General features: G+C 38.4%; 56 protein-coding genes and 1 tRNA gene (1 of these 57 cut by a window edge). 23 read left to right on the plus strand and 34 right to left on the minus strand.

Features of this window, described 5'->3' with window-relative positions:
- The 3 genes from F948_RS16450 to znuD form a co-directional block, all read right to left on the minus strand.
- The coding region (locus F948_RS16450; protein ID WP_004964063.1) for a DUF4372 domain-containing protein at nucleotides 1-113 on the minus strand (113 nt) is incomplete at its 3' end.
- Between the two features lie 117 nt (nucleotides 114-230).
- Nucleotides 231-1,694, minus strand: coding sequence for a phospholipase D family protein (locus F948_RS11650; RefSeq protein WP_017397565.1), 1,464 nt, complete (start codon nucleotides 1,692-1,694; stop codon nucleotides 231-233).
- Between the two features lie 78 nt (nucleotides 1,695-1,772).
- Nucleotides 1,773-3,848, minus strand: coding sequence for a zinc piracy TonB-dependent receptor ZnuD (znuD, locus tag F948_RS11655; RefSeq protein WP_004964068.1), 2,076 nt, complete (start codon nucleotides 3,846-3,848; stop codon nucleotides 1,773-1,775).
- Nucleotides 3,849-3,981: 133 nt separating this feature from the next.
- On the opposite strand from znuD, the gene F948_RS11660 reads away from it, so the two are divergent.
- The 4 genes from F948_RS11660 to F948_RS11675 all read left to right on the plus strand — a co-directional run bounded on the left by F948_RS11660 (nucleotide 3,982) and on the right by F948_RS11675 (nucleotide 7,950).
- Nucleotides 3,982-4,740 carry a DUF4184 family protein gene (locus F948_RS11660; RefSeq protein WP_004964073.1) on the plus strand — a complete coding sequence of 253 codons (759 nt, stop codon included), beginning with the start codon at nucleotides 3,982-3,984 and terminating at the stop codon, nucleotides 4,738-4,740.
- Nucleotides 4,741-4,893: 153 nt separating this feature from the next.
- Complete coding sequence (aspS, locus tag F948_RS11665) at nucleotides 4,894-6,675, plus strand: aspartate--tRNA ligase (protein ID WP_004950367.1); 1,782 nt, start codon at nucleotides 4,894-4,896, stop codon at nucleotides 6,673-6,675.
- 160 nt (nucleotides 6,676-6,835) lie between these two features.
- On the plus strand, nucleotides 6,836-7,057 hold the full coding sequence (locus F948_RS11670; protein ID WP_004908914.1) for a hypothetical protein: 222 nt from the start codon (nucleotides 6,836-6,838) through the stop codon (nucleotides 7,055-7,057).
- 5 nt (nucleotides 7,058-7,062) lie between these two features.
- Nucleotides 7,063-7,950 carry a lysophospholipid acyltransferase family protein gene (locus F948_RS11675; RefSeq protein WP_004964078.1) on the plus strand — a complete coding sequence of 296 codons (888 nt, stop codon included), beginning with the start codon at nucleotides 7,063-7,065 and terminating at the stop codon, nucleotides 7,948-7,950.
- A 5-nt stretch (nucleotides 7,951-7,955) separates the two neighbouring features.
- Here F948_RS11675 and F948_RS11680 read toward each other — a convergent pair whose 3' ends face one another.
- Nucleotides 7,956-8,804: a glycosyltransferase family 25 protein gene (locus F948_RS11680; protein ID WP_004964082.1), complete on the minus strand. Its 849-nt coding sequence runs from the start codon at nucleotides 8,802-8,804 to the stop codon at nucleotides 7,956-7,958.
- 239 nt (nucleotides 8,805-9,043) lie between these two features.
- On the opposite strand from F948_RS11680, the gene F948_RS11685 reads away from it, so the two are divergent.
- The 3 genes from F948_RS11685 (at nucleotide 9,044) to F948_RS11695 (ending at nucleotide 13,007) form a co-directional block, all read left to right on the plus strand.
- Nucleotides 9,044-9,952, plus strand: a complete 909-nt coding sequence (locus tag F948_RS11685; protein ID WP_004964084.1) for a glycosyltransferase family protein — start codon at nucleotides 9,044-9,046, stop codon at nucleotides 9,950-9,952.
- Nucleotides 9,953-10,134: 182 nt separating this feature from the next.
- Nucleotides 10,135-11,040, plus strand: coding sequence for a hypothetical protein (locus F948_RS11690; protein ID WP_004964087.1), 906 nt, complete (start codon nucleotides 10,135-10,137; stop codon nucleotides 11,038-11,040).
- A gap of 38 nt (nucleotides 11,041-11,078) precedes the next feature.
- Nucleotides 11,079-13,007, plus strand: coding sequence for an acyltransferase family protein (locus tag F948_RS11695; protein ID WP_004964089.1), 1,929 nt, complete (start codon nucleotides 11,079-11,081; stop codon nucleotides 13,005-13,007).
- A gap of 3 nt (nucleotides 13,008-13,010) precedes the next feature.
- Here F948_RS11695 and F948_RS11700 read toward each other — a convergent pair whose 3' ends face one another.
- The 9 genes from F948_RS11700 to F948_RS11740 form a co-directional block, all read right to left on the minus strand.
- Nucleotides 13,011-13,922 carry a glycosyltransferase family 32 protein gene (locus F948_RS11700; RefSeq protein WP_004908936.1) on the minus strand — a complete coding sequence of 304 codons (912 nt, stop codon included), beginning with the start codon at nucleotides 13,920-13,922 and terminating at the stop codon, nucleotides 13,011-13,013.
- 54 nt (nucleotides 13,923-13,976) lie between these two features.
- A complete protein-coding gene (locus tag F948_RS11705) occupies nucleotides 13,977-14,735 on the minus strand; it encodes a glycosyltransferase family 25 protein (RefSeq protein ID WP_004697713.1) in 759 nt (252 codons plus the stop codon).
- A gap of 14 nt (nucleotides 14,736-14,749) precedes the next feature.
- Nucleotides 14,750-15,745 (minus strand): Stealth CR1 domain-containing protein, encoded by a 996-nt coding sequence (locus F948_RS11710; RefSeq protein ID WP_004964093.1) that lies wholly within the window; start codon nucleotides 15,743-15,745, stop codon nucleotides 14,750-14,752.
- Nucleotides 15,746-15,772: 27 nt separating this feature from the next.
- Entirely contained in the window at nucleotides 15,773-16,528 is a 756-nt protein-coding gene (locus F948_RS11715) for a hypothetical protein (RefSeq protein WP_004950347.1), read from the minus strand.
- 166 nt (nucleotides 16,529-16,694) lie between these two features.
- Nucleotides 16,695-17,855 (minus strand): nucleotide sugar dehydrogenase, encoded by a 1,161-nt coding sequence (locus tag F948_RS11720; protein ID WP_004908945.1) that lies wholly within the window; start codon nucleotides 17,853-17,855, stop codon nucleotides 16,695-16,697.
- A gap of 142 nt (nucleotides 17,856-17,997) precedes the next feature.
- A complete protein-coding gene (locus tag F948_RS11725; RefSeq protein WP_004950342.1) occupies nucleotides 17,998-18,924 on the minus strand; it encodes a branched-chain amino acid transaminase in 927 nt (308 codons plus the stop codon).
- A gap of 26 nt (nucleotides 18,925-18,950) precedes the next feature.
- On the minus strand, nucleotides 18,951-21,698 hold the full coding sequence (gene glnE, locus F948_RS11730) for a bifunctional [glutamate--ammonia ligase]-adenylyl-L-tyrosine phosphorylase/[glutamate--ammonia-ligase] adenylyltransferase (RefSeq protein ID WP_004964099.1): 2,748 nt from the start codon (nucleotides 21,696-21,698) through the stop codon (nucleotides 18,951-18,953).
- A gap of 72 nt (nucleotides 21,699-21,770) precedes the next feature.
- Nucleotides 21,771-23,042 carry a sensor histidine kinase gene (locus F948_RS11735; protein ID WP_004908952.1) on the minus strand — a complete coding sequence of 424 codons (1,272 nt, stop codon included), beginning with the start codon at nucleotides 23,040-23,042 and terminating at the stop codon, nucleotides 21,771-21,773.
- Nucleotides 23,043-23,655: 613 nt separating this feature from the next.
- Nucleotides 23,656-23,742, minus strand: a tRNA-Leu gene (locus F948_RS11740).
- A gap of 180 nt (nucleotides 23,743-23,922) precedes the next feature.
- Between F948_RS11740 and queA the strand changes: the two genes are divergently transcribed.
- From queA to secF, 7 genes are all read left to right on the plus strand, one after another.
- Nucleotides 23,923-24,960 carry a tRNA preQ1(34) S-adenosylmethionine ribosyltransferase-isomerase QueA gene (gene queA / locus F948_RS11745; RefSeq protein WP_004908961.1) on the plus strand — a complete coding sequence of 346 codons (1,038 nt, stop codon included), beginning with the start codon at nucleotides 23,923-23,925 and terminating at the stop codon, nucleotides 24,958-24,960.
- Nucleotides 24,961-24,973: 13 nt separating this feature from the next.
- Complete coding sequence (locus F948_RS11750) at nucleotides 24,974-26,002, plus strand: hypothetical protein (protein ID WP_004908964.1); 1,029 nt, start codon at nucleotides 24,974-24,976, stop codon at nucleotides 26,000-26,002.
- A gap of 77 nt (nucleotides 26,003-26,079) precedes the next feature.
- Nucleotides 26,080-26,649, plus strand: a complete 570-nt coding sequence (locus F948_RS11755; protein ID WP_004908965.1) for a LemA family protein — start codon at nucleotides 26,080-26,082, stop codon at nucleotides 26,647-26,649.
- Between the two features lie 162 nt (nucleotides 26,650-26,811).
- Nucleotides 26,812-27,942: a tRNA guanosine(34) transglycosylase Tgt gene (tgt, locus tag F948_RS11760; protein ID WP_004908968.1), complete on the plus strand. Its 1,131-nt coding sequence runs from the start codon at nucleotides 26,812-26,814 to the stop codon at nucleotides 27,940-27,942.
- 111 nt (nucleotides 27,943-28,053) lie between these two features.
- Nucleotides 28,054-28,383, plus strand: coding sequence for a preprotein translocase subunit YajC (yajC, locus tag F948_RS11765; RefSeq protein ID WP_004908970.1), 330 nt, complete (start codon nucleotides 28,054-28,056; stop codon nucleotides 28,381-28,383).
- Nucleotides 28,384-28,434: 51 nt separating this feature from the next.
- Complete coding sequence (gene secD, locus F948_RS11770; protein ID WP_004964104.1) at nucleotides 28,435-30,336, plus strand: protein translocase subunit SecD; 1,902 nt, start codon at nucleotides 28,435-28,437, stop codon at nucleotides 30,334-30,336.
- 10 nt (nucleotides 30,337-30,346) lie between these two features.
- Entirely contained in the window at nucleotides 30,347-31,315 is a 969-nt protein-coding gene (secF, locus tag F948_RS11775) for a protein translocase subunit SecF (protein ID WP_004908975.1), read from the plus strand.
- A 78-nt stretch (nucleotides 31,316-31,393) separates the two neighbouring features.
- Here secF and F948_RS11780 read toward each other — a convergent pair whose 3' ends face one another.
- The 17 genes from F948_RS11780 to F948_RS11860 form a co-directional block, all read right to left on the minus strand.
- On the minus strand, nucleotides 31,394-32,050 hold the full coding sequence (locus F948_RS11780; RefSeq protein WP_004964108.1) for a 4'-phosphopantetheinyl transferase family protein: 657 nt from the start codon (nucleotides 32,048-32,050) through the stop codon (nucleotides 31,394-31,396).
- Nucleotides 32,051-32,115: 65 nt separating this feature from the next.
- On the minus strand, nucleotides 32,116-33,525 hold the full coding sequence (der, locus tag F948_RS11785; protein WP_004908978.1) for a ribosome biogenesis GTPase Der: 1,410 nt from the start codon (nucleotides 33,523-33,525) through the stop codon (nucleotides 32,116-32,118).
- 177 nt (nucleotides 33,526-33,702) lie between these two features.
- Entirely contained in the window at nucleotides 33,703-34,845 is a 1,143-nt protein-coding gene (bamB, locus tag F948_RS11790) for an outer membrane protein assembly factor BamB (protein WP_004908980.1), read from the minus strand.
- Entirely contained in the window at nucleotides 34,845-35,543 is a 699-nt protein-coding gene (locus tag F948_RS11795) for a YfgM family protein (RefSeq protein ID WP_004964113.1), read from the minus strand. The genes bamB and F948_RS11795 overlap by 1 nt, the downstream gene beginning before the upstream one ends.
- Nucleotides 35,544-35,574: 31 nt before the next feature.
- Nucleotides 35,575-36,867: a histidine--tRNA ligase gene (hisS, locus tag F948_RS11800; RefSeq protein ID WP_004964116.1), complete on the minus strand. Its 1,293-nt coding sequence runs from the start codon at nucleotides 36,865-36,867 to the stop codon at nucleotides 35,575-35,577.
- The gene (ispG, locus tag F948_RS11805; protein WP_004908985.1) at nucleotides 36,864-37,979 is read right to left on the minus strand and encodes a flavodoxin-dependent (E)-4-hydroxy-3-methylbut-2-enyl-diphosphate synthase; all 1,116 of its coding nucleotides are present in this window, start codon (nucleotides 37,977-37,979) and stop codon (nucleotides 36,864-36,866) included. Before ispG ends, hisS begins: the two co-directional genes overlap by 4 nt.
- Nucleotides 37,980-38,003: 24 nt before the next feature.
- Nucleotides 38,004-38,795: a helix-turn-helix domain-containing protein gene (locus F948_RS11810; protein WP_004964120.1), complete on the minus strand. Its 792-nt coding sequence runs from the start codon at nucleotides 38,793-38,795 to the stop codon at nucleotides 38,004-38,006.
- Nucleotides 38,786-39,586, minus strand: coding sequence for a type IV pilus biogenesis/stability protein PilW (gene pilW / locus F948_RS11815; protein ID WP_004908991.1), 801 nt, complete (start codon nucleotides 39,584-39,586; stop codon nucleotides 38,786-38,788). The genes F948_RS11810 and pilW overlap by 10 nt, the downstream gene beginning before the upstream one ends.
- 16 nt (nucleotides 39,587-39,602) lie before the next feature.
- On the minus strand, nucleotides 39,603-40,838 hold the full coding sequence (gene rlmN / locus F948_RS11820) for a dual-specificity RNA methyltransferase RlmN (protein ID WP_004950309.1): 1,236 nt from the start codon (nucleotides 40,836-40,838) through the stop codon (nucleotides 39,603-39,605).
- A 121-nt stretch (nucleotides 40,839-40,959) separates the two neighbouring features.
- On the minus strand, nucleotides 40,960-41,391 hold the full coding sequence (gene ndk, locus F948_RS11825) for a nucleoside-diphosphate kinase (RefSeq protein ID WP_004908995.1): 432 nt from the start codon (nucleotides 41,389-41,391) through the stop codon (nucleotides 40,960-40,962).
- Between the two features lie 107 nt (nucleotides 41,392-41,498).
- Nucleotides 41,499-41,699: a Fe-S cluster assembly protein IscX gene (iscX, locus tag F948_RS11830; protein WP_004652532.1), complete on the minus strand. Its 201-nt coding sequence runs from the start codon at nucleotides 41,697-41,699 to the stop codon at nucleotides 41,499-41,501.
- 82 nt (nucleotides 41,700-41,781) lie between these two features.
- Complete coding sequence (locus F948_RS11835; protein WP_004908998.1) at nucleotides 41,782-42,333, minus strand: phosphatase PAP2 family protein; 552 nt, start codon at nucleotides 42,331-42,333, stop codon at nucleotides 41,782-41,784.
- A gap of 27 nt (nucleotides 42,334-42,360) precedes the next feature.
- Nucleotides 42,361-43,677, minus strand: a complete 1,317-nt coding sequence (locus F948_RS11840) for a glycosyltransferase family 4 protein (RefSeq protein WP_026057437.1) — start codon at nucleotides 43,675-43,677, stop codon at nucleotides 42,361-42,363.
- A 124-nt stretch (nucleotides 43,678-43,801) separates the two neighbouring features.
- Nucleotides 43,802-44,641 carry a symmetrical bis(5'-nucleosyl)-tetraphosphatase gene (locus F948_RS11845; protein WP_004964129.1) on the minus strand — a complete coding sequence of 280 codons (840 nt, stop codon included), beginning with the start codon at nucleotides 44,639-44,641 and terminating at the stop codon, nucleotides 43,802-43,804.
- Entirely contained in the window at nucleotides 44,641-45,453 is an 813-nt protein-coding gene (rsmA, locus tag F948_RS11850) for a 16S rRNA (adenine(1518)-N(6)/adenine(1519)-N(6))-dimethyltransferase RsmA (protein WP_004950303.1), read from the minus strand. The genes F948_RS11845 and rsmA overlap by 1 nt, the downstream gene beginning before the upstream one ends.
- A 33-nt stretch (nucleotides 45,454-45,486) precedes the next feature.
- The gene (gene pdxA / locus F948_RS11855; protein ID WP_004964132.1) at nucleotides 45,487-46,455 is read right to left on the minus strand and encodes a 4-hydroxythreonine-4-phosphate dehydrogenase PdxA; all 969 of its coding nucleotides are present in this window, start codon (nucleotides 46,453-46,455) and stop codon (nucleotides 45,487-45,489) included.
- Nucleotides 46,456-46,607: 152 nt separating this feature from the next.
- The gene (locus F948_RS11860) at nucleotides 46,608-47,276 is read right to left on the minus strand and encodes a hypothetical protein (RefSeq protein ID WP_004964135.1); all 669 of its coding nucleotides are present in this window, start codon (nucleotides 47,274-47,276) and stop codon (nucleotides 46,608-46,610) included.
- A gap of 261 nt (nucleotides 47,277-47,537) precedes the next feature.
- Between F948_RS11860 and rplM the strand changes: the two genes are divergently transcribed.
- From rplM to F948_RS11905, 9 genes are all read left to right on the plus strand, one after another.
- The gene (rplM, locus tag F948_RS11865) at nucleotides 47,538-47,966 is read left to right on the plus strand and encodes a 50S ribosomal protein L13 (RefSeq protein ID WP_004909012.1); all 429 of its coding nucleotides are present in this window, start codon (nucleotides 47,538-47,540) and stop codon (nucleotides 47,964-47,966) included.
- A 12-nt stretch (nucleotides 47,967-47,978) separates the two neighbouring features.
- On the plus strand, nucleotides 47,979-48,365 hold the full coding sequence (rpsI, locus tag F948_RS11870) for a 30S ribosomal protein S9 (protein WP_004909015.1): 387 nt from the start codon (nucleotides 47,979-47,981) through the stop codon (nucleotides 48,363-48,365).
- Between the two features lie 132 nt (nucleotides 48,366-48,497).
- Nucleotides 48,498-49,154 carry a glutathione S-transferase N-terminal domain-containing protein gene (locus F948_RS11875; protein WP_004964138.1) on the plus strand — a complete coding sequence of 219 codons (657 nt, stop codon included), beginning with the start codon at nucleotides 48,498-48,500 and terminating at the stop codon, nucleotides 49,152-49,154.
- A gap of 14 nt (nucleotides 49,155-49,168) precedes the next feature.
- Nucleotides 49,169-49,594 (plus strand): ClpXP protease specificity-enhancing factor, encoded by a 426-nt coding sequence (locus tag F948_RS11880; RefSeq protein WP_004964140.1) that lies wholly within the window; start codon nucleotides 49,169-49,171, stop codon nucleotides 49,592-49,594.
- Between the two features lie 18 nt (nucleotides 49,595-49,612).
- The gene (locus tag F948_RS11885; RefSeq protein WP_004964143.1) at nucleotides 49,613-50,275 is read left to right on the plus strand and encodes a hypothetical protein; all 663 of its coding nucleotides are present in this window, start codon (nucleotides 49,613-49,615) and stop codon (nucleotides 50,273-50,275) included.
- Nucleotides 50,276-50,658: 383 nt separating this feature from the next.
- Entirely contained in the window at nucleotides 50,659-51,018 is a 360-nt protein-coding gene (locus tag F948_RS11890) for a roadblock/LC7 domain-containing protein (protein ID WP_004802620.1), read from the plus strand.
- Nucleotides 51,019-51,168: 150 nt separating this feature from the next.
- Nucleotides 51,169-52,140, plus strand: a complete 972-nt coding sequence (locus F948_RS11895) for a hypothetical protein (RefSeq protein ID WP_004964145.1) — start codon at nucleotides 51,169-51,171, stop codon at nucleotides 52,138-52,140.
- A gap of 8 nt (nucleotides 52,141-52,148) precedes the next feature.
- Nucleotides 52,149-52,691, plus strand: a complete 543-nt coding sequence (locus F948_RS11900; RefSeq protein WP_004909026.1) for a GTP-binding protein — start codon at nucleotides 52,149-52,151, stop codon at nucleotides 52,689-52,691.
- A 21-nt stretch (nucleotides 52,692-52,712) separates the two neighbouring features.
- A complete protein-coding gene (locus tag F948_RS11905) occupies nucleotides 52,713-53,132 on the plus strand; it encodes a roadblock/LC7 domain-containing protein (protein ID WP_004964148.1) in 420 nt (139 codons plus the stop codon).
- Between the two features lie 75 nt (nucleotides 53,133-53,207).
- Here F948_RS11905 and F948_RS11910 read toward each other — a convergent pair whose 3' ends face one another.
- From F948_RS11910 to F948_RS11925, 4 genes are all read right to left on the minus strand, one after another.
- Nucleotides 53,208-55,166, minus strand: a complete 1,959-nt coding sequence (locus F948_RS11910; RefSeq protein ID WP_004964149.1) for an acetyl/propionyl/methylcrotonyl-CoA carboxylase subunit alpha — start codon at nucleotides 55,164-55,166, stop codon at nucleotides 53,208-53,210.
- Nucleotides 55,166-55,984 carry an enoyl-CoA hydratase/isomerase family protein gene (locus F948_RS11915; protein ID WP_004964154.1) on the minus strand — a complete coding sequence of 273 codons (819 nt, stop codon included), beginning with the start codon at nucleotides 55,982-55,984 and terminating at the stop codon, nucleotides 55,166-55,168. The genes F948_RS11910 and F948_RS11915 overlap by 1 nt, the downstream gene beginning before the upstream one ends.
- A gap of 173 nt (nucleotides 55,985-56,157) precedes the next feature.
- The gene (locus F948_RS11920; RefSeq protein ID WP_004950258.1) at nucleotides 56,158-57,318 is read right to left on the minus strand and encodes an acyl-CoA dehydrogenase family protein; all 1,161 of its coding nucleotides are present in this window, start codon (nucleotides 57,316-57,318) and stop codon (nucleotides 56,158-56,160) included.
- A 100-nt stretch (nucleotides 57,319-57,418) separates the two neighbouring features.
- Nucleotides 57,419-57,671, minus strand: the end of a protein-coding gene (locus F948_RS11925; protein WP_004964157.1) for an acyl-CoA carboxylase subunit beta. Its footprint extends 1,361 nt past the window's final position; 253 of the gene's 1,614 nt are visible here — the last part of the coding sequence; the start codon falls outside the window, past its right edge — the gene reads right to left on this strand; it ends in the stop codon at nucleotides 57,419-57,421.

Here is a 57,671-nt window from a genome sequence, read left to right on the forward strand (position 1 = left end):
CGGGTGGCTGATCTTAATTTTTGCCCAGAGTGGTGCAGTTTAGCCAGACGTTCAAAATCTTGTCTTAGAATGGGTTTGAGTAATTGATGAAATACGGTATTCTGATGTGACAAAACCTGAGTCCTTTATAGTTAAAGTGTTTGTTTGCACTCATATTTTAACTATTTAGACTCAGGTTTTTTTATTTAAAGCAAACTATGGGACAGTAGTGGCTATAAGCCTCTTTCTTTTTAGAACGTCGACAATCCAGACCATTCCATAAAACGATATATCCAATATTTAAATTTTGATTCATCTGCATACTTTGAATAATCAACCGTCATTTGACGGCCATTTAGGTTATTCCACGATGAATTAAAATATGTCTCTGCATCACGAAAAACCTGTGCTTGTGTATTCCCAACAACTCTCATGTTGGTCTCAAGATTATAATTTTTTAAATTACGTGCAGTTAGGTTTGCGGAACCAAGAATCAACTCTGCATGCTGATGATTATATTTAAGCAGCATTTTACTATGACATTGCTCTCCATGTGTATCACACCATCGAATCGGAATACCAACAGCATTCAATTCAGAAGCAACTTGTCGATTGGGTATACCATTTTTTTGTCGACCAAATGCATCTTTATTCGGATCTAAGATCATCCGCACATCAACACCACGCTTTTTAGCTTGTTTAAGTGCCTCAATAATTTGTCGTTCTGATAAATAAAACATAGCAATATCTAAATGATCTTGAGCTTTAGCCTCATTTATCATCTTGATTACAGCATCATAAATTGCTTTTTCAGTCAGTACCTGCACTTGTGGCAAGCTCTTATCCTCAGCAAATGCACCCATGATCACAACAGGACTTGAGCCCTTAGACATAGATGCAACTGCTTGCTCTGTCTGTAGCATATCAACCGCAGTTGGACCATCTACAACTAAAGCAACATTACTATGATGTGAACTGCCATCATGTGGATTTGCAGAAGTCACTAAGCTTTTCCAACCTTGTTCCGTATCCACAACCAAAGTTTTTCGATGATTTGCTTTGAAGTTAAATAGTTCTAAATAACTACGTAAAGTGATTTTATCGTCGCCAAATGGATTTTTTAACCATCCACCTTCTGAACTATTGCCTAGATTCTGACAACAGATATACCAAAAACCAGACCAAAGTGGATTAGATGCACGTAAAGGTTTCAAATCTGTTTCGATTACATCAATACCTGCTTGGCGCAATGAACGATAATGTTCAGGTGCAATCCCACCATATACCGAGTTGATTGGATCAGTGATCAGTACAATTTGAATGTTCGGGTTCTGTTGTCGCTTTAGAATCAATGCATTTGTTAATTTTTGCATCAAAGGGATTTGCTGAATCTTGGATTGACCTACTTCTTGATTAAACAAAAACATATCCAGCACAATTGTGGTTTGTGCATCATCAATTAATTTAAAAATTTCAGTAAAAATTTTCTGATCGAAATGTTGAGTTCCTTGCGCATCGACATAAGTTTGGTCTGCTAGAAATTTCACATTGGCATGACGTAATTGACCAGTGAAATTCAATCCTTTAGGAATAGGTTTCACCGTATGATAAATTGCAGAAGCAATATATCCTATCGCTAAAATACATAATATCACTGCCATGTAACGTCGACCTGACCAGTTTAACTTTTGATGAATTTTTTGGAAGATGCGCATATAAACAGAAAAAGCCCTAGCCTAATGAACCAAGGCTAGAGCTTATAGATTGATATTTCAATAAGATTTCAGTGAAAATTAAAAGTTAAAATTTACACCAACTGTAAAATTACGACCAACTTGCGGGATCGTTGAAAGGAACGATGCATGTTGATAAATTTGATCATCTAAAAGATTATTTGCATTTAGAAAAACGCGATAATTACCTAAATTACTATATTCACCCGAGTAAGCGACACCAAGATTCAACATATTATAACCTTGCGTTTCGGTTTCATATGCCGTGATTTTGTCTTGGTTAAAGACATGATAATACTCAGCAGATCCAGTGAACCCATCACCAAAATCAGCATTTACTTTAGTCCCTAAACGCCCCGCTGGAACACGTGGAGCATTTTCATTGTCGATTTTTCCACGCACGTAATCACCAAACACACCTATTTTGTATGTAGGAGAAATTTGGTAAGCAGCTTCTGCCTCAGCTCCATAAAAACGTGCTTTGTCTTGAGTATATTTTACTAGGCGGAAGTCTTCGTAGCGATCTAAAGTTTGTGCGTAAATGTAGTCATCAAACCAGTTATGATAAACATGGATATGATAATCAAAACGGTTGTTATCATAATGGAAGCCTAATTCCACATTGTTCGACTGCTCTTTTTTGAGCTGATCATTTCCTAACTCATAAGTATTGGTCGCAAAATGTTTACCATCAGCATATAACTCTTGAGCTAGTGGTAGGCGTTGTTGATGCGATGCAACTAAAGAAAGTTTATAGTCTGGTGCAAATTCCCAGTTAGCGGCACCTGAAGCAGAAAATGCTGAACCATCAAAATCTTTCTTACTTGAATCTTCGATATCGATTTTTTGTTGATCCACACGAGCTGCCAACTCAACATGTACGTCATTGAATTGAGCATGTTCTAGGGCAAAAAGACTCCATTTTTTTGTCGTATTTGGCGCTAAAAATGCTTCTTCACCCGTTAAATTTAATTTCTGTTGTCCATACTGAGTACCTATCACGCCTTCCCATGCACCGATTGGGTTATGTACCAACTCAACACGTCCATCATATGCTTTATTCTTGAAGCGAGTAGCAATCGTATCTTCTTCAATTTCATCGTGCTGATAGTCTGTATAGCTTGCTTGCGCTCTAAACTTCTTAAAACCTTTGAACGGATTGTCTAATTCAGAACGAATGTCATAACGTTCAGATTTTAAATCAATCCACGGTCCGGCTTCATGTACGTGTTCACCTTCATGTTCATCATGATGATCACCACCATGCTCATCTTCGTGTTCATGATCACCACAATGTAAATGTGGAGTCCCAACTAAATGAGCTTCACAACTTTCATATTCATGACTATGGCCAGGTAGACCATATTTATCTTGACGATTACTGTAAGAAATCCCTGTAAAACCACGATCGTAGATCCATGACAAACCAACATTTACAGTTTGACCTTCAGCAAAAGTATTATCAACTCGGCGCTCTTTTTCACCTTCATGAAAATAATCGGGTGCAATGTAATTATTCGCATCACGTTTTAAACCTTCAACACGTAATGCTACTTGATCGCCTAAACCAACTGTAACACCAGCACTTGCCAGCTTTTCATCACTTCCCGTGTTGTAGCGTAATCCAACATTTCCTTCATAACCTTTTTCAGGCATTTGCGTAGGTAACTTACTGTCAATCACATTGACTAAACCACCTACTGTACCTGCACCAAATAATAATGTAGAAGGACCACGAATCACTTCGACCTGTTTTGCTAATGCAGGATCTACAGTTACCGCATGATCAGGTGATAAGGTCGATACATCAATGTTTTCAGATGAGTTTTGTAAGATTTTAACTCGAGCACCATCTTGACCTCGGATGACAGGACGACTTGAACCAGCGCCGAACTGATTTGAATAAATCCCCGTTTGTTGCCCAAGTACATCCCCAATGGTTACGGCACCTTGTGATAATTTAGTTTGATCGATCACACTATCGGCTACCGCAAAATCCTGTGAGGTTTGTTCCAATGGATGCGCTTTGATTCTAATCGTTTCTAAGCTTTCAACTTTTTCATTTTCAGCAGCAAAAGCTGTTACAGAAACAGCTGCTAATATAGACAGCGTTAATATATTTTTATAAAACAACATGAACATTATCTCGAACCAATTTATTTTTGTTATATTATAACATTTCATCCAATTTGCAATAAGAAACATCACAACACGAAACATTTGCTACACTGCTGCTCCATGATTTCATAAAAACTCGTTTTCTAACGATATGCCTTTTACACTTTCCCACGCTGTACTTGCACCACCATTATCAAAACTGACTAAAGGACATCTTCCTATTGCTGCTTTGGCGATTGGATGCATGACACCTGATTTATATCGTTTATTTACTCAAGCCAATCTACCTATCGCACACCAATGGTCAGGAGTTATTTTTCCCAACCTTCCGATAGGTTTATTTTTCTGCTTACTTTGGTATCTGATCTATCGCCCTGTGATGTATCGAGTACTTGGAATCATTCATCCTCTAAATATTAAATCGTTTGATCAAATCATCACTTTCGTATTAATGACTTGTTTTGCAATTATCATCGGTACCGCAACCCACTTAGTATGGGATGGTTTAACGCATCTCGATTTTCGAACTTTCGCTTTTAGAAATTTACTGGCTCAGAACATTTCAATATTTGGTTTGAATTATCCATTACATTTCATATTGCAAATTACTTCATCTGTAGTTGCTTTACCTTTTATCTTTTGCATGTGTAAAAGCTATTACCATACCCATAAGCAACCGAAAGCTGTTCCTGTAAAAATTAAATTATTCATGATCATAAGCTTAATAATTTCAACAATTTCTGGAATGTTATCTGTTTGGGGCTATAGTCGCCACATCCATTCTGATCTTTGGAACACCGAACGATATTTTTTTATCGGTAAATCAATTAATGAGTTCACTCAGACAGGATTAATACTATTTACTGCCTCATGTTTAGTCCTATTATTTTTAGATCGAAATAAGAACTAAAGCTCATTTTAATTAAAAGCGGATGTTTAAGATTCTGTTAAAGCATTAAGACTTGAGACTATACGTTCAACAAGGCATAATCTCCCCTTCATTGGTGCTGCGCTGTTTACGCATTCACCTTCTAGCCAATATAGTTTGGATAAATAATTCAATATGATGCGCACTCATTACTGTGGCTCTTTAACTGAAGCCCAAATCGATCAAACAGTTACTCTATGCGGTTGGGTTCATCGTCGCCGTGACCATGGCGGTGTGATTTTCCTTGATATGCGTGACCGTGATGGTTTAGTTCAAGTCGTTATTGATCCTGATACACCAGAAGCATTCGCTACTGCGGATAAAGCACGTTCTGAATTTGTTTTAAAAATTACAGGTCGTGTACGTCGTCGCTATGAAGGTACTGAAAATGCCAACATGGTGAGTGGTCAAATTGAAGTTTTGGCAAAAGAAATCGAAGTTCTTGCTGCTTCTGAAACTCCGCCATTCCCATTAAATGACGAAAATACCAATATTTCTGAAGAAATTCGTTTGAAATATCGTTTCTTGGACATCCGTCGTCCAGAAATGTTAGATCGTTTACGCTTCCGTTCTAAAGTTACTAACTTAATTCGTAACTATTTCGAAGATCACGGTTTTCTAGACGTTGAAACACCTATCTTGACTCGTGCAACTCCTGAGGGCGCACGTGACTATTTAGTACCAAGCCGTGTTTCAAATGGTAGTTTCTACGCGCTTCCACAATCACCACAATTGTTTAAACAATTGTTGATGGTAGGTGGTATTGATCGTTATTACCAAATCGCGAAATGTTTCCGTGATGAGGATCTACGTGCAGATCGTCAGCCTGAATTTACCCAAATCGACGTTGAAACATCGTTCATGAGTGACGATGACATCATGGATTTAATGGAAGGCTTAACAGTTAAAATGTTCAACGAATTATTGAATGTAAAATTCGATAAATTCGAACGTATGACTTATGCCGACGCAATGCGTGATTATGCTTCTGATAAACCAGATATGCGTATTCCATTGAAATTGGTTGACGTTGCAGACTTGATGCAAGACGTTGAGTTCAAAGTTTTCGCTGGTCCTGCAAAAGATCCTAAAGGTCGTATTGTAGCGTTACGTGTTCCTGGTGCAGGTTCACTACCACGTAGTGCGATTGACGAATACACTAAATTCGTAGGCATCTACGGTGCTAAAGGCTTGGCTTATATTAAAGTCAATGAACTTGAGAAAGGCATCGAAGGTCTTCAATCACCAATCGTTAAATTCATCGAACCAATCGTACTTGATTTACTCAAACGCGTTGGTGCTGAAAACGGTGACATCGTATTCTTTGGGGCAGACAAGGCGAAGATCGTAAATGACGCGATGGGCGCTCTTCGTGTGAAAATCGGTCATGACTTGAATCTTGCAACGTGCGAGTGGGCTCCACTTTGGGTTGTTGACTTCCCAATGTTCGAAGAAACTGATGATGGCAAATGGACTTCTGTTCACCACCCATTCACACTACCAAAATCAAGTGTTGAAGAAGTAAAGAGCAATCCAGGTGCGGCATTGTCAGTTGCATACGATATGGTATTGAACGGTACTGAAATCGGTGGTGGTTCACTTCGTATCTATACACTAGAAATGCAAAAAGCAATTTTCGAAGCTTTAGGTATCGGCGAAGAAGAAGCGGAAGAAAAATTCAGCTTCTTATTGAACGCATTACGTTATGGTGCGCCTCCACACGGTGGTTTGGCTTTTGGTCTTGACCGTTTGATCATGTTGATGACTGGTGCATCTTCAATTCGTGATGTGATCGCATTCCCGAAAACGAAGACTGCTGAATGTCCATTGACTCAAGCTCCAGCTCCTGTTGAAGCAAATCAATTGCGTGACTTAGGCATTCGTTTACGTGAAAAGCCGAAAGCTGAAGAAAAATAATCTGTAGTTTTATGGATTAAATAAAAACCCTGTCTCGTACAGGGTTTTTTTATGGCTATCAGATCTCCTCCTTTTGGAGAGCGTTGGTACGATAATTTATACTTTGAGAATATCTATGCTAGTGGCATAATGAACTGCTTTTTATTGAGAGGTCATTGTTATGGCAATGCGTCCTGATGTACGTCGACATGCAATTGTGATTATTGTGTTTTCTTTGGCACAATGGTTTTTTATGCGCTATATCTTAGCAAATGAACTTTTCAATATGACGACCAATGAACGCATTTTATATTTTTGCGTTAGTAGCTTAGCAGGTGCACTTCTAATCTTTGTCGCCCTCATTTATATGGTCCTCAAAGGCAACGCGAATAAACAAGATTAATCGCAATGTCGTTTTATACCACTTTACTCCGTATTCTACCTTTAGCATTTTTGCGCAGTATTGCAAAAGTGGCGGCTTACTTTATTAATCAAAATCCAAATAAAAGTATGCTTTGGAAAACACGGGTAAATCTCAGTCTTGCTTATCCAGATATTCCTGAGCGTGAGCGTGAAAAGCTTGCTAAAGAAAGCGTGACAAAGCAATGTCTAAGTTATATCGAATCTGGGAAATGCTGGGCAATGCCTCCAGAATGGAGTATCCAGCAAATAAAGATGGTTCATCATTTAGATGTACTAACAAATGCATTAAATGACCCCCGCGGTGCTTTAATTATTACCCCTCACCTCGGTACATGGGAAATGATGAATGCATGGGTACACCAATATGGTATTCCTACCATTATGTATAAACCCATGAAAGACTCAGGATTTAATGCTTTTGCTTTACATGCTCGCCAACGGTTAAACGCGACACTAGTTCCAACTGATGCCAACGGTGTTAAAGCATTATTCAAAAACCTCAAACAAGGTGGTTTCAGTGTAATTCTGCCAGATCATGTCCCTCAACCCTCTGGTGGTGTCGTGGTTCCTTTTTTTGGAGTTCCCTGCTTAACCAGTACTTTAGCCAGCAAAATGGCACAAAAAACTCAATGCCGTTTAGTGGGATTAAGTTGTTTCCGTAGAGAGGGTGGTGAAGGTTTTGAGGTCTACTGTGATGATCTCAATGATCCTGAACTCTATGATCGAGATATAGAAGTTGCGACAACTGCATTAAATAAAGCGGTAGAGCAAATGATCAACCGCTTTCCAACTGAATACATGTGGGGATATAAGCGGTTTAGAGCTATAAATGCCTCAGATGAACACTATAAGAAAAATTCAATAATGATATAAAATTACTATTTAAACTTAATTTTTGTCACTTTTTTCCCTTGAAAAAACCATATTCCAATTTGAATAAAAGATAGTATTTGTAGAAATGGGCGCCCAAGTTCACGCTGAGCTTTGGCCCTTAAACTCAACTTCTTTTTAACTTTAATCTCTCCTTTACGAATATTTCGAACTTCCTCTAACGAGCTAGGAAAATTTGTCTCACCGTCAGTTAAAATTACATCTTGAATACATAGCGCTGGCGATAACTGATATATTTTTTGATGGGATTCTTCTGGATAAGCCCTAAATATAATATGGTCTATAGGTATAAGTTCTGATAGCCTAGCCGTAAAATCTATTAGAGATTCTGCGGCGCGACGTGACAAAATATATCCACCAGCCCCCATATGTGGACCATTTAGTACTACTAATTCACGTTTATTTTCAAGAGTTAAAGGCTCATCTTTTCTAGAAAGAAATACCTTACGATATAAAGTTTCTAATTTAACTATTTCACATTGCTCAGAAATCCATTGAGAATTTTTCAAAAAAAATTGAGCAGAATTACCTAAATAAATATCATCTTCAAATATGGCAATATAATCTAATTTTTCATCAACAGCTTTTTTCCATAAGCAGACATGGCTTAATATGCAAGAAATTTCATTTGGATGTAAATCAGTTTTATCGACCGTTATGCCTAGATCAAGTGCTGTTGAAGATAAAGTGATGGGAGTAATCGCATCAAAAAATTCAAATACTAATCCCTCTTTAGTAAATTCAGTATGAATATGCTTTCTACGTTGAGACTCATTTGAAAGACTTATTACATAATTTCTCATAGGTTGATCTTCATATACAACAATATAAGCCACTAAAAGTAAGGCACAAAGAAACTATCATTCATATTCTATCTTGTAAATACAACAATAAATTAGAACGCACTATTTATTCTATCAAAATCATAGTGGAGTTTATTGCACAATACATTTCAATGCTAGTCATGTAAAGAATATAGACTTACAATGTTGGTTTTAATTTTATCGTGCAGTTCCTTAAAGATTTTATCTTCTACATACTGCATTGATTTATATATGATGAAGTGATTGCAGATATGAACAATGACGTAATTAAAGTATTCGTTGGGTGTGATCCCAACAACTGTGACTTAGAACAAATGATGGTTTTAGATTACAGTATTCGAAAACACACTCAACATCCTATTGAAATTTTTTGGATGCAATTAAGCCATGATACAAAAAGTCCATGGTACAGTAATCAAGAAGCTAGTGAAGGTTGGCATACTGAAAAATGGGCGACTCCTTTTTCAGGTTTTCGATGGGCAATTCCAGAATCATCCAACTTTGAAGGGCGTTCGATCTATATGGATGCTGATGTCATCGTTTTATGTGATATTGCTGAGTTATGGTCGCATCCGATGAAAGATGATGCAATCGTCATCGCCAAAGGTGGCAAAAGTTCAGCTCGTTTATGTACTTGTGTTTGGGATTGTGAAAAAGCTAAACAATATTTACCTTCACTTAAAACGTTGCAATCTGATCCAGATGGTCACAAGAAGTTAATGCAACTAATCAAAGACCAACCACATCTAGTCCAAAACTACAATAGTTCATACAACTGTATTGATGGTGAAGGCTTAAAAATAGAAGATATCAAAATTCTTCATTACTCCGACATGGGTACTCAGTTTAGCCATAAATACTCGTTACCGCGCCTAGAAAAAAACAATCAAAAACATTGGTTTGATGGAAAAATCATGCCTCATCCAAGACAAGACTTAGTTGAGTTATTTGATCAATATTATCAAGAAGCGTTGGATAATGGTTATAAACCTGAAGACTATTTAGTAAAAGCTTATGGTCCATTTCAAAAAGCGACTCAAATCAATTATCAAGGCAATAAAGTTACACGCCCTGACGAACAAAGAAACTGGTTTAGTAATTCACTACACAAATTAAAAGCAAAATATAAAGATAAAAATAAATTTTCTTTGGATGATTAACAGATTAGCAATCTCATCCCAAAATTAGCAATAACAATCAACTTAAATATATGTGTTTAGGTTGATTTTTATTTTTATCGTGTGTTTTGTCAATTCAATAACTGTTTTAAAGAAATTGACATATAATTGGCACGCTAAATAATATAGTCATCTTTTAAAAGTAATCTGCCAAGAGCCAAGCAATGCAACCTTTTCTTTTTCATCATATTTTCAGAAATATCACTAAGTTTATTTATAAAATGTGTTTGCCTAAAGAATATAAGCATAATCGTCGCTATTGGCCATACTTTTCTGTGCAGCGTAATGCTCAGGGTGACTTAGAAAAAGTCTTTTTCCGTAAAAAATTAATCGCAGATAATACGAATCAAGTCACAACTAGCAAAAGGAAATGTGTCCTCGTTGCAACAGGACCATCAGTAAAGAACATTGACCATAACATTTTCAATAATCCAGAATATGATTTCATCGGAGTAAATGGTGCAATTTCATTAGATTATATTCATTTCAAATATTATGTAATTATCGATCACAACTTTACGGGTAATCGTTTTGACCTCGTGATGAAAGTCTTGCAGAGTGATTGCACCCTTTTTACAACACCAAGATGTCTTGACGTAATCTTGAGAAGAATTCATCCTAATACAATTAAATGCTCCATTAGAGTGATCGAAACTATTTCACAAGATAAAACGATTGATTTATTTATGGGTAAACAGACGCCTGTTGATCTATCTCAATCTTATTTTCATTTATATAGTCAGTTCGGTTTCTCTACCAATATCTTTAATGCTGTTTTTGATTATTTTACAGTAGCTTACGTTGCATTACAGGTAGCATATTCTATTGGATTCAAAGAAATCTATATTGCTGGTCTAGATATGAATAATTTTTCACAGCCTAGATTTTATGAAGATAAAGAAAACAAACAACCTACAATGTTAGACCAATATTTAGATTTAACATTACCTGCATTTGATGCAGCTTCTGAATTTTTTAAAGAAAATCATATTGATGTTTATAATCTTTCACCAAATAGTGCGGTTGAATCATTTAAAAAAATTAATACAAACTCGCTCGTCAAACCTTGATTCTGTAAAATATAATTTTTGCTTTTTAGTAATTATTAATGATCGGATCGCAATTTCGAACGGATATCAATGGACTTCGAGCATATGCTGTAGTTTTTGTTGTTCTTTTCCATTTCAATGTATTCGGTTTCTCTGCTGGGTACTTGGGCGTTGATGTTTTCTTCGTGATATCAGGCTATCTGATGACAAAAATCATTGTGGAAAAGCTTGAACACAATAATTTTTCTTTTGTTGATTTTTACTTATCTCGAATTATTCGTATTTATCCCGCACTATTATTCTTAGTCTTAGTTTTAACGGCTTTGGGGCTATTTGTGTTTATCCCAGAAGATCTAAAAAACTTTGCTAAAGATGCGAGATACAGTCTCACTTTCTTATCAAATAATCTCTTCTATGAGCAATCAGGAGACTATTTTGCAACTAGTTCACATGATAAAGCATTACTGCATACCTGGTCTTTAGCTGTTGAATGGCAGTTCTACATCCTTTTTCCCATCATTTTGTACACATTTAAAAAGCTTACAAAACAAACTAAATATATAGGCATATTACTTCTAATATTATTTTCTTGCTCATTTTTGTTGTCTGTAAAACTTACACCAGAAAATCCGATATATGCTTTCTTTAAACTCTCAACACGTGCATGGGAGTTAATTGCAGGTGGACTGGTGTACTTTTATTTTAACCAATATTCTTTATCATCGATTAAGCAAAGAATTATTGAATATACAGGTTTTGGACTTTTAGCGCTAAGCTTGATTTTTTTAACCGAAGATACGCCTTGGCCTGGTTATGCTGCATCCCTTCCTGTTTTGGGTACAGTTTTAATTCTAATCGCCAACCGTCAAAACTCTATACTAACGAAACCCAAGTTTATACAGAGTTTAGGCAGTGCTTCATATTCTATTTATTTGTGGCATTGGCCGATCTCATTTTTATTGAGCTATTTCCTAATTCAAAAAAGTATTATCAATATCAGTTTTGCTCTTTTATTATCTTTTGTTTTAGGATGGTTAAGTTACAAATATATTGAACCTTGTCGTATTCAACTGAATAAAATCAATAAAAAGTATGTTTATCTACTTTTTATCTTAAGCATTGCGATTCTCTATCCATTTTATAAGTTTCTAGGTAAGGATGGGTTAGAAAATCGAGCCAATGCAGAATACCTAAAGCGTATTGAGAAAATACAGATGCCTATGGTCTCGAATGGTTGGTGTTTCTATAACATTAAAGATGATCATAGTCTGACTGTTGGAGAAAATGGATTAAAATGTCATATAGCATCTAACTCAACAAATGCTAAATCAGCTCTTTTGTTTGGAGATTCATTTGCAGGTCACAATATTCCATTTTGGGATCGTCTAGGCAAAAAGCTAAACTTGAACATCCATACGATCAGTACGAATTGGTGCTATCCAAGTCTTGATAAAGAGTTTACAGGTGACAAGTCATCTACAGCTTATCAGCAGTGCTTAATCAACCGAAACTATCTGAAGAATCATATAGCTCAGTATGACGTTCTTATTTTTGCTGGTCGTTGGACTGATATTGTTCGTCAAAATCAGCAGAATTCATTTAGTGAGTTACTCAAAGTTGCACAAATGAATAATAAGAAAGTGATCGTAATGTCTGAACCATATACTTTTGATCAAAACATCAGCTCAATTTTCAAACGTGCAATATGGTTAGAGCGAGACTTTAATCTAAATGAGTATATGAACAATCCACTCGCTACAAAGCAAAAATATGCAACGAGTGTGATTAATAAAATCGTTTCAGAACATCCGAATACATTATTGTTAAGCCAAGCAGATCTATTTAAATCAGATCATATGGCAACCAAAAACACACCGTATTCATTTGATGGACGTCATATCTCAATTGTTGGGTCATTAGCATCTGAACAATACTTTGAAACACGACCAAAATTTAAAGTATTAGAAAACTTTCTTGCTAAAAAGTAGTGATTAGATATCAATAAACGAGTCGTTAAAATACATTTTTTTACTGTAATAACGACTTAATATTCCCCTTTCTTTTCCTGCCAGTTTGATCAGCTTAGGCTTTTCAACTGGCGGATAATTGAGGGCAAGATCAATCAACACTTTTTCTTTCATCCATTTATTTTTTACTTGATAGAAAAAAGCATTCCGATCACAGTTAATCAAGGTCATGCTCGGTAAAGTGGTACGCATAATTTTTTGGCAGGCAACATAAGCAACCAAATATTCTAAACGGCCTATCTCTTGAAAATAGTCCTGATAATTTTCGTTATTTTCTTTAATCTGCTGAATATAAACCTTTGGTGTTAATTCTATAGCTTTAAATAACTCCTCAAACCAAGACTTAAAAAACATATTTTTGGCAGAACTTGCCAATAACCAATTCTCTAAAACAGGAAAGTCTGGGCAAGTAGTATTTTTCTTTCGATAGTAGGCAAAACTGTTCGTTTGATGTTGAGCAACTAACTTTTCAATCCAATCTAGATTTTCATAAACAATTGTACTGGCATCTAACCATATCCCACCGTGTTGATAAATTAATTCAAATCGAATGAGATCAGCTTTCTGTTGTGGTGTCGCATGCTTTAAACGACCATAATCAATATCACAAAACTCTTTGACATTATTAGGTGTTAGAAAGTTTACAACATAGTTTGGATTGTTCTTTTTTATATTATCAACGCACTTCTGCACAAACTCAGGGAGTGAGCCTTCCCAATACATCCAGATAATTTTGGGAATAACCGCATTTTGCTGACCAGGATTGAGAACGATCAGGTCCGCGTAGTTATCTATTGACTCATTTATTTCTCTTTTTTGGTTTGAATACATTGTATAAAATTTCAAAAGATAGAAGAGCTTCTTAAAAAACTTCATAAAATGTACTCAACAAAATAAAGAAAATTATTTATTACAGTCTATAACTAGGACTCAAGACATTAAATGTTTAATTGCATAAAAGCGATCACGCCACATACGCTTCTGCTTCTTAAATCCATGAGAAGCACTTCGATTCTCAAGTTGCTTCCGTTTGATACCTTGAGCAGCAACAGTACCTAAAATATCACTATCCAGACCTGCTGGCTGCACAAATGGCTGCCAAACACCAAGCCCTTTTCCTGTTTTACTTAACCAACTTTGGAAGAAAATATCGACTGGAACGGTCATGATTTTACCCAGTTGTACAAACTGTTCAGCTCCTTTTCGAGACCAAACCAAGCCTACACCACGTATTGGGAAATAATATGCATGCCACAAGGTATAATGATCAAACTCAACAATGTCTTTTGCTAATTTTTTCTTTTTAGCAGCAATATTGACGGTATACCAATCCAACTCTTTATGTTGATCTAAATAACTTAATAAAGATTCAAGCTTCTGTTTAAAGTTAGGCAACACTTCAATGTCATCTTCTAAGACAACTAAATAATCGGCATCCGTTTCTAGAAATTTTTCAGCACAACCGTAGTGACTTAGATAACAACCCAACTCAGAATTCATTAAACTACGCCCTAATATTTTCTGAGCAGCAAGATCATCGTAGTTTTCAAATTCAGATAAGGCTTTACCTCGCCCATCATAAGCAGAGAATCGGCTAAAATCCCATCCCGCTTGATTGAGCTGAGCTGTCGCACTTGCTAAACGTTGATCACTGCCGTCTAAATTAATAAGATAAGTCACAACTTTCATTTGCTTTCCTTCGTTTAGACCACAGTAGTCGGTTGAATTTGGCTGGGTAAAAACCCTGTAAATTTTTGAATCAGTGCGGCTCGGATGCGTCCTTCAGCTAATGATTCCAATTGATCTAGACTTTGTATACAGCCAAATTTAATCTCAGAATTAGATAAAGCTAATATAAATTTTTCCAAATTACGACCATCTTTTAAATAAGCAATATCAATATCATCTTTTAAAATGGCTTGATCAGATTGAATTGCTAAATGATTAGACAATCCCACTGGTAACAGTTGATCAATGTTCCTAAATTTGAACTGAATTTGCTGGTCTAAAAGCTCTTTATTATTCTTAAAATAAGTACTGAGCAAATCACGACTGAGAATATGAGGGCGATGATGAATTTCGTAATATTTGGTCATTCCCACGCGATCTGCACTCAACATTTGAGCCGTTGAATATTTCGCTTCAGCTACCTTTCCAAAATTCTGCTGTAAGAATTTTCGGAAAATATATTTCATTTTCTTGATGAGTGTTGCTTGCCAATGTCCATATATCACCATCTGACCATCAATAAGAAAATCACTTAAATCAGACTGTTGATTGAAAAAGAAATCATCATTCAGATAAATAAAATGATTTGAAATCCCTTCAATATTCCACAACATACTTTCAATACTTAGTGAATTGAATGTCGGTAAAGCAAACTCATATCCACGAAATAATTCTAGATGATCAACGATTTTTATTTTTTCAGCAGGACATAAACCTTGCTGGGAAAATTGGTCTAACCACAAAGGTGTTTGCTGATCCGTCACGACATAAATCGTGCCTGCATATGGAACATACTTAAGAATTGAGGCGATGCAGAAATAGATTTCATCGTTACTTGCAAAACGAGTATCACCCAAAGCATTTGATGGTTCGTTTTGATTCATAAATTGACGGCGTTTATTTTTCAGAGAGATATCATTCCCATCGACCCATGCGATGACGATATCAAGCGGATGCAAACCCTGATTCATAAATCAAAACCTTCCATAAATACAGATTTACTGCCAAGCATCCTTGATCCAATCTGATGGCAATACATAACGATACCATTTACCACCACCACCATTGATTGCATCAGGTGGATTAATTTCACCGTGAAAAATAATAATCTTAACGCCTTCTGGTTTTACTGGTGCTTGGAAATAAGCAAATGGAATTTTTCTTAGACAATGATATTTATAGCTTTTACACCACTGATCATTCCAATAACTCAATTTTCCTTCTTTGTGAACAAACCAAGATAGATAAGCTTGCTCATTACGGAATTTCTGACGGATTTCATCAAAATTTTCACGAAAATACGGCAAAATATCAGGAAAAGCTCCTAACTTAAAACGATAAACCGAACTATTCCCCGTAATGCGCCAAGGTCGCTTCCAGTCATGAATAATCAGAAACTCACCTGGTTCTTGGAAGAAGCAATCTATATTATCTACGATGACAACATCGAGATCTAAAAACAGTGCATTGCCTTTTAAACCATACAGATCAGGTTCAAAAGTTGAGAGTTTATTCCACCCACGCTCTGGACTTCCTGCAGGCAAATCTAATGGAGGAATCGGGAAGCATTGTACATTCGGATCAATACCTTCTGTACGATCCGTTAAGCACACCATTTTAAAAGGTAAAGTAAGATGGCGTTGCACCATATTATATAAACGATTGACATACTCGGCACCGTACTTGGTTCCCCATTTCATGCACAAAATAATATTGTCTTCATGAGCTGCCGAATCTTGTTGAATGTCTGCCATCTGCTAACCTTAAATGCCTTAGATATTATTTTAAATGCGCGGGAAATAATCCCAAATCGTCAAAACAATATGCACTGAATGTTGAGCTATCTTAGCATAGACCTTGTAACTTTTTTTATTATTAATTCGTCAAACCCTTCAAGCCATTTATGTTTTTATCACCTGATCAATTGATACCAAATAAATCTCGCGTGTAGATTTTTTCCATGACATCACTGAACATCGGCACCATACGATTGACAATAATCAGATCAGAAGCCGATTTAAATCTTTGTAAACTACTCATCACCGGATGCCCAAAATACTCTTTAGCATCCAAAGTAGGCTCATAAATCACAATCTTTATACCCTCTTGAGCAAGTCCTTGTAATACATCATGAACAGCAGATTCTCTAAAATTATCTGAATCGGCTTTCATCGTTAGGCGAAATATACCCACACATGAAACATTATGACTCTTAATATCTTCAATGATCGCCTGTTTGCGAGTTTGGTTAGAGCGAATGATCGCTGAAATCAGCTCTTGAGGAGTATCATCATAATTAGCTAAAAGCTGTTTGGTATCTTTAGGCAAGCAATAACCTCCATAACCAAAAGAAGGATTATTGTAGTGATCACCGATGCGTTGATCCAAACCCACACCCTTAATAATATCCAAAGCACTTAGTTTATTTTTTATACAATACGTGTCCAGCTCATTAAAAAATGCTACTCGCATTGCCAAATATGTATTTGAAAATAGTTTAATGGCCTCAGCTTCAGTTGAGTCAACACAGAGTAAAACTGCATCCTTTCTGACCGTAGCTTTTAAATACAATTTCGCAATCTTTTCTGCGCGTTTAGATCTTTCACCTACGATAATTCTAGATGGGTAGAGATTATCTTGTAAGGCCTGCCCCTCTCTCAAGAACTCTGGAGCAAAGATTAAGTTCTTAAGTTTCAGCTTATTCGAAATTTCTTTGGTATAGCCCACAGGCACTGTAGATTTAATAATCATCAGCGCTTTTGGGTTTATTTTTTGAATATCATCGATGACAGATTCAATATTAGAAGTATCAAAATAGTTGGTTTCAGGATTATAGTTTGTTGGGGTTGCAATAATAATCAGCTTAGCATCCTGATAAGCACGCTCTTTTTCAGTCGTTGCCTCAAGATGCGACTCAGTTAAATAGTGTTGTATGCAAGTATCACTAATCGGCGAAACTTTTTGATTTAATAACTTTACGCGACTTTTATCAATATCTAGTAAAACCACATCATGCTGCTTAGCAAACAATAAGGCATTTGATAAACCCACATAGCCAGCACCCACTACAGTAATCTTCATTCGTTCTCTGATTTTATTCTTGATCTTAGTGACCAAGCTAAAGAAGTTAGATGAAAGATTAATGATGATTTAATTGCAATCTATTGACATTGTTTCAATAAAAAAGCGAAGCATGAGCTTCGCTTTCTTCGCAGAGTTTTACTTATTTAACGTAAGTTAACCAATCTGCATATTTATCATTACGACCTTGGACTGCATCAAAGAAAGTCTTTTGAATTTCTGTAGTAATCGGACCACGTGAACCACAACCAATTTGTCGGTCATCATACTCACGGATTGGTGTTACTTCAGCAGCTGTACCTGTGAAGAATGCTTCGTCAGCGATATAGAATTCATCACGTGTGATACGGCGTTCGATCACTTCATAACCTAAATCTTTAGCAATCGTGATCACCGTTTGACGTGTAATTCCTTCTAATGCACCACCAGCCAAATCAGGTGTATGTAATACGCCATCTTTGATCAAGAATACATTCTCACCAGCGCCTTGGCAGACGAAACCTTGAGGGTCAAGCAACATTGCTTCGTCATAACCTGAACGTGCGACTTCTTGGTGTGCCAAGATAGAAACTGTGTAGTTACCACATGCTTTAGCTTTACACATCGTCACGTTTGGATGATGGTGAGTGAATGAAGAAGTTTTTACGCGAATACCACGTGCCATCGCTTCTTCACCAAGATACGCGCCCCACCCCCATGCAGCTACAGCAGCATGAATCGTGTTATCTGTTGCAGCAATACCAAGTTTCTCAGAGCCAATCCAAATTAATGGACGAAGGTAGCAAGACGCTAATTTATTTTCACGAACAACGTCAATTTGTGCTTGTTCTAATGTCGCTTGATCAAATGGAACATTCATTTGATAAATTTTTGCTGAATTTAATAAGCGCTTAGTGTGATCTTGCAAACGGAAGATTGCTGTACCATTTGGGGTTTCATAGGCGCGGACACCTTCAAAGACGCCCATACTGTAGTGTAGTGTGTGAGTTAAGACATGAATTTTTGCATCACGCCAATCCACTAATTTTCCATCTTGCCAAATAAAACCATCACGATCAGCCAAACTCATCGCACATACTCCATTTTTTTACACAATCATTCACTTTCCAATGCTATTGCACTTGGATCAATTAACCTTTGCCATAACTTGCAAACGATCTCGCGGGTATCGTGCCAATCCGCAGCATTAACTTGCATAGATTGATTTGCAAGTGCTAAACGGTGGCTCTCAGCTCGTTCACGGAGATAAGCGTGTATTAATGCTGTGGCATCTTCACTGGATAAGCAGCCTGCTTTAGCAGCATCTTCTAGAATTCTTACATTATCGGAAAAATGGGCGAGATCTGTATTCGTCCCACTCCATGCAAGCACTGCATACTGTGCCATAAATTCGATGTCAACGATACCACCTGAGTCCTGTTTTAAATGAAAAATCCCATGTTTTTTTTGCTCAGAAGATGAACCCAAATGATCTTTCATTTTCTGACGCATTTTTAACACTTCTTGACGTACCTGATTTTCATCACGAACCTGAGTTAAGATTTGACAGCGTACCCGTTCAAATTGCTCACATAAACTTTTCTCACCTGCAATTGAACGTGCACGAACGAGCGCTTGATGTTCCCAAAGCCAAGCACTTTTTTGTTGATACTGCTCATAAGCTTTCAGACTCGTCACCAACATCCCTGCTTCACCAGACGGTCTTAATCGGGTATCAATTTCATAGACCCGACCATCAAGTGTTTGAGTAGTCATCAAGGACATAAATTTCTGAGCAACACGGATCGCAAACTCTGCACCACTGATCCCTTTACGTCCGTCAGTCTCTGTTTGCTCTTGAAAGTCATGAATAAATACTAAATCCAAATCAGAACCATAGCCTAACTCGATACCACCTAGCTTGCCATAACCAATGACGGCAAAAGCTTGCGCATCCAAACTACATCGTTGACCCTGACTGTTGACAGGGTAACCATGACGTTGCGCAATCGCTTGATAAGCTAAATTTAAAGTCGCTTGGACACATACTTCAGCAATATCTGTTAATGCATCTGAGACTTTCATTAAATGACTTTCAGCCAAAACATCACTGGCAGCTACAGCGAGTACGTTGCTCTTTTTAAACAACCTCAATACTCGCATTTGATCTTCAACCTGATCAATTTCAATGCGCATTAATTGTTGGCGTAAGGAATCTTCTAAATCTTTGCGTTGCGGCAACCCAAAGTCCATCGAAAGAAACTCATCCAGCAAGACGGGGTATTGTGTTAACTCTTCACAGATCCACGGGCTTACTGTCGCCATTTTTACTAAACGCTGCAAAGCACCACGACTTTCCATCAACATGACTAAATAGACAGTTCGTCGTAATACAGACTCAACCAAGGGCATTAATCGTAATAAAGCCATTTGAGGTTGATCTGATTGTAAAATGGCTTCGACTAGATGAGGCCAAAATTTCTTAAGCCGCTCTAAAGCACTCGCAGGAATTTTACGTAGTGCTTGCCCATGCCAAAAATTTTGGATCAAGTTTTTAGCATCATCATCCAGAACTGCATTCAGACGTTGTTCTAGTTCTACAGAATCATCTATGGGAGCAGAGAACTCTTTCTCTTGAATGAGTTGTTTAAACTGAACTTTGACTTTATCTCTTTTTTGATTCAGAACATTTAAGAAAGAATTCCAATCACTAAAACCCAAGGTATCTATCATACGTTGGCGCAATTCAGGTTCAGACGGTAGAGATTGAGTTTGTTGATCATTTAATGCCTGAATTGCATGTTCAACTCGCCTTAAAAACAAATAAGCATCTTCAAGATCAAAAACAGCTTGCTGATCTAATAATTCAGCATCACCCAAATGATGCAAGTTAACTAAACATTGTCGATCTTGCAGCTCACGTCGGGAACCACCATAGATCAACTGAAAAACTTGCACGATAAACTCGATCTCACGTATTCCGCCAGCGCCTAATTTAATATCATCTTCGATATTACGGCGTAGAACTTCTCGCTCAATCATGGCTTTCATTTCACGCATCGCAGCGAATGCAGAATAATCAACATAACGCCGGAAGACGAATGGACGAGCCATATCCATCAAATCTTCGCCTTCTTTTCCACCTGTAATCACACGGGCTTTAATCCATGCATAGCGTTCCCATTCACGCCCATGCTGGCTCAAATATTTTTCCAAACCTGTATGACTGATCGCTAAAGCTGAACCGTCACCCCACGGACGTAAACGCATATCTACACGGAAGACAAAACCATCAGCAGTGATATGGTCTAATAGATAAATTAACTTCTGTCCCCACAAAATACAGAATTGCTGAACATCAATACATTTACGACCATTGGTCTCACCTTGCTCATCAAAAGCAAAAATCAGATCAATATCACTGGATAAATTCAGCTCTTTTGCACCAAGTTTCCCCATTCCAATGACAATCAAATCCTGAACCTGACCTGAATAACCGATTGGCTCACCGTGTTTAGCAATCAATGGCTTTCGCGCAAAATCTTTCGCAACGCAGATACAAGCATCAGCAAAATCAGAAAGCTCTCGAGTCAGTGTCACTACATCGGTTAATTGGTTTGCATCTTGCCAAATCCAACGAAACATTAATTTAGCACGCAAAATACGCAATGCCTTCATCCATGCTTGCTCATCAGTCTGAACTGCAACCGTTTCTTGGACGGTTTGGTGAATCGTTTCGGTAGATAAAGAGGTTGAAAATTGATCTTTGCTATAGGCTTGTTCTAATTCTGATTGGTATAAATTTAAAACTTGTTCTGCATATTGGCTTGCAACTAAGGTTTTATGTAGCTGTTCCGCATTCATATAAAAAAGCTCAACTGATGTCAGGTCATCTCTAGTAGTTATATCAGTTACATCGTTATCTTTAAAATCACTTTAGACTAATTTCGCTTTCGATTTATGTTGTTCGGTAGATAATTCAGCATTTTGGCGTTCAGCAGGTAAGCGAACTTTAAAGACGGTGCCCTCACCTTCTTGAGATGTCACACTGATTTCACCATGGTTCAGCTCAACAAAACGCTTACACAAAGAAAGCCCTAAACCCGCACCTTTTTCACCAGCTGTGCCCTTTAAACTCACCGTCATACGTGGTTGAAATAAATTCTGTATCTGTTCTTCTGTCATTCCCAAACCAGAATCTTTCACTCGTATTTCCACGAATTCGCCCTGAGGTTGGGCTTGAATATAAACTTTTCCTGCGCCATCCGTATCCGTAAATTTCAATGCATTTGAAACAAGGTTTTGGATCAAAGAAGTCACCATATTCATATCTGCATAGATTTTAAGACTCTCATCTACTTCATTGATCAATTGGATATTTTTCTTCAACGCTAAGGTTTTTAAAATATCTGTCACGATATCGGTAATTTGTCTTAATTTAAAATTTATTGGGTGATATACAAAACGCCCACCTTCAGCCATTGCCCAATTCAACAAACTTTCCAACAGGTTGTAAGTCGACTGTAACGTCTCATAGAGATAGTCAGCGATGTTTTGGATACTAGATTCATCCAATGTATCGCGCTCTTTAGCCAAAATCTCTGAAAAACCCAATAAACCATGGAAGGGAGCGCGTAAATCATGGGAAATAATAGAAAAGAATTTTGTCTTGCTAAAATTTAATGCGGACTCTTGTTCGTATAATTCTTTGAGTTCATCGTGATTGAGTTTCAATTCAAGTTTTTGCATAAAGCTTTTACAATGGTCTTGTAAAAGTTGTTTTTGAACTGCACTAAAATCTCGGACAGCTTCATCAAACAAAATTAGATAACCTAAAGAGGTCTGATCTGGATGCCTCAGATGAACAGCGACAAGGGATTGTGCTTTAGATTTCAACGCATGTACAAACGAAAGTAAATTTGAATAATGTGGATGAGCTTCATCAATAAAATCATTATTTACAAATAGAGTATTCAAACTTTTCGTGACTTTTGTAGCGTCAATTGCAGTCAACTTTTCTGAACAGTGATGCCAAAAATAAGGCTCTTGATGAAAAATAAGTAAAGCTTTACCGACTTGCATTAATGTTTTATTGAATTGTAAGAACTGTTCAAGCAAATTTTGCTCTGAAGTGAGACCCAAAGAAAGAGAAATTTTACAAGCACTTAACTTGTCGGCTTGCTGTAATTCTAGTAATTGAATAGCCATGCTTGCCTCTCGGATATTATCGTTATTCGGTTATTTACGTTTTAATAAGAAAAAATGTGAAAACTATCACTACTATTAACAAACTTTAACATAAAAGGCAATTCTTGATTAGATCAATTCGCAACAAAACGTGAAATTTCATTAAATTTAAACGTATTGAATTATGAATCGAAGATTTATTTTTAGCTACATGTTGAATGTTTAAATCATCATATATTTCTATTATCGCATCTGATCATAGTAAAAAGACTTTATGGGTATTCTTTAATGAACTAATTAACTTCAAGATGGCTTACCTTTTCAGAACACACTAAAGCCTGAGCAGCACAATCCTTTACAATCTTCTCTTTGTCTTATTCATAATAATTGTCGATATAATCAGTTATCGCTGCTCACTGCTCTCAATAGAATTTCCATCTATAAGTAAATCTTTTTGCTTTATCTAACCGAACAAAGAGCTGCAAGATCGTTAAAAGAATTTGTCATACTTTTATAATTAAATCTAACACTCAATACTCTTTTATATTTATTGTCGGAATAAAATTTTAAATTAAAAATGTTTCGGCATTAAAAAACCCCAAGCCTTTAATACCAGCTTGGGGTCTTTGAATCTTGGTCCCGAGGGTCGGACTCGAACCGACACGTCATCTCTGACAGCGGATTTTGAGTCCGCCGCGTCTACCAATTTCACCACCTCGGGAAGAGTGCGATGCTTTGTGTTGCGTATGATAACCTGTTTGATTTTATTGTCAAACCCCATCTTTAACTTATTGTTCACTTTTAAATCATTCAGTTATTTTTCTTAGGTAGTTATCAGCAGCTCAGCGCAAAAATACAAAAAAGACTATACTACGCACAATTTCTGCAATGTTTTAGATGTATGCAACTTTCAGACTTTTCATTTGATCTTCCTGATGAACTTATAGCTCGCTATCCTCTAGAAAGCCGTAGCGCTTCGCGTTTACTTCATATCGATGATCAAGGTCATTACCATGATCATAGCTTTACTGATATTTTGGATTTATTAAACGAGGGTGATTTGCTCGTATTAAATGATACCAAAGTCATGAAGGCTCGCTTGAAAGGTAAACGTGCAACTGGTGGGGCAATTGAAGTTCTTGTTGAACGTATGCTGGACACACACACAGCTCACTGTCATATTAAATCAAGTAATTCACCTAAAGCTGGTGCAGAACTTTATATCGGTGAAGATTCAGTTCCAGTTACGGTACAAGGTCGCCATGAAAACCTGTTTGTGGTTGAGTTTTCACAACCGATTTTATCGATACTTGATCAATACGGTCAGCTCCCTATCCCCCCTTATTTCAATCGTGAAGCAGAAGAAATTGATACAGAACGATATCAAACGGTTTTCCACGATCCTGAAAAAATTGCTAGCGTTGCTGCTCCAACAGCAAGTTTGCACTTTGACCAAGATTTATTAGAAAAATTAGCAGCAAAAGGTGTGCAAAAAACATTTGTGACTTTGCATGTCGGTGCAGGCACATTTATGCCAGTCCGTACAACTGACATTACCAATCACATTATGCACAGTGAATGGTGTGATGTTCCACAATCAACGATTGATCTTATTTTAGAAACCAAAGCACGTGGTAATAAAGTGATTGCAGTCGGTACGACAGCAACTCGTGCCTTGGAAAGTGCAGCTCAAGCAAATGATGGCAAAATTGCTGCATGGACAGGTGATACTCAGATTTTCATTTATCCAGGCTACCAATTCTGTATCGTCGATCGTTTGATTACCAACTTCCATTTGCCCGAATCAACACTTTTAATGCTTGTTTCTGCGTTATCAAATCGAGACAACATTTTGTCGGCTTATGAGCATGCAGTTAAAGAACGTTATCGTTTCTTTAGCTACGGTGATGCTATGCTAATAGACAAATTAATCGTTTGATTTAAATACGCTTATGCCGATCGATACAGTACAACAAGCATTACATATAAGACGTAAAAAAAATGCTCAAGTTTTTCGCAATATCGCTCGGCTGTGGGATGCGGGACAATCATCACACACGGATCAAGCATTACTAGATGCCTTGCATCCGTGGCGTGAAGATCACAGCCTACGTTTTTTTAATATTTTGCCTTATTTATTGGCAACAATTAGTCTAAGTACTTTAATCTTTGGATATTTTCTACACCCCCATCTACAATTTATTTGGAGTTTTTTGGGTGCTTTTTTGACAGGTTTTCTTGCTTATCTACTTTATGAGTCAAAACAACCACTTGAACAAGTGATTGAATATTTAGAACAAAGAATAATTCAACTTCGTTATGGTTTGAACTTCCAACAACTCCCTGCTTATCTTCCGATTCAGGCGCAACCATTACTTGTAATAAGTAAATTGAAGCAATCTTTCCCACTGTTTAATCGTGGAACTGAATCAAATGAAATTACACATTATGCTTCTACCGTTTGGGACGATGGAACGACTAAACATCAAGTCCTGATTTTTAAATACCATTACGTAACTGAAATGCCAATTTTGCAAGATGGCAATAGCGATAAAAAAATCGTCAAAGAAATCCATAAAGATTTATGGGGTGCTTTTGTTTTTCAAATGCCGAATTTGGGCATTGCTATTAGTGATCAGCGCTCTCGTTTTTTTGAACCGTATACTCGCTCATGGCAAAGCAGTGATATTTTAATTAATCAGAAACTCAATATTTTTGGTCTAGATCAGCATCAACTTGCAAAAAGTATTAGCCCAAGTTTGACACTCAAGTTACATGATTTTTTTGAACATTTTTCAGGTGATTTAATTTATCATCATGAAGAACAGATTTTATGTTATCTCGGTGAACAAGATCTTTTCCGAATCACGAGTAAACATGATGCAATCCACGATATACCAGCATTGAGAGGTCATTTACGAACCATGACGATGCCTGAATATCAGCGTTTCCAACAATTGATGCTTAATTTAATTCAATAAATAGCCGATAAATCTTTTTAGAACAAAGATAAATGGAATATACGCTGTTCCATTAAGGCAACAATAACGAGGTAATCATGACTGGTTTAATTATTTTCTTGGGGATTTTTGTTCTTTTGATTGTATGGGGCATTCATATTCGCAATACGATTGTACGCTACTTTAATGCGACCAAACGTGCGTGGTCAGAAGTGGCTAATTTTGAACGTCAAAAAGTTAAAACGCTTGAATCTTTAGAAACGACCTTGAGCCGTTACACTGAGTTTGAAAAATCAACATTAGAAAAAGTAACTGAGCTTCGTCAGCAAATCCTTAATTTAAATGTTAATGATACTGATATTTCTCAACTACAAAGCATCGAAAAAATGAGCAAAGAACTCATTCGCAGCCTCAACGTTGTTGTTGAAAATTATCCTGAGCTGAAAGCAGATACGCTGTACAGCAAAATGATGGATGATATTCAGGAGCAAAATGAAAATGTCGGTGCTGCTATTACGATCTTTAACCGTAATGTTGAGTTATTCAACAATCACATCCAGATTTTCCCAAATAATTTGATCAATACAATGACATTATCCAAGAAAGAAATTCGTCCTTTCAAAGATAATTTAGCGACTGATAATTTTGACTATAGACCAAATTTTTAAAAGTAAATTTAAACATTTAAAAGCCAATTTCAGCTTTATCTTGAAATGGCTTTTTTATTTTTTCTCTATAGCTACATTTAGTAGTAGAACTACACACCATAATCAAGGAAAATAGCCGTTTTTGATCAGCGAACTGTTTTTTCGCCTTGATGGATTGGTGTCATGCAATTTGAAAAATTAGGTCAGTCGGGGCGCGCCCGTCGTGGTCGACTCACTTTAGAACATGGTGTTGTTGAGACACCTGTATTTATGCCCGTTGGTACTTACGGTACTGTAAAAGGCATGTTGCCTCGTGATATTGAAGAGATTCAAGCACAAATTATTTTGGGTAACACCTTCCATTTATATTTACGCCCTGGCTTAGAAGTGATTAAAGAGCACGGCGGTCTGCACGAGTTTATTCAATGGGATAAACCAATTTTGACTGACTCTGGTGGTTTCCAAGTATTTAGCTTGGGTGCAATGCGTAAAATCAAAGAGGAAGGCGTGACTTTCCGCTCTCCAATTGACGGTTCAAAAGTTTTCTTATCTCCTGAAATTTCGATGGAAATTCAGCACGTCTTAAATTCAGACATCGTGATGATTTTTGACGAATGCACACCTTATCCAGCAACACATGAAGAAGCTCAGAAATCATTACAGCTTTCTTTACGTTGGGCAAAACGTTGTAAAACCCACCACCACGATGAACTTAAGAATAAAAATGCATTATTCGGCATCATTCAAGGTGGTATGTACGAGGATTTGCGTGATGAATCTCTTGCAGGCTTACTCGAAGTCGGTTTCGATGGTTATGCGATTGGAGGTCTCTCTGTAGGTGAACCTAAAGAGGAAATGATCAAAGTTCTTGATTATTTACCAAACAAAATGCCTCAGGATAAACCTCGCTATTTGATGGGTGTAGGTAAGCCAGAAGATATCGTTGAAGCGGTTCGTCGCGGTGTTGATATGTTTGACTGCGTAATGCCTACCCGTAATGCACGTAATGGTCATTATTTTGTCACTGATGGTCTGGTAAGAATTCGTAATAGCAAATATCGTCATGATAAAGGACCTTTAGACCCTCATTGCGACTGTTACACTTGTAAAAACTTTACTCGTGCCTATTTATATCATTTAGAGAAGTGCGGTGAGATGTTGGCATCGATGCTCGGTACGATTCATAACTTACGTTATTACCAACGCCTTACTCAAGGCATGCGTGATGCTTTAGATAATGGTACGTTTGACGAGTATGTTCAGGACTTTTATGCCCGTCGTGGTTTAGAGGTTCCACCCTGCCCTGAAGATTAATGTATAAGTAAATGCATCAAGATTTGCGCCTAAACGCAAGACAAGGTACATTGCAAAACGAATTGGAATTTAATCGTAATTTTTCGCTTTATCTTTTATTAGGAAATTAAAATGAGCTTTTTCATTTCTACCGCTCACGCTGCTCCTGCAGCAGCTCAAGGCCCAAGCTTAATGGCAAACTTATTGATGATTGCTGTTTTTATTGCAATCTTCTATTTCTTGATCTGGAGACCTCAAGCTAAACGTGCGAAAGAACACCGTTCTTTGATCGAAAGCTTAGGTGTGGGAAGTGAAATCGTTTTTGCTGGTGGTTTAATGGGGAAAATCACGAAGCTTGATGGTGACTTCGCTGTTGTTGAGTTAAGCCGTGGCGTAGAAGTAAAAATCCAACGTGCAAGTGTCATTTCAGTATTACCTGAAGGCACACTAAATAACCTTTAATCATAAAATAGTCGTGCCTCAGCACGACTTTTTCATTTAAGAAGAAAACGAATGCGTTACCCTGCATGGAAATATTTACTGATTCTCGTCGTTCTCGTGATCAGTACGTTATATGCACTTCCAAGTCTGTATCCTGATGAACCTGCTGTCCAAATTTCTGGTGCAAAAGCAGGTACACAAATTGATCAAACGGTTGTGCAAAAAGCTGAGCAGATTCTGAAAGCTGCCAACATCAGTAGCCATGATAATAGTTTCACCAACAATGCGGCATTATTACGTTTAGACACTTCAGAAGCTCAATTAAAAGCAAAAGAAGTGCTACGTCGTGATTTAGGTGAAGACTACGTGGTTGCACTTAACCTTGCGCCAACCACACCTGAATGGTTGCAAAAGATTGGTGCAAAACCGATGAAACTCGGTTTGGACTTACGCGGTGGTGTACACTTCTTGCTCGAAGTCGACATGGATAAAGCGATTAGCCAACGTATGGAAACATCGGCAACTGATCTGCGTCGTCAATTTCGTGACAACAAAATCAAATTTAATAATTTAGCACTGAATAACAATACCATTACTGTTCAGTTTGCCAATACAACTGACCGTGATGCAGCAGCAGATTTCTTACGTCGAAATGGCAATGAGTTCACACAGCAAGCACTAGCAAGTACAGATGGTGCTTTACTAAAACTCAACTATACAGATGTTCGTCGTCAAGAAATTCAATCTTACGCGGTGAATCAAAACTTAACGACCCTACGTAATCGTATTAACGAGTTAGGTGTTGCTGAAGCATTGGTACAAACTCAGGGTAGCAACCGTATCGTGGTTGAGTTACCTGGCGTTCAAGATACTGCTGAAGCAAAACGTGTCTTAGGTCGTACAGCAAACTTAGAATTCCGTTTGGTTGCTGATAGTAATGATCAATATATTGACCCATATACAGGAAAATATAATGGTCAGCCGCTTCCTCCAGGCACGGAATTATTTGCCTATGAATCACTGGATAGTGGCCGACAGCTTCTGTTAAATCGTAACCGTATTTTGACAGGTGAACGCGTTCAAAATGCAAGTTCTGGTTTTAGCCAAGACTCTGGTGGTGCAGAAGTTAATATTACGTTAGACACTGCTGGCGGTAAGCTCATGGCAGATGCAACACGTAATGCTGTTGGCAAACGTATGGCTGTATTGTTTATTGAAAATAAACAAAAAATTAGCTATGTCACTGATCCAGCTACAGGTACTCAAACAGAAGTCCGCACACCGTATACTGAATCTGTTGTGATCAATGCCGCAACTATTCAGGCCGTTTTGGGTTCACAGTTCCGTATCACGGGGCTTGACTCTCCACAGGAGGCGGCTGAACTGGCGTTGATGCTTCGTGCAGGTGCCTTGGCTGCGCCAATGTACTTCGTGGAAGAACGTGTGGTTGGTCCTAGCCTCGGTCAAGAAAATATTGATGCAGGTGTGTTATCTACTCAGATTGGTTTCATTCTTGTTGCAATCTGGATGGTGGTATTCTTCCGCTTGTTTGGTGTAATTGCGAATTTCGCTCTGGTATTTAACCTTGCGATGATTCTTACTGTTATGTCTTGGTTAGGTGCTTCCCTTACCCTTCCTGGTATTGCAGGTATCGTGATTGGTATCGGTATGGCTGTCGATGCAAACGTTCTGATCTGTGAACGAATACGAGAAGAAATGCTGTGGGGTGCCTCTCCAAAACAAGCCATTGTTGCGGGTTATGATCGAGCCTATAACACTATTTTTGACTCGAACTTAACGACGTTTATTGTTGCATTTATCTTATTCGCTATCGGTACAGGTCCGATCAAAGGCTTCGCTGTGACGCTTATGATTGGTATCGTATGTTCAATGTTTACTGCAATTACAGTAACACGTGCGATTGTACAACTCATTTATGGCAAACGCCGTAATTTGACTAAGTTGAGCATTTAAGGAGATTCATATGACTGATCTGACTCAACAAGACTCAAAACAATACGGTCGTCCTGATGATGCAAAAATCATCCCATTTATGAAGATAGCAAAACCTGCTGCAATCTTCTCAATCTTGCTGACCATCGTAAGTATCTTTTTTATTGCGACGAAAGGTCTAAACCTCGGTTTAGACTTTACAGGCGGTGTATCAGCTGAGTTGAATTATGCTCAGGCAGTTCAACCTGCTCAAGTTTCACAAGCATTAGATCGTGCTGGATTTAAAGATGCTGTTGTACAAACTTTAGGAAGTAATACTGACCTAATTGTACGTATGCCAGTACAAGAAGATTTAAACGTAGCAGACCTAAGTGAAACGATTACTAAAGCAGTGCAGTTACCAAACAATGCTGCTGAAGTACATAAAGTTGATGCTGTAGGCGGTCAAGTCGGTAATGAGCTATACATTCGCTCTGCGGGTGCATTAGCGCTTGCGATGATTCTGATGTTGATCTACGTGACGATTCGCTTTGAGTTCAAACTTGCGATGGGTGCTGTATTATCGTTATTCCACGATATCATCATCATTATCGGTACATTTGCATTATTCCAATGGCAATTTGATCTAAGTGTACTTGCAGCGATTCTTGCGGTAATGGGTTTCTCACTTAACGATAACATCGTTGTCTCAGACCGTATTCGTGAAAATTTCCGTAAGATTCGCGGTGCGACACCACGTGAAATTGTAGATATTGCATTAACAGAAACTTTACGTCGTACCATTCATACCTCAATGACATTGTTACTTGTAGTTCTAGCAATGATGTTTGTTGGTGGTGATGGTCTGCATTTATTCTCTGTAGCCATGTTTGTCGGTGTATTCGTTGGTACCTATTCATCGATTTATATCGGAACAGCATTTGCATTATGGCGTGGTCTTAACCGTCAAGATTTTATTGTTCAAGTTAAACCTGAATTTGAAGAAGATCATATTCCTTAAGGTTTTCCACAAATACAGATTAAAAATGCCAGTGTTATCACTGGCATTTTTTGTGGGTGATCATTTTTAAATTAGTATTTAGTCATGTTGAATTACCTGAATATCAGGAAACTGGAAACCTCTACAAGAGAGTTCAGCTCGCCAAGCTATAGTCAATATAATTTTTTGATTCAACGAAAAGTTCTGATAACCAAATGTTCCAATTAAAGGATGTGAACACATCCCTCCCTGCTGTTCTGGATGTACATTTGTATTCAGAGTATTCAGATCCAAACGGATACCCAGACCTGAAGCTTTTAAAACAGCTTCTTTGGTCGTCCAAACTTTAAACCAGTACTCCCTATCTTCATCCAACTGTTGCCAAATTTCATATTCTTTGGGATGAAAAGCATGTTTAGCAAAAGCATCAAAACGCACTTTGCGTTCCAATTCCTCGAGATCAACACCAATATCCCCAATTTGATCACTTAGTCCTAACACATAACTTTCTTTGCTATGTGAATGGTTAAAGTTGAGCATATGAGAAGTTAAATAAGGTTTACCATGCTCGTGTTTGGCAAAATCTAAATCAGCAACATCACATTCGAGATGTTGTGATAGTAATTGATTACGAAACTGCTTGATCTGTTGTTTTTTATAGTCATTAAATGAGCGAAAATCAGAAAAATCGCTTTGCTGTAAATCTAAAATGTTATCTAGCGTTTGAATATGTAATTCAATCTTACGCTGACTCATCGATCATGTCCTTATTGATAAAAAAAACCCAAATTAAAATTTGGGTTTTGATGACACTCAAAAAATTATCGCTTAAATTTCTTTTCAGCCTTTTTGAATTTCTGAATATAACGACGCTTACGTGCTGCAACGCGCTCATCCACTTGAGACTTACGCCCTTCGAATGGATTTTCAGAAGTTTTAAAATCGATTTTTACAGGGGTGCCTTCCAGTTTATAAACCTTACGAAACACGTTTTCTAAATAGCGACGGTAATCCGCAGGTGTCTTATCCACTTTATTCCCGTGAATCACAATCGTTGGTGGATTTTGTCCACCCATATGCGCATAACGCATTTTGATACGACGACCACCAATTGAAGGCGGCTGATGTGCTTCAGTCGCATCATTTAGAATTTGCGTTAATTTTGCTGGTGATACTTTCAGATTTGAAGATTCATAGGCACGATGAATAGATGGGTATAATTCGCCCACACCTGTACCATGTAGAGCCGAGATCAAATGAATCTTTGCCCAAGGAATAAAATCGAAACGACGTTCAACATCGAGTTTACATTGCTTACGGTCGTACTCGGTCATGTTGTCCCATTTATTGATGGCAATCACCATCGCACGACCCGCTTCAAGCGCATAACCAATCAAATGTAAATCTTGTTCAACGATCCCTTCACGAGCATCAACTACAACGACAACTACATGTGCATCTTTCATCGCTTGCAAAGTCTTTACGATTGAGAATTTCTCAATCATTTCATCAACCTTACCTTTACGACGCACCCCTGCAGTATCAATCAACGTATATTGACGACCATCTCGTTCAAATGGGATATAAATCGAGTCACGTGTCGTACCTGGTTGGTCAAATGCAACTACACGTTCTTCACCAAGTAAGCGGTTGACCAATGTTGATTTACCAACGTTAGGACGACCAATAATGGCTAAACGTAAACCTGTATTTTTATTATGCTCTTCTGGATTCTCATCTTCAGGTACTTCAGCTAATACCTCTTCAAGCATTTGCTGAACACCACGACCATGACTCGCAGCAACTTGCATCGGCTCACCCATACCGAGCTTATAAAACTCAACAAGGGCTGCTTCAGCATGTACACCATCAACTTTGTTAGCAACTAAGTAAACTTTTTTACCCAATGTACGTAGTTCACGGGCAATTTGCTCATCTGATGCTAAAAGTCCAGCACGTGCATCAACTACAAAGATAATAATATCAGCTTCATGGATCGCAGTTTTTGACTGCTCCGCCATGTAAGAGTCAATACCACCCTCATTTTCACCGATACCACCTGTATCAACCACAATAAAGGATTTGTTTTGATAAACCGCGTCACCATATTTGCGGTCACGAGTTAAACCAGCGAAGTCAGCAACCAAAGCATCACGGCTTTTTGTGATTTGGTTAAATAGCGTTGATTTTCCGACGTTTGGACGACCAATGAGCGCAATAACGGGTTTCATAAATTAACCTTAATTCAGACGAGCCATCGTTGATGACAGCATTCTAGAAACAGTATGGAAGATTTTGGTGATTTAAAAAATCACAATAAAAATTCGGGGTTTTGTATACACAAATACCCCGATCATTCTTTTATTAGCAACTGCTAATTAAACATTTTAACACAAGCGTAGGAAAAATTAACGATTCTGCCAAATGCTTAATGCACCTTTTCGTGTTGCCACATAAAGTTGGTCATTGATGACACGTAAGGACTGCACTTCACCGCTGGTTTTTGCACGCCCAACTAGTTTACCCGACGCTGGATCAATCAAATGCAAAACACCATCTAGATCACCAACCACAAGGTTTTGACCAAGTACAACTGGGTTACTCAGTTGGCGATTCAGTAATTCTTCATTTTGCCAAACCAACTCACCTGTCGCTAAATTGTAAGCATTTAATTTGCCATCAACAGTTGAGATGAAAACTTTATCTTCTGCGACTTCAGGACGATTAGTACTACTTGCATCCTCGCTCCACACCACACGTTGTGTCGCTAAGTCAGTGACAGTGACTTGACCTTGGAAGCTTGTTGTAACCAAATATTGACCAGCAACAACAGGATCACCAACAATGTCGATTAAACGCTGGATGTCTGAGCGCCCTTCACTAATTGCAACACGGCGTTGGAAACGTGGGACTCCACTAATTACATCCAAGCCATAAACATAAGCATTTGCAGAAGCGACTAAAACTGTTCGCTCATCTAATGCCACTGGTGCTGGTTGACCACGTAAACTGAATTGAACATTTGGTAATTTATAGGCCCAAACTTGCTGCCCTGTAACTGCATCATGAGCAAAAACAGTACCGTCATTTGCAATCGTAATCACACGCCCTGATTGGATTAATGATGGAGATAAAATGGCACCAGACAATTGTGCTGTCCATTTTTGTTCGCCAGTCATTTGATCAAGAGCAAATAATTGACCTTTTCGGTTGCCGATAATCACAATGCCTTCAGCAGCTTCCACGCCAGCAGTTAGCTCTTGTTTGGTAATTTTACTTTTCCAAAGTCGATCTTTACCTTTATAAGCAGAAACCTGACCGTCTGGATCAATCGCAAAAATCACACCGTTATCTGTGTCCAATTGCAAACGTAATGCTTCAGCAGCATTCGTTGAAGAAACACTTTGCGAAAATACAAGGTTAAGACTTTGTTGTTGCTGTATTTTTGGCAAAGGATTCGGTTTTGCTTCTTTAACTTTGTTGCTCGAACATCCAACCAATAAGGCTGAAGCAACTGCAATTGCCAAAGGGAGTTTTAGTATATTCTGCATTAAGACTCATCCACTTTAGTATCTAAGATTGGGCGTTCAAAATCAGGATCATCTACTAAAACGCCAACACTTTCGAGTTTAATTTGTAAAAGCTGACGTTCTTGCTTACGTTCAAGTACATTATTCCATGCACTTTGATACGCCTTACGTGCAGATTCAACATCTTTTTTAGCAACATAAATATCGCCACGCAACTCATCTACTGTTGCTTTAAAAGCAGGTTCAGAAACATTAGATAAGGTTTTTAGAGCCTCATCATATTTTTTCTGAGCCAATTGAGAATCAGCTAAACGTATTTTCACAATTTGCATTAAACCCGCATCTTTAACTTTTGAGTTTTCGACTTTCTTTAATGCTTTTTCAGCTGCAGCATAATCTTGTTTTTCGTATGCTAGCTTAGCCAAAATGAATTGCGTCTGAATTGCTTGCACTGAATCAGCATCATCTTTCACAATCTTATCAGCAGCTTCTGATACCGTTGCAAAAGCATTGGGTTGACCCGCAAACGCTTTAGCTTCGTCCATGAGCTTTTGGACTTTAGCTGTTTGATTCTGTGATTCAGCCAAATTCTTCTTTTGCCAATATTCCCAACCAAAAAAGGCAATCAAGGCAATGAGAATTCCGCTAATCATGGCAGAACCATATTTTTTGGCAAACGACTTTAAACTGTCGAGTTGTTCTTCATCACTTAAGCTCATGTGATTGTCCTTTTCCTAAATATTGTGCAATTTATTGTTTAAATTTTTCGAGCAAAAATGCTGTCAATTCAGTAACCGCAACCTGAGATTGTTCCCCTGTCGCAAGCTCTTTAACCAGAAGTTGTTGTGATTCCCACTCACGCTCACCTAAAATCACCGCATAGATCGCGCCAGATTGATCCGCTTTTTTCATTTGGCTCTTCATGCTGCCCTGAGAACCCGTTTTGAAACGAATCGAACTGTTGACTGCTTCTAACTCATCACGGACTTGTTCAGCCAATACCAATGCTTTCGCTTGGTAAGCAGGCTCAGCCAACAAGAACACTTCGCAATCACGAACTGGTTTAGCTTGCTCAACTTGCTCAAGTAAAAGTAGCAAACGCTCCATTCCCATCGCAAAGCCGACTGCAGGAACCGATTGATCTGCTTTACCTTTGAGTTGTCCAACTAAACCATCATAACGACCACCAGCACATACTGTACCTTGTGAACCCAACATGGTTGTTGTCCATTCAAATACAGTTTTGTTGTAGTAGTCTAAACCACGTACTAACTTTTGATTAATAACAAACTGAATGCCAGCATCTGTTAAATATTGCTGTAATTGGTTGAAATGGTTTAATGAGTCTTCTTTCAAGAAATCATGTAGCTTCGGTGCATTTTCTAGAATTTTTTGTGTCGACTCAATTTTAGAATCTAGGATACGAAGCGGATTCGTAGTCAAACGACGCTGTGAATCCTCATCTAATGCATCTTTATGCTCATTGAGAAAGGCAACCAATGCATTACGATATTCTGTACGCTCATCAGTTTCGCCTAAAGTGTTTAACTCAAGTTGAACTTTATCCACGACACCCATACGATTCCACAAACGCGCCGTCATAAGGATGATTTCAGCATCAATATCTGGTGTCGCCACACCAAAAGTTTCGACACCAAATTGGTGGAACTGACGATAGCGACCTTTTTGTGGTTTTTCATAGCGGAACATTGGACCGACATACCATACACGTGGAGTTGCCCCACGAAGTAAGTTATGTTCCAACATTGCACGCACACAACCTGCAGTACCTTCAGGACGTAAGGTTAATGATTCAGGTGGATTACCTTTATCAAAAAAGGTATACATTTCTTTTTCAACGATATCCGTTGCATCGCCAATCGCGCGCTTAAATAAACCAGTTTGCTCGACAATAGGTAAACGAATTTGCTGATAACCGTATGCATCCATCAAAGATGCAAGTTGTTGTTCCAGACTTCTCCATGCCGCAGTTTGCGATGGAAGGGTGTCATTAAAACCTTTAATAGCGACAATTGAACTCATGATGAACTACGAATAATTTCTTTAGATTTTGCTTCTTCAAGCTCTTGAACACGTTGACGAACCATCGACTCGATTTCATCAACCAACTGATTTGTATCAATCAAATGGCTTTTTTCACCATTGCGATAAACAAGTGAACGCGGCGACGCACCAACGACACCAATATCAGCTTCTTTAGCTTCCCCTGGTCCGTTGACTTTACAGCCAATCACAGACACATCCATTGGTGTGCGGATATCTTCCAAACGCTCTTCCAATGCTTGCATCACTTGAATAACATTAAATTCTTGACGTGAACAACTTGGACACGCAATGAAATTAATGCCATTCGAACGTAAACCTAATGATTTTAAAATATCAAAACCAATTTTAATTTCATCTTCTGGTTCAGCAGCTAGCGAGATACGCATGGTATCGCCGATGCCTTCCATCAGTAACCCACCAAGTGCAATTGCTGATTTCACAGTTCCAGTACGATAGATGCCTGCCTCAGTCACACCGAGATGCAGAGGATTATCAATCTGTTGTGATAATAAACGGTAAGCATCCATAGTTAAAAATACATTCGATGCTTTTACACTAACCTTAAATTCATGAAAGTCTAAACGATCTAAGATATCAATATGACGCATCGCTGACTCAAGTAATGCCTGACCCGTTGGTTCGCCATATTTGACTTGCAGATCTTTCTCTAAAGAACCTGCATTCACCCCGATACGAATTGAAATGCCATGATGTTTTGCAGCGGCAACGACTTCACGCACTTTTTGATCTGAGCCAATATTACCTGGATTGATACGAAGACAATCTGCCCCATAATCCGCGACAGCCAAAGCAATACGATGGTCAAAATGAATATCAGCAACTAAAGGAACCGAAACGCGTTTTCTAATCGCACCGAAAGCTTCAGCAGCCTCCATAGATGGCACTGAAACACGCATGATATCGGCACCAGCATCTACACAACGCTGAATTTGTGCAACTGTGGCATCGACATCACAAGTTTCTGTATTTGTCATACTTTGAACACTGATCGGCGCATCACCACCGACATACACCGAACCAACACGAATTTTTCGTGTCGGGCGGCGCTTAATTGGGTTCACGATCATCGTATAGCTCTACTCTAATTGGCATTAACGAGACAAACGGAATTCTGCTTTTCCATTAACGGTGTATGGAGATAAGGAGATTTGCTCTTGGTTTAAACTCAATGACACAGCAGTTGCATCATCCAAACGTATTTGGAATGGTGACTCACCACTGAGTGTCAATGTAGATGATTGACGACCTGTTGCCAATACTTTACCAGTCGCATCAACAATATGAACTGATGTTGGACGGCTAAAACCAAGCACTAACTGATCACCTGATGTAGTTACGGTATTGCCCATTGGAAGAATTTCGACATCTGAATTCGTCACTTTTGGTACATCAACTTCATCTTTTTGACTTGAGGTCCAGTTCTGTACAGCCATTACAGCCAACCACCCCAAAACAACTACAGCAACTAAAATCAATAAACGTTTTAGCCATTTACGATTACGTACACTTTTAGAGCCTGAAAGTTTCCCCATAATTTTAATTGGAGAGTTATTCAAAGCATGATTTGCTTTTAAGCCGGTATCGTTTGCGTAGATTTCATCAAAGCGTTGAATGATCGCACTGGCATCTGCATTTAAGCATTTGGCATACGCACGATAGTAACCTTTGATGAAAGTTGCTTCTGGCAATGATTTATAATCATCTTGCTCTAATGCCGTTAACGTTTTAACTGGCATATTCAAAACGTTTGCAATCTCTTCAAGTTCTTTCTTTTGTGCAATACGAATTTGACGCAAATACTCACCTGGTCGTTGAATATTTCCTAACGTAGACGAAAGTGAGGTTGAGCCAGTTGGCTGATGTGAATTTGGATTTATTTCCATACGGCCTCAGTACTGTACTGTAATTGCAAATAACGTTGATATTCTGGACTATCAGGAAATAAAGCACGCATTTGATTCACTAATACTTGCATTCCTAATTGATCCGCATTCGCTCGAGCAATGCGTATACCGATCCAAAGTGCACGAGCACCTTGATTTTTCTGCCCGACATTACGAACGTATTGTTCATAAAGTTGCGATGCATCTCTATTATTTTGTTGCAAATAGAAAATTTCGGACAACTCTAACATTGAAATTGTCGAATTTCGATTTGCTTGTAAGGCTTGCTTGAATGATTTTTCAGCATTCGCAACATCACCCAGTTTTAAATAGATTCGACCCAAGTTTTCCAACGATTGGTAACGCTGTTCGTAACCTAACGTCGCACCTGCAACGGTAAATTGCTCAATCGCCTCATTATAACGTTGCATTTGATACAAATATGTACCGTAATTATTACGAGCTTGGGCATTATCGGGTTCTGAAGAGATTGCTCGCTTAAAATAAGCTTCTGCTTTCTCCATGTTTGGTTTGCTGCCTTCTTGTTGCAACAAAACACCCATCATCATATTGGCAGTAGCATCACGTGGATCAATTTTTAAAGCTTGATCAAGGGAGCGTTTCGCTGAATCTAAATCACGTGTTCGAATATATTCAGCAGCGAGTTGAGTTCGGACTTGTACTGCCTTTTCTGGATCTTTTCTTAACGTTGTTGATTGGCAGGCAGTCAAACCTAATACAGTAAACACAACAGTAGTAGCTAAAATCGTTTTTAGTCGAGTTGTATTCAACGCTTTTCCCCTAAGATTATCCTTGTGTACGCAATATTTCTTGTCGTTGCGCCACTTTCTTTTTCCATTGTTCTGCACGGCGAGTTCGGTCTGCAACTTGCCCAACCAATTGACCACATGCTGCATCAATATCATCACCACGTGTCTGACGAATCGTACACACAAATCCTGCATCAGACAAAGTTTTTTGGAATGCAATAATACGATTTCTGCTTGAACGACCATATGGTGCATGCGGAAATGGATTAAATGGAATCAGGTTGATTTTACTTGGTAGATTTTTTAATAATTTTAATAATTGTTGAGCATGCTCAGGCTGATCATTGACACCTTCAAGCATGACATATTCAATCGTGACATGACGACGTGCGCTTTCATTACCATCTTTGGCTAAATAGCGCTGACAAGCAGCGATTAACTGTGCCAATGGGTATTTTTTATTAATTGGTACTAACTCGTTACGCAACTCATCATTTGGCGCATGTAAAGAAATTGCCAAAGCAACATCAATATCTTGTGCGAGTTGGTCAATCTTCGGTACTACACCCGAGGTCGATAAAGTTACACGACGTTTAGACATCCCATATGCAAAATCATCTAGCATTAACTGCATAGAACTCAACACCGCATCATAATTGAGTAATGGCTCACCCATACCCATCATTACGACATTAGTTACAGTTCTTTCGCGCTCAGCTACAGGCACATCTTCCATATAAGAATAATTTGCCATCCAAAGCTGACCAATAATTTCAGCAGGTGTTAAGTCACGTTGGAAACCTTGTTTACCCGTTGAACAGAATGAACAATCAAGCGCACATCCAACTTGAGATGAAATACAAAGTGTTTTACGTGCACCCGTTTTGTCTTCTGCTGGAATGAGTACAGTCTCAACTAAAGACCCCTCACCATCTCCTACACGGAAAACCCATTTACGAGTACCATCTTTAGAATAATTACGGTGAACAACTTCAGGAGCTTTGATTTCACAAATTTTTTCTAATTTTTCGCGAAGTTTGCCCGAGATATTGGTCATCTCAGCAAAATCAGTAACAAAATATTGATGAATCCATTTCATCACTTGACCAGCGCGAAACTTCTTTTCACCTAATTCTTCAAAAAAGGCTTCTAATTCTGTACGTGACATGCCAAGTAAATTTACTTTTTTATCGGCAGCTTGGACGACAGATGTAGAAACAGACTGTTGTTTTTCATCCAAATTTTCTGATGAAACGACCACTGCAGAACTCATGTATATTTACCTAAACGATATCAGCACTAGAAAATATTGTGCATTATCCACACAATTCAATCTATAAAAAACAAAAAACCAGATAAGTAGTATACCACTTATCTGGCTTGAATACTTTGGATTAACGAGTGCGTGGGCAAATCTCGTTATCAGCAAAGAAGTAAGCGATTTCACGCTCAGCAGAAGCTACTGAGTCAGAACCGTGAGCAGCATTTTCATCAATGCTTACAGCGAAGTCAGCACGAATCGTACCTGGAGCAGCTTCTTTAGGGTTTGTAGCACCTAAGATTTCGCGGTGAGCAAGAACTGCATTTTCACCTTCAAGAACTGATACAACAACTGGACCAGAAGTCATGAAAGCAACTAAATCACCAAAGAAACCACGCTCTTTGTGCTCTGCATAAAAACCTTCAGCATCAGCTTGAGAAAGGTGTTTCATTTTAGTCGCAATGATTTTCAAACCCGCTTTTTCGAAACGAGCAAAAATGTCACCGATGTGGTTTTTAGAAACTGCATCTGGTTTTACGATAGATAAAGTACGTTCAATCGCCATGATTGACTCCTATTATGTGTAAACTAAAAAAATTTGCCGCATTATACCGATGTAATCGTTAATAATCAGCTTGAATATCTAAAAGTTCTGAGATTTCTGATAAATTTTTAACGAACTTCGTCTAACCAAGCCATTTGAATGGCTTCAAGCAAACCTTCTGTCGATTTATTCGGATCATCGCTAAAGTCTGGTAATGCGCAAACCCATGCATGTAAATCAGTAAAACGAATCCATTGTGGATCCACATCTGGATGTGCTTCAGTGAGTTCAATCGCAATATCAATCGTATCTGTCCAACGTAAACCCATGAGTTAACCTAATAGAATGTGATTATTGAACGTACTTTAACAAATGATGTGTTTTAAGAGATAGTGATGACCATCAAAAACATCACAAAATCACGTTAAAACTTGGCGCGAGTAAGATAATGGTGCTAGCTACCGATGCACCAATGATCGCACCAACAATCACATCACTCGGATAATGCAGACCAAGCACCATACGAGATAAAGCGACCAGTATGGTAAACGGCAACATCAGAATGAGTAAAAGTGGTTGTATATAACCTAATGTGATTGTCACCATCACTGCGTGCAAAGTGTGCCCCGAAGGAAAGCTAAAATGATCTAAAGGTCGCTCACCTAGTACAATCACCTGATGTACTTGATAAGGTCGAGGACGGGTCGTTTTATTTTTCAAGAATTTATAAATGAGTGTCCCTATAGAGCCCATCACAACGAGATAGAGTATATTCAGACCGTATGCCAAACCCTGCATTGTCCAAACAGACAACAACATGACATACCAAAATGGTCCATCTCCCAAACGACTAATCGTTTTAAAAAATAGTGCAATACGTTGTGACTGTGATAGATGGTTAAGGTAAACACAGCCTTTTAAATCGAGATCGAGCATTTTTATTTTTGCATTTTCAAATTTCATATTTTTTCTCCTCTTAATGAGAATTGCTTAGGTCACGGTCATGGGAGACTCCTTCGCGACCTGATACAGTGCTTGTTCTAATTGTTGTACGGGATACTGCCAGCTATTCGACTGAACGCTTTCACTCGCCAGTTGTCCCATTGCTCTCAATTGCGTTATCGCAGGTAAATTACAGATTAATTCAACAAATTCAGTTGTGTTTCCCAAAGGTGTTAGCCACCCAGTCTGACCATGTTTGACGTGCTGATGAGCACAAACATAATCATAAGCAACAACGGCTAGACCACTTGCAATCGCTTCTAAAACTACATTTCCAAAGGTATCCGCCTGACTTGCGAAGGTAAAAACATCAGCACTTGCGTAAGCTGCAGCAAGATCATGTCCACTCAAATTGCCAGTAAAAATAATATCTTTTGAATTTGCTAATTTTGTTAGACGGACACGATCAGGACCATCTCCAACGATCACAAACTTAATATTGCGACCTTGATGAGCTTGTAATGCATGAAAGCTCTTAATAAGAACATCTACTTCTTTTTCTGGAGATAAACGACCCACATATAGCATCACGCGAGTATCTGTATCAGCACCCCAACTTTGACGTAGTTTTTGAGAGCGATGCTTGGGTGAAAATTTTTCTACATCCACTCCACGACCAACCACGACCAACGGACATGTCACACCAAAACTACGTAATGCTTGTTCAGTAAATTGGCTAGGGACACAGGTTACGTCAGTACTGTTATGAAACCATGTTAGATATCGCTGGATGGGTTTGACTAAAAAAGCCAAATCAAAAAAACGACTAAAATCATGGAAAGCTGAATGAAATCCACTTGAGACTGCAATTTTTTTACTTTTCGCAGCTTGTAAGGCTGTTAAACCTAATGGCCCCTCTGTCACGATATGCACAACATCTGGCGCGAATTTTTCAAAAGCTTTGGAAACTTTAAGATATTGTGGCCAACCGAACTGAACACTTGGGTATTTGGGTACAGGTTGTGACAGCACTAAGCACTCTTGATCAGGGTGAAATTCTGTACATACTTCTTTTTGGATCGGGCGTACCAATAAAATTTTATGCCCTAATCTTTGTAATCCTTGACACAATTGCATCATCGACATCGCGACACCATTAATTTCTGGTGGCCAAGTTTCAGTAACAATTGCGATTCTTAAACGTGGGCGAACTAAATCTCGAAGTTCAGACAATTCATCTTGTTTGTTTTTAAGTTGCTTCCTTTTAAAGTAAAACTTAAAGCTTTCAGGAAACTGTTCTTGCTCTAAAAGAGATGTCGCGTATGTACTTTGCATATCGCCATCCATTTGTGTCGTTATTTTCATGCTTTAAAGCTTATAAATATTTTTTGACACTTTAATGATCAGGATGTGACAGTTTTTTGACAAGCCATAACAACAAATGCCCAATATCGGATAAATACTGGGCATTTTATAAAATATAGAAAAACTATTGTATTGGATTATCTATCGCAAAGATCTGCTGATCTTCTAAACGATATGCAAGCAACTGCTGCCCCCAAACACAACCACCATCTACATTCTGAATGTTGGCATTAATTGTTTTTCCCTGTAAAGCTGCCCAATGCCCAAAAATAATATGGTGTGTTTTCGCAGCCAAACTTTCATATTCAAACCAAGGCTTAAACCCTTCAGGCATTGGAGCATCTAAAGCATCTTTAAATTTAAACTCTAAACGCCCATCAATATCCGTTAAACGCATACGAGTCAGATAATTGGTAATACATCGTAAACGCTCAGCACCTGATAATTCATCAGTCCACAAATCAGGTTGCTCTCCATACATTTCCCGCAGAAAAGCATCCAAAACGCTCAGATCTTCATGTCCGACAGCGTGTTGCACCTCTTGAGCAAGCTCCACGGTTTTTTCAGCTGACCAAATATGGGGAATCCCAGCATGGGTAATAAGCGTAGTGGCATTTGGCGACAAACTTAATGGCTGTTTGCGCAACCAATCGATGAGTTCATCACCATCAATCGCATCAATTACATCTTGAGTCCGATCTTTGTCTTTGATTTTCTTAAACCCACGTGCACAGGCAATCAATGTCAGATCATGATTACCTAATACAGTTGCAGCAGCACCACGATCAGCAAGTTTTTTGACGAAACGCAATACACCGACCGAGTTTTCACCACGCGCGACCAAATCACCAGCGAACCAAAGAAAATCCTGATCAGGATCGAAACGGATCTCTTTTAAAAGTGCTTTTAATGCTTCAAAACAACCCTGCACATCACCAATCACATAGTTATAGCGTTTAGACATCAAGACACCATTTGGTCAGATAAAGCCACAAAGTCAGCCAAACTTAATGTTTCAGGACGAGCCATCGGATCTACACCAGCTTTTTCAAAGCCGTCTTCAGCCAACATACCTTTCAAACTATTACGCAATGTTTTACGACGTTGTGTAAAGACGTGCCCAACTAAGCGAGCCAAAGCTTTTTCATTTTTTGCAATAATTGGCTTCGTCTCATAAGGCTCCAAACGAAACACGGCTGAAGTCACTTTAGGTGGTGGGTTAAAGGAACCTGGTGGCACTTCAAATAAGAACGTTGGTTTACAGTAATACTGAATCATTACAGATAAACGTCCATATTCTTTGGTGTTTGGTTCGGCAGTAATACGATCCACTACTTCTTTCTGCAGCATAAAATGCATGTCTTTGACTTTATCGCCAAACTCTAAGAGGTGAAAAAGCAATGGCGTTGAAATATTGTACGGCAAGTTCCCTACTACGCGGAGCGGACGCCCTTCTTGGAATAATTGGGTAAAGTCATATTTCAAAGCATCTGCTTCAACAATAGTGAGTCGCTCAGGATGTGGTACTCGACCAGGTAAACCTGCTGCCAAATCTCGGTCAAGTTCGACTACGGTTAAAGCATCGCACTCACCGATCAATGGAGAAGTTAAAGCCGCTAAACCTGGACCAATTTCAACTATATTGTCGCCCGCACGAGGATTCACTGAGCGTACAATTTTGGCAATCACACGTTGATCATGTAAAAAGTTTTGACCAAAACGTTTTCGAGCCTGATGCCCTTCATCTTTAGGGTTTAGGGCATTAATTTGATACATAATAATTCCAATTGCGAATAATTGGCTCGTTAATCAATCACGAGCGAGATCAAGTGCTAAATCAACTGCGACATGCAAGCTAGACGCTTTTGCTTGCCCAGTACCAGCAAGAGAAACTGCGGTACCATGATCAACCGAAGTTCGAATAAATGGCAAGCCTAAGGTAATATTGACTGCTTCACCAAAGCCCTGAGATTTTAGCACAGGTAAACCTTGATCGTGATACATGGCTAAAACTGCATCCGCATCTTTTAAATTTTCAGAGGTAAATAAAGTATCTGCTGGTAGGCTCAGACTCATTTTGACACCTTGAGCACGATACTCTTCCAAAACAGGATTGATCACATCAATCTCTTCACGTCCTAAATAACCATCTTCACCTGCATGAGGATTCAACCCACATACCAAAATACGTGGTTGGTTAATTTTAAATTTTGTTTTTAAATCATGAATCAAAATATCAATGACTTGATGCAATCGCTCTTGAGTAATGGCGTCTGGAACATCACGTAATGGTAAATGCGTTGTCGCCAATGCTACACGTAAAGTTTTAGTTGCTAACATCATCACGACACGATCAACGTGAGCAAACTCTTGGTAATATTCAGTATGTCCACTAAAGACAATTCCTGCATCATTGATAATCGACTTTTGTACAGGAGCTGTCGCAACACCTACGCTTTTTCCAGACAACGCATAATCAGCTGAACGATGAAGTTGTTCTAATACATAAGAAGCATTCTCGGCATCTAAACAGCCTAAAATGACAGGTTTAGCAAGAGCAATATGCTCGACGTATAATTGACCATTCAAACTCGGTTCAGTCTGACCTGAGTATAGAACTAATTCAACCTCAAGCCCGAGTTGTTCTATCCGCTGTTTCAACATATCTATATCAGCTAAAACGACAACGGGACGCAAATCTTGTCTATTTGCCAAATTAAGACAAATATCAGGACCGATGCCAGCTGGCTCACCTGACGTGACATATAACGGCAGCATCTTACAGACCTAACTTGATTTCAATGCTAACTATTATATACCGCTATTAAATTTTGATTGAGTGCATTTGCTTTATTTTTGGTACTCAATGAAATATCAAAAATAATTTGAGCAAAATTTTAAAAAGTATTCACACATTGAATTTATCTTGCTCAAGGCACTTTTACTTTTGGTAAATTAGATGGCACTAAGTTAGAAGGTGAGAAAGTTGGTGTTCTCGTCCATGGATTAATTTTAGGCTTATCTTTTTTCTCAGGTTGAGCAACCACGATTGCTTGTGGCTTTTCCTTTTTCTCAATAGTGATCGTTGTATTCGCAGTTTTCTCAGTCACAACTACAGTACTTGCAGCTTTATCAGCCACAGGATTAATCGGAGTTTCTTTTTTATCGCTAGTTTGTTGAACAAGCTCAGTCTGTGATTCTTTCTTCTGAATTACATTTGATACAACTGTGCTGCTCATTGGAATTGTATAAGGCTGAGCAGCAAGCACTCCTTGTTTCACAACAGTTTGAGTCGAAGGTTTCACTGTTTGAGTTGCAGCAGCTGAACTCGATGTTCCCTGAAGATTCATCGGATCAACTGGAATTTCGATAGGTTTCATTTCAGCTGTGACAGCCATCATCGGATCAAAATGTTCATTACCACGGCTTTCCAAAACCTCAAGTTTGCGTGTCGACCCTTCCTTCGGCTGAAATTCTGAATAATTTGTAATACTATTTCTATCCACCCATTTATAGAGCTTCCGAGCATGTGTTTGGGTTATGCTTAACTGTAAAAGTAAGACAGCTATGGCAATTTTTAAAAAAAACGACGAGTCCATCAAATTCCCCCAAAAAACATATAAGTACTTCTATTTTTTAAATATTTGGTATAAAAATAATAGGGCAGTTTTGAGTCCCTAACAAGCTAAAATTCGTTTCTGACACTTAATTTTAAGAACATTACAAAACTGGTCGAATATTCACAAAATATGACATTTCCAAAGGATTATTGTTGTGATGATCAATTAATTCATGTAGAATTCGGTCTCCTTTTGTTTGGGCGATTCCTTGCTCAAACCAACTATAATAGGTAGTGGTTAATGAAAACTCTCAGCGCTAAGCCAGCTGAAGTTCAACACGACTGGTACGTTGTTGATGCTTCTGGCAAAACTTTAGGTCGCCTTGCGACTGAAATCGCTCGTCGTTTACGCGGTAAGCACAAAACTTCTTATACTCCTCACGTTGACACTGGTGATTACATCGTTGTTATCAATGCTGAACAAGTTCAAGTAACTGGTAACAAGTCTCTAGATAAAAAATATTATCGCCACACTGGTTTCCCTGGTGGTATCCGTGAAACTAACTTCGAAAAGTTAGTTGCTCACAAACCAGAAGAAATTTTCCAACGCGCTGTAAAAGGTATGTTGCCAAAAGGTCCTCTTGGTTATGCTATGATCAAGAAAATGAAAGTGTATGCTGGTGCTGAGCATCCTCACACAGCTCAACAGCCACAAGTTTTGGACATCTAAGGGATACAGCACATGGCTACAAACTATGGTACAGGTCGCCGTAAGACCGCAACTGCACGTGTTTTCTTATCAGCTGGTACAGGTAAACTCGTAATCAACAATCGTACTTTAGAGCAATATTTCGGTCGTGAAACTGCTCGTATGGTTGTGCGTCAGCCTTTAGAGCTTTTAGAAGTAACTGAAAAATATGACCTTTACATCACTGTTAAAGGTGGTGGTATTGGTGGTCAAGCTGGCGCTATCCGTCACGGTATTACTCGTGCATTGATCGCTGCTGACGAAACTTTAAAACCTGCTCTTCGTCAAGCTGGTTTCGTTACTCGTGATGCTCGTGAGGTTGAACGTAAGAAACTTGGTTTACGTAAAGCTCGTAAACGTCCTCAATTCTCTAAACGTTAATCGTTTTACGAATTGGACAAAAACCTCGGATTTTTCCGAGGTTTTTTATTTTAGATTAAACAAAAGAATTCAAAGATGCTTTTGTATGATTTTTTTAGTATGCTAAAACGTTTATATAATTAGTTTTGTGATATGTCATCGGTTGAAAATACGCCTGTTCAAGGCATTACGTTGTATAGTCATGCAGATGATTTCCGCTCACATTGGATTCGTTTCTTATTAGCTGAAAAGCAAATCAAATATCATCTCATTATCACAGATCATGAAGATGAAGATCTCGCTGATCTTAACCCCTACAATCAATTACCAATGCTGATTGAACAAAATCTAAAATTATTTTCAGCTACCGTAATTTCAGAATATATAGATGATCGATATCGTCAAAATAAGCTGTATGCTGACGCACCGATGGCAAGAGCCGAACAACGTCAATATATATGGCGTTTCGAACAAGACTGGTTCAAACTTGCTGATCACATGCTAAAACATGCAGACACATTAAATTTAGAACTTAAGCAAAAAGCACAAAAAGAACTAAGAGATACACTTATTTCGCTAACGCCTTTATTTCAACATTTCCCTTTTTTTATGTCTGAAACATTTTCGATTTTGGACTGTATCTTAGCCCCTATTTTTTTACGACTTAAAAACATGGGGATTGAATTACCCCAACAGCAATGCCGCCCTATTTTTCTTTACTGTCACCGCGTCTTCAACAGACCTGCATTTATCAAATCAATGACAGCACAAGAAAAAAACAGCTACAATGAGTTAATTTCAACGATTTAATAAGCTTATAAGTTATGTCAGAGCAATTGAATTTCAGCCCTACACGTCCCTATCTTGCACGCGCAATTTATGAATGGATCTGTGATAACCAACTCACACCATATCTACTCGTAGACGCAACCCAACCACATACCGAAGTACCCTTACAATTTGTGAAAGATGGCCAAATTGTTTTGAATTTGGCGCCACATGCTATTCATCAATTACATATGAGTAATGAAGCGGTTACTTTCTCAGCGCGTTTTGGTGGTGTAGCAAAAGACATCTACGTTCCTATTCAGGCTGTCTTGGGCATCTATGCGAGAGAAAATGGTCAGGGGTTATTCTTTGACCCAAGCGAATATGATGCTGTAGAAACAAACAATGTTGCTGAAACAGCTCCATCAACGGAAGTAGCTGAACCAAGTAAGAAAAAACCGTCCCTTAGAATTTTAGATTAAAATAAAAGGAAATCGAATATGGCGTTTGACCTAGTCCAATATTTTGCTGAACAAATAAAAATTCAAAAACCTCAACTCTTAAATCAGTATTCGGTAAAAGAAAAGGCTGTCTTCATTCAGGAGATCAATACTCTTGCACTTGCTCGCCTAATCAGTCTCTGGAAGCAAAACGCTAAAAAACTATATCAAGAAATCCAAACTGCGGATCCTCTGTATATACAAGAAATTGCTAGGCATCTTACGACCTCACAGCATAATCAGTCAGCACTCGCTCCCAATGACTTAGAAACAAGTATTTCAGAGATTCTTGTTCTTCAACTCAATGAATTAAATCAACTCGATCAAACAGGTCATTTTGGTCAAATTGGGATGTCAGAATTGTTATTAGGACAAATCGAACATCTTTCTGGCCAAGCAGATGATTGGGTCTGGTCAAGTGCTCAATTAAATGAGTTAATTGGCTCAAAACCCGTTGAGCAAATAGATATTTCATTAGAAGCAACCATGCAGGAGTTCAATCAAATGGTAAATCAAGCACAACCGCATCATAATGACATTACTGAAGAAAATGAAACAAACATGATTGACTCGCCAAAATGGGCGTACATTGTTTCACCATTTGTTGCATTGGTCATTTTGCTATTTATGTATTATTCATACAACCAATTAATGATCAACTAAACACGTCAGAAAGATTCAGCAGGTATTTATTACCTGCTGAATCAATACCTTATAAGCACACTTATTTTCTGATAAAATCTTTAAGCTTGTCTAAGTAACATTCTATTTACATTTATTTACAATCAAAAAACCTACTTAAACCTATTTATTTATGTGAAACAACTCACAATAAAATTAAAATATAGTCCTCAATTATTATTTTATTTTGATAGCTTGATAAAAATTGTCAATTTACAGCCATCTTGTGAATTAAATTATTTTAAAGCCCAATTGATTTAATTACATAGATTCCTATAATGATATTAACTGCTTTTGAAGAATAATCTAAAACAAAAGTAGGGAATATAAATTCATAAACAAGATGTATTAGTAGAGATAATATCATGGCTAAAATTTCACTAGAAAGCTTAACAAATATTGATGGGTTCGTTGCAGCAGCGTTAGTAGATACAGAAAGCGGTTTAGCACTAGCAACTCAAGGTGGGGGATCAATTGATTTAGAACTAGCAGCAGCTGGTAATACAGAAGTAATCCGCGCAAAGCGTCGTGTAGCTAACTCATTGAAACTTAACGATGATATCGAAGATATTTTGATTACTTTAGGTAAGGCTTATCACCTTATTCGTCCTCTAGAAAGCAATGGCAATTTGTTCCTTTATCTTGTTTTAGACCGCAGCAAGTCAAACCTTGCTATGGCTCGTCACGAACTTAAAACGTTTGAAAAAGAATTAGATTTTGCTTAATTAGTATTATCTAGTTACATTATATACTAGACTTCTTGTATATTTTTATATTCCATTAATATATAAAAATATATGAGAGGTCTATTATTAGTCATTAATTATGACTAATTTTGTGCAGTCCAATTTTTTATAAAACATTAAAGTGATACTATGAATGGACATTGCATTAATATCGCAATTTCAGGTATAAGTTTAAAAGTTTCAGACGAATTAAAAATAGAACTTAGAAAAACAATACCGAATGAATTTGGCATTAATTGGATAAACATCGCCGATCCAAATATAGACTTGCTACTAATAAATGAAAATTTTTTTGATACTGAAGGTATCCAGCGAATTATTAAAGAAAAACAATTACCCTGCTTAAAAGTATCTAAAGGACATCACGATTCATCAACGATAGAAGAAAACAACACACTTTATTTGCCATTTCAGCAAGGAGATGCATTAAAAAACTGGATTCAACATCGATTATTAAGTTATTTGGCTAGTCACCAACCACAACAAACTACAAATGAATTGAAGATAGAACATGATGCAATAAATGAAAAATTTCTTGCTGAAATGTTTAATCCAGAAAATGCAAGATTACACATCTTTGATGATCATGGCACTTTAGCCATCATTGATACACGTAGCCAAATTGCATGGTTAGAGCCAACTCGACTAAATACACAAACAAATCATAGTTTTAACTATAAATTTGCTACTACATCTGATTTTATTAAGGTTTCTCGTAAAGTCGAATATGACTTACAAGACTGGTTATGGAATCTTTTTTGGCATTCTTCTGAATTTCAAAAGCTATCGCCTAAAGAAAACGAATATTACAAAATTGAGTATTGGCCTCAACCACATCAAAGCACAGATCGAAAAATTGCACTTTTACTTTCAGCATGTTTTATACAAGGAGCACAACTTTCACAGGTTGCTACGCAACTCAAACTCCCTATTCAAACAGTTCAACTATTTATTTCCGCATGCATTATTTCAAATAATGGCGGAGTTATCCCAGCGTCAGAAAGTCATTATTTAAAATTAGAGGAAACCAAAGCCTCTAACGAACAACAAGGCTTTTTAAATAAGTTTTTCGGCAAAATCCGACGCCGATTTGGGCTATAAGGAATTCTATGATTCTTCAACAATATAAAATTGTATTTGCAGGAAGCATGGGTGCAGGTAAAACTGAAGCGATTAAATCACTCTCCGAAATTCCTGTGCTTGCAACCGAAGCATTTAATACAGACAGTCAGGCACATAATAAAATGCAAACAACTGTTGGCATTGATTATGGTGAAATTACTTTAGATGACGGTGTTAAAATTGGACTTTATGGAACACCTGGACAAGCACGATTCGATTTCATTTGGCCAGTTATTTGCCAAGGTGCTTTGGGTGTGATTATCTTGGTTGATCATAATAGTAAAGTTCCTCTAGAGGAGCTAGAAGGCTATTTAGACACTTTTAAAGACTATACACAAAATATTTCGATCGGCATCACGCATGTTGATGAAAATAAAGGGCAACCGATTTCAATTTATCGAGATTGGTTAATTCAAAATGAGTATCAATATCCTCTGTTTTTTATTGATGCCCGAAAACAAGAACACATTCTGCTGATGATTGAATCACTGATTGCAGCATTAGAAGTCAATCTGAGAGCAACGAATTAATCATTTTGAAAGAGAAGAATTATGTTCAGCATTCCAAGTCAACAACGTACAGCGCCAAAGGAGTTGATCCATTTGGCTAAAGCTCAAGCCAATGACATATTGATGAATATTCGTGGCATTGATTATATTATGCTCTGCTCTACAGATGGATTTGAACTGGCTTCCGTTTATAAGAAGAATCCTTATAACAGTACCAAGCTTGCTGCTGTCAGCAGTTCCATTCTGGCAATGGTCAGTGCGTTCCTGAATGAAATCCAGTTGACTGGGTGTCAAAGCATCACCCTCGATGCGGAAAATGGCAAGGCAATCCTGACCTCCATTCCTGCACCACATCATCCGATGGTCATGGTGACGCTGAGTAATAAGGATGTTCTACTCGGACAGTTGCTTTATAGTTTAAAACAGGCCAGTGCCGCGATTGTTGCCGCTGATCAAGCTTAATCCTTAACTTATTGATTAATCTGAAAGACAATTCTACACACTCACTGATCGCGGTTGAAAGACTATTAATAAGCTTTAAGCAACTGCGACATTTAATAACAATTGTCGTTTTTTCACTTGTTGACCGACTTGACCAATGAGCTCATCAACAACACCATCCACATCAGATTTAATCTGTTGCTGGATTTTCATCGCCTCCAAGATCAATAAAGTTTGACCTTTGGTAACGGTATCACCAGCGTTGACCAATAGATTCACAATTGCACCATCCATTGGCGCTCGAATCTTTCCGTCACCGATAACTTCAACCGCTTCAGGTTCTGCGTAAGTGCTATTCTCTATTATGAGATTGCCATTCGCTGTATCTAAATAAAGCTGATTTTGATCAAGTACATAATTCAATTTACGGCGTATACCATCTACATCATAAATGATCTGTGTATCTTGAATCGCTAGAATCTTAATCTTGACTTGCTGATCACATAGCATAGCGATCAGTTGATCATGATCTGTTTGGACATGAAGTAATAGCTGTTGATCAGCACATTTTAGTTTTAATGGGAAAGGCACAGAAATACCTGTTTGCCATGAAACTTTCGCTTGGTTCAGTTGAGTGAACAATGCTGCAGCAACCGCAAGATTTTCCAAACTTGGCCCTTGTTGATGTAGGCTGACATCATCTTGAAAATGTTGTTGAATAAATGCGGTATTGGTATCACCTGCCACGACAATCGGATGACGTAATAAATTCACCAAAAACTGTTTATTGCTGTTCACACCCAATAGCACACAATCATTTACTGCGCGCGCTAACAGACGAATCGCATCCTGACGAGTTTTACCATAAGCAATTATCTTCGCCACCATTGGATCATAAAACGGACTAATTTCACCCTGTTCTAACATACCATGATCAATCCGAACATTTGATAACATTCCATCAGAGCCTGCAGGTTTCCAATTGAGTACCTTTCCAGTTTGAGGCAAAAAATCCTGTCGTGGATCTTCTGCATATAAACGCACTTCAATTGCATGTCCATTTAAAGTGAGTTCATGCTGCTGTAGAGGTAAAGTTTCACCATTTGCGACACGGAGTTGCCATTCAACTAAATCGAGGCCCGTGATCATTTCTGTTACTGGATGCTCAACCTGTAAACGAGTATTCATTTCAAGGAAATAAAACTCACCTGAGTGATCAAGTAAGAATTCAACCGTACCTGCACCGATATAGTCGCAAGCTTTGGCGGCAGCAACTGCAGCCTCGCCCATTTGCTGACGTAATTCAGGTGTCATCACGGGACAAGGTGCTTCTTCGACTACTTTCTGATGACGGCGCTGAATTGAACAGTCTCGTTCAAATAAATAAACGTAATTGCCATGCGTATCACCAAATACTTGAATTTCCACATGACGAGGTGCAATCACTGCTTTTTCAATAATCAGCTCACCTGAACCAAATGCATTTTCGGCTTCTGAACGCGCTGTTTTTAAAGCTTCGAGTAAATCAGCAGACTGGTGAACCAAACGCATACCACGCCCACCACCACCAGCAGATGCCTTCACCATCAAAGGGAAACCAATTTTTTCTGCTTGTTCAGCTAAATATTCGATATCTTGTCGATCACCTTCATAACCCGGTACACAAGGTACACCCGCCTCAATCATGGCAATTTTTGACAAACGCTTACTACCCATCAAATGAATCGCAGCGGCATTGGGACCAATAAAAGTGATGCCATGATCACTACACGCTTGGGCGAAATCGGTATTTTCAGATAAAAATCCATAACCTGGATGAACAGCATCGGCACCAGTCTTTTTGCAGGCTTCGATAATATTGGTGATCGACAAATAAGACTCAGAGACTTTAGATGCACCAATGTATACAGCTTCATCAGCCACTTGAACATGGCGAGCATTGGCATCTGCATCTGAATATACAGCAACTGTCTGATAGCCCATCGCTTTCGCTGTTTGCATCACTCGAACTGCGATTTCACCACGATTTGCGACTAAAACTTTTGAAAATTTCATCATTGCTCAGCCCAAGTTGGTAAACGTTTTTGAATAAATGCCATCGTGCCTTCTTGACCTTCTACTCCACCGACAGCTTGCGCAAATTGCTGTGCAGCATCATCGAGTAGAGAATCTAAAGGTTCATTCAAAGTACGATGTAATAAAGCTTTAGTATTGCGAGAAGCCAATGGTGCAGCACGTTTGATTTGTTGAACTGTATCGCTTAGTAGCTGCTCAAGCTCATTTTCATCATGTACTACATCATGTACTACACCTAACTTCTGAGCAGTCTCACCATTGAAACGAGAACCTAACAATGCCAAACGACGCGCTTGTGTTAGTCCAATGCGTTTCACTACAAAAGGTGCAATTTGCGCTGGCAAAACACCTAAGCCTGTTTCAGGTAAGCCAAACTGTGCCGTATCGCGACTAATCGCGATATCAGAAACACAAGCCAAGCCAAAACCTCCACCTAATACTGCACCTTCTAATACAGCAACCACGGTTTGTGGCGCTTGATCAACTTGTTCAATCATGGCACCGAAACGACGGTTAAAATCAACATATGGCTGTAAGCTACCCACATTCGCCGCCTCTACACGGAGTGCTGCCATATCTTTAATGTCACCGCCTGCACAGAAATGTCCGCCTTTACCACGTAAAATCACAGCACGAATCGATACATCATCTGCTATTTGGGTAAAGACCTGTTGAATCGCATTGACCATATTGAGACTCATGGCATTGCGACTTTCAGGTCGATTAAGCCACATCGTTAAAATACTGCCCTGTTGTTCAAGTTGGAGACTTTCATCCACTTGTAAATTATTTAGCATTTTTATAAGTCCTAAATCCAATAAGAAAAACGTATGACGAGGCAGCTATTGCAAGGCATAAAATTGGCGAAAAAGCGCAGAATATCTTGCGCAAGGACGAAATATATTTCGCTATTTCCTTGCTCATATTTGAGCATTTAGAGCCAATTTTTAACGCGGCAAGAGCAACGTAGCTAGTTTTTCTGTTTCTTCGGCAAAATGTCCATCAACTTACAAATAATTCCAAGCATAATTTCATCGGCTCCACCACCAATTGAACCAAGGCGACCATCACGATAAAGTTGAGAAGCAGGGTTATCCCACATAAAGCCATTGCCGCCCCAATATTGCAGACAGGTATCAGCGACTTCACGAGTGAGACGACCCGACTTGAGTTTCGCCATTGAAGCCAACATCGTGACATTTTCCCCAGCAATATGCTGTTCACAAGCTTGATACGTCAGCGCCTTTAATGCTTCAACTTCAGTCATTAACTCGGCGAAGCGGAAATGTACATATTGGTTATTAATCAAGGGCTGACCAAAAGTAGTACGTTCTTTAGCGTAATCAATCGTTTGTTGAATGACTTTTTCTAAACCGCCTACTGCATTGGCACATGCCCACATACGTTCCTCTTGAAACTGCATCATTTGCATCATGAAACCCATGCCTTCTGCACCAACCAAATAACGCTGCGGCACTCGAACATTATCAAAATAGACTTGAGCAGTTGTTGTTGAACGCATACCTAATTTATTCAGTGGCTCTGAAAAACTGATACCCGCAGTCTTCGCAGGCACAATAATCATGGATTTATTGACATGAGGTTTGTCATCTGAAGTATTGGCAAGTAAACAGAAGAAATCCGCTTGCAGTGAATTGGTAATCCACATTTTGCTGCCGTTAATCACATAATCATCGCCATCTTTTTTTGCAGTGGTTTTGATTGCTGCTACGTCTGAACCTGCATGCACTTCTGATACTGCAATTGATGCCACATATTCACCACGAATCGCAGGATTCAAAAATTCTTCTCTTAATTCTTTGCTACCAAAACGAGCAAGTGCAGGTGTCGCCATATCGGTTTGCACACCGATCGCCAGTGGCACACCACCACATGCAGCACGCCCTAATTCTTCAGCGACAACAAGGTTATATGAATAATCCAAACCCAAACCGCCATTTTCTTCTGGCTTACAAATACCCAGCAAACCTAAATCTGCCATTTTCTTAAAAACGTCATGAATCGGAAAGCGTCCCGCTGCTTCCCATTCTGGAATAAATGGATTTAGTTCATTTTCTACAAACTGACGTGCGGTACGACGTAATGCTTCATGCTCTGCGGTAAATTTCATTATTTTTTCCTTAAAAATTACATATTCTTAAATCCCTACCAACCTCCCTTTTCAAAGGGAGGAGTTCCCCTCTTTAAAAAGAGGGGCTAGGGGAGATTTCTTAAAATCTCGATACACCAAACCGTGTTGGATTAAGTTGACGTTGTTGTGCTTCATAAATGGTTTGTAGCAAGAAGATCAGGACTTTACGCGTATCTCTTGGATCGATAATGCCATCGTCATGCAACATTGCTGTATTAAACAAAGCAGTCGATTGCTGTTCTAATTTCATCGCAGTGCTTTGCTCTAGGAAATCCAACATTTGCGGATTCGGTTCCATTCCAGAAGCTTTCTGTTTACCTTCTGCGACGATA

The sequence above is a fragment of the Acinetobacter junii CIP 64.5 genome, assembly GCF_000368765.1.
In the GTDB taxonomy this organism is placed as follows: Bacteria; Pseudomonadota; Gammaproteobacteria; order Pseudomonadales; family Moraxellaceae; genus Acinetobacter; species Acinetobacter junii.

Bases quoted from the DNA above. Each gene is read 5' to 3' on its own strand.
- F948_RS11660 (WP_004964073.1), top strand. From the start codon at position 3,982: ATGCCTTTTACACTTTCCCACGCTGTACTTGCACCACCATTATCAAAA.
- F948_RS11890 (WP_004802620.1), top strand. From the start codon at position 50,659: ATGGCTAAAATTTCACTAGAAAGCTTAACAAATATTGATGGGTTCGTT.
- F948_RS11780 (WP_004964108.1), bottom strand. From the start codon at position 32,050: ATGAGTCAGCGTAAGATTGAATTACATATTCAAACGCTAGATAACATT.
- F948_RS11695 (WP_004964089.1), top strand. From the start codon at position 11,079: ATGATCGGATCGCAATTTCGAACGGATATCAATGGACTTCGAGCATAT.
- F948_RS11720 (WP_004908945.1), bottom strand. From the start codon at position 17,855: ATGAAGATTACTGTAGTGGGTGCTGGCTATGTGGGTTTATCAAATGCC.
- F948_RS11810 (WP_004964120.1), bottom strand. From the start codon at position 38,795: ATGGAAATAAATCCAAATTCACATCAGCCAACTGGCTCAACCTCACTT.
- F948_RS11675 (WP_004964078.1), top strand. From the start codon at position 7,063: ATGTCGTTTTATACCACTTTACTCCGTATTCTACCTTTAGCATTTTTG.
- pdxA (WP_004964132.1), bottom strand. From the start codon at position 46,455: ATGCTGCCGTTATATGTCACGTCAGGTGAGCCAGCTGGCATCGGTCCT.
- iscX (WP_004652532.1), bottom strand. From the start codon at position 41,699: ATGGGTTTACGTTGGACAGATACGATTGATATTGCGATTGAACTCACT.
- F948_RS11915 (WP_004964154.1), bottom strand. From the start codon at position 55,984: ATGCTAAATAATTTACAAGTGGATGAAAGTCTCCAACTTGAACAACAG.
- F948_RS11715 (WP_004950347.1), bottom strand. From the start codon at position 16,528: ATGGCAGACATTCAACAAGATTCGGCAGCTCATGAAGACAATATTATT.
- F948_RS11895 (WP_004964145.1), top strand. From the start codon at position 51,169: ATGAATGGACATTGCATTAATATCGCAATTTCAGGTATAAGTTTAAAA.
- rlmN (WP_004950309.1), bottom strand. From the start codon at position 40,838: ATGAGTTCTGCAGTGGTCGTTTCATCAGAAAATTTGGATGAAAAACAA.
- rpsI (WP_004909015.1), top strand. From the start codon at position 47,979: ATGGCTACAAACTATGGTACAGGTCGCCGTAAGACCGCAACTGCACGT.
- secD (WP_004964104.1), top strand. From the start codon at position 28,435: ATGCGTTACCCTGCATGGAAATATTTACTGATTCTCGTCGTTCTCGTG.
- F948_RS11885 (WP_004964143.1), top strand. From the start codon at position 49,613: ATGGCGTTTGACCTAGTCCAATATTTTGCTGAACAAATAAAAATTCAA.
- F948_RS11725 (WP_004950342.1), bottom strand. From the start codon at position 18,924: ATGAGTTTGGCTGATCGTGATGGTTTTATTTGGCAAGATGGAAAATTA.
- F948_RS11905 (WP_004964148.1), top strand. From the start codon at position 52,713: ATGTTCAGCATTCCAAGTCAACAACGTACAGCGCCAAAGGAGTTGATC.
- F948_RS11650 (WP_017397565.1), bottom strand. From the start codon at position 1,694: ATGCGCATCTTCCAAAAAATTCATCAAAAGTTAAACTGGTCAGGTCGA.
- F948_RS11845 (WP_004964129.1), bottom strand. From the start codon at position 44,641: ATGTCTAAACGCTATAACTATGTGATTGGTGATGTGCAGGGTTGTTTT.
- der (WP_004908978.1), bottom strand. From the start codon at position 33,525: ATGAAACCCGTTATTGCGCTCATTGGTCGTCCAAACGTCGGAAAATCA.
- F948_RS11670 (WP_004908914.1), top strand. From the start codon at position 6,836: ATGGCAATGCGTCCTGATGTACGTCGACATGCAATTGTGATTATTGTG.
- F948_RS11920 (WP_004950258.1), bottom strand. From the start codon at position 57,318: ATGAAATTTACCGCAGAGCATGAAGCATTACGTCGTACCGCACGTCAG.
- yajC (WP_004908970.1), top strand. From the start codon at position 28,054: ATGAGCTTTTTCATTTCTACCGCTCACGCTGCTCCTGCAGCAGCTCAA.
- znuD (WP_004964068.1), bottom strand. From the start codon at position 3,848: ATGTTGTTTTATAAAAATATATTAACGCTGTCTATATTAGCAGCTGTT.
- rplM (WP_004909012.1), top strand. From the start codon at position 47,538: ATGAAAACTCTCAGCGCTAAGCCAGCTGAAGTTCAACACGACTGGTAC.
- F948_RS11875 (WP_004964138.1), top strand. From the start codon at position 48,498: ATGTCATCGGTTGAAAATACGCCTGTTCAAGGCATTACGTTGTATAGT.
- secF (WP_004908975.1), top strand. From the start codon at position 30,347: ATGACTGATCTGACTCAACAAGACTCAAAACAATACGGTCGTCCTGAT.
- F948_RS11910 (WP_004964149.1), bottom strand. From the start codon at position 55,166: ATGAAATTTTCAAAAGTTTTAGTCGCAAATCGTGGTGAAATCGCAGTT.
- F948_RS11900 (WP_004909026.1), top strand. From the start codon at position 52,149: ATGATTCTTCAACAATATAAAATTGTATTTGCAGGAAGCATGGGTGCA.
- F948_RS11710 (WP_004964093.1), bottom strand. From the start codon at position 15,745: ATGAATCAGGGTTTGCATCCGCTTGATATCGTCATCGCATGGGTCGAT.
- F948_RS11685 (WP_004964084.1), top strand. From the start codon at position 9,044: ATGAACAATGACGTAATTAAAGTATTCGTTGGGTGTGATCCCAACAAC.
- F948_RS11750 (WP_004908964.1), top strand. From the start codon at position 24,974: ATGCCGATCGATACAGTACAACAAGCATTACATATAAGACGTAAAAAA.
- rsmA (WP_004950303.1), bottom strand. From the start codon at position 45,453: ATGTATCAAATTAATGCCCTAAACCCTAAAGATGAAGGGCATCAGGCT.
- F948_RS11690 (WP_004964087.1), top strand. From the start codon at position 10,135: ATGCAACCTTTTCTTTTTCATCATATTTTCAGAAATATCACTAAGTTT.
- F948_RS11700 (WP_004908936.1), bottom strand. From the start codon at position 13,922: ATGAAGTTTTTTAAGAAGCTCTTCTATCTTTTGAAATTTTATACAATG.
- F948_RS11835 (WP_004908998.1), bottom strand. From the start codon at position 42,333: ATGAAATTTGAAAATGCAAAAATAAAAATGCTCGATCTCGATTTAAAA.
- F948_RS11860 (WP_004964135.1), bottom strand. From the start codon at position 47,276: ATGGACTCGTCGTTTTTTTTAAAAATTGCCATAGCTGTCTTACTTTTA.
- bamB (WP_004908980.1), bottom strand. From the start codon at position 34,845: ATGCAGAATATACTAAAACTCCCTTTGGCAATTGCAGTTGCTTCAGCC.
- hisS (WP_004964116.1), bottom strand. From the start codon at position 36,867: ATGAGTTCAATTGTCGCTATTAAAGGTTTTAATGACACCCTTCCATCG.
- glnE (WP_004964099.1), bottom strand. From the start codon at position 21,698: ATGAATGCGGAACAGCTACATAAAACCTTAGTTGCAAGCCAATATGCA.
- ispG (WP_004908985.1), bottom strand. From the start codon at position 37,979: ATGATCGTGAACCCAATTAAGCGCCGCCCGACACGAAAAATTCGTGTT.
- F948_RS11795 (WP_004964113.1), bottom strand. From the start codon at position 35,543: ATGAGCTTAAGTGATGAAGAACAACTCGACAGTTTAAAGTCGTTTGCC.
- F948_RS11840 (WP_026057437.1), bottom strand. From the start codon at position 43,677: ATGAAAATAACGACACAAATGGATGGCGATATGCAAAGTACATACGCG.
- tgt (WP_004908968.1), top strand. From the start codon at position 26,812: ATGCAATTTGAAAAATTAGGTCAGTCGGGGCGCGCCCGTCGTGGTCGA.
- F948_RS11755 (WP_004908965.1), top strand. From the start codon at position 26,080: ATGACTGGTTTAATTATTTTCTTGGGGATTTTTGTTCTTTTGATTGTA.
- queA (WP_004908961.1), top strand. From the start codon at position 23,923: ATGCAACTTTCAGACTTTTCATTTGATCTTCCTGATGAACTTATAGCT.
- ndk (WP_004908995.1), bottom strand. From the start codon at position 41,391: ATGGCGATTGAACGTACTTTATCTATCGTAAAACCAGATGCAGTTTCT.
- aspS (WP_004950367.1), top strand. From the start codon at position 4,894: ATGATGCGCACTCATTACTGTGGCTCTTTAACTGAAGCCCAAATCGAT.
- F948_RS11880 (WP_004964140.1), top strand. From the start codon at position 49,169: ATGTCAGAGCAATTGAATTTCAGCCCTACACGTCCCTATCTTGCACGC.
- F948_RS11735 (WP_004908952.1), bottom strand. From the start codon at position 23,042: ATGGCTATTCAATTACTAGAATTACAGCAAGCCGACAAGTTAAGTGCT.
- F948_RS11705 (WP_004697713.1), bottom strand. From the start codon at position 14,735: ATGAAAGTTGTGACTTATCTTATTAATTTAGACGGCAGTGATCAACGT.